General features: G+C 59.3%; 49 protein-coding genes and 3 pseudogenes (1 of these 52 running past the window's edge). 25 read left to right on the forward strand and 27 right to left on the reverse strand.

Features of this window, described 5'->3' with window-relative positions; translation table 11 throughout:
* Window positions 1-71 precede the first annotated feature (71 nt).
* The 9 genes and pseudogenes from AKG12_RS31420 to AKG12_RS30380 form a co-directional block, all read right to left on the reverse strand.
* Window positions 72-259, reverse strand: a pseudogene (locus AKG12_RS31420) (transposase); the annotation flags it as partial.
* Window positions 260-321: 62 nt separating this feature from the next.
* Window positions 322-748, reverse strand: a pseudogene (locus AKG12_RS30375) (IS3 family transposase); the annotation flags it as partial.
* A gap of 266 nt (window positions 749-1,014) precedes the next feature.
* Window positions 1,015-2,163, reverse strand: coding sequence for an acyltransferase family protein (locus AKG12_RS31310; protein ID WP_037092595.1), 1,149 nt, complete (start codon window positions 2,161-2,163; stop codon window positions 1,015-1,017).
* Window positions 2,164-2,207: 44 nt separating this feature from the next.
* A complete protein-coding gene (gene rfbA, locus AKG12_RS21795) occupies window positions 2,208-3,119 on the reverse strand; it encodes a glucose-1-phosphate thymidylyltransferase RfbA (protein ID WP_052820383.1) in 912 nt (303 codons plus the stop codon).
* Complete coding sequence (gene rfbD, locus AKG12_RS21800) at window positions 3,116-4,009, reverse strand: dTDP-4-dehydrorhamnose reductase (protein WP_052820384.1); 894 nt, start codon at window positions 4,007-4,009, stop codon at window positions 3,116-3,118. The genes rfbA and rfbD overlap by 4 nt, the downstream gene beginning before the upstream one ends.
* Window positions 4,010-4,013: 4 nt before the next feature.
* Window positions 4,014-5,069 (reverse strand): dTDP-glucose 4,6-dehydratase, encoded by a 1,056-nt coding sequence (rfbB, locus tag AKG12_RS21805; RefSeq protein ID WP_052820385.1) that lies wholly within the window; start codon window positions 5,067-5,069, stop codon window positions 4,014-4,016.
* A 2-nt stretch (window positions 5,070-5,071) separates the two neighbouring features.
* The gene (gene rfbC, locus AKG12_RS21810; RefSeq protein WP_052820386.1) at window positions 5,072-5,641 is read right to left on the reverse strand and encodes a dTDP-4-dehydrorhamnose 3,5-epimerase; all 570 of its coding nucleotides are present in this window, start codon (window positions 5,639-5,641) and stop codon (window positions 5,072-5,074) included.
* Window positions 5,642-5,996: 355 nt separating this feature from the next.
* The gene (locus tag AKG12_RS21815) at window positions 5,997-8,063 is read right to left on the reverse strand and encodes an ATP-dependent helicase (RefSeq protein WP_052820387.1); all 2,067 of its coding nucleotides are present in this window, start codon (window positions 8,061-8,063) and stop codon (window positions 5,997-5,999) included.
* A gap of 110 nt (window positions 8,064-8,173) precedes the next feature.
* On the reverse strand, window positions 8,174-8,437 hold the full coding sequence (locus AKG12_RS30380; RefSeq protein ID WP_156316079.1) for a hypothetical protein: 264 nt from the start codon (window positions 8,435-8,437) through the stop codon (window positions 8,174-8,176).
* A 38-nt stretch (window positions 8,438-8,475) separates the two neighbouring features.
* Between AKG12_RS30380 and AKG12_RS21820 the strand changes: the two genes are divergently transcribed.
* The 7 genes from AKG12_RS21820 (at window position 8,476) to AKG12_RS21850 (ending at window position 16,255) form a co-directional block, all read left to right on the forward strand.
* Window positions 8,476-9,213, forward strand: coding sequence for a carboxylesterase family protein (locus tag AKG12_RS21820; protein WP_052820388.1), 738 nt, complete (start codon window positions 8,476-8,478; stop codon window positions 9,211-9,213).
* A gap of 198 nt (window positions 9,214-9,411) precedes the next feature.
* A complete protein-coding gene (locus tag AKG12_RS21825) occupies window positions 9,412-10,482 on the forward strand; it encodes a LacI family DNA-binding transcriptional regulator (protein WP_052820389.1) in 1,071 nt (356 codons plus the stop codon).
* A gap of 5 nt (window positions 10,483-10,487) precedes the next feature.
* Window positions 10,488-12,089: an FAD-dependent oxidoreductase gene (locus tag AKG12_RS21830; RefSeq protein ID WP_052820390.1), complete on the forward strand. Its 1,602-nt coding sequence runs from the start codon at window positions 10,488-10,490 to the stop codon at window positions 12,087-12,089.
* A 49-nt stretch (window positions 12,090-12,138) separates the two neighbouring features.
* A complete protein-coding gene (locus AKG12_RS21835; RefSeq protein WP_052820391.1) occupies window positions 12,139-13,410 on the forward strand; it encodes an ABC transporter substrate-binding protein in 1,272 nt (423 codons plus the stop codon).
* Window positions 13,411-13,420: 10 nt separating this feature from the next.
* Window positions 13,421-14,353 carry a carbohydrate ABC transporter permease gene (locus AKG12_RS21840; RefSeq protein ID WP_052820392.1) on the forward strand — a complete coding sequence of 311 codons (933 nt, stop codon included), beginning with the start codon at window positions 13,421-13,423 and terminating at the stop codon, window positions 14,351-14,353.
* On the forward strand, window positions 14,343-15,185 hold the full coding sequence (locus AKG12_RS21845; protein WP_006697331.1) for a carbohydrate ABC transporter permease: 843 nt from the start codon (window positions 14,343-14,345) through the stop codon (window positions 15,183-15,185). Before AKG12_RS21840 ends, AKG12_RS21845 begins: the two co-directional genes overlap by 11 nt.
* A 17-nt stretch (window positions 15,186-15,202) precedes the next feature.
* Complete coding sequence (locus tag AKG12_RS21850) at window positions 15,203-16,255, forward strand: ABC transporter ATP-binding protein (protein WP_052820393.1); 1,053 nt, start codon at window positions 15,203-15,205, stop codon at window positions 16,253-16,255.
* Window positions 16,256-16,315: 60 nt separating this feature from the next.
* On the opposite strand, the gene AKG12_RS21855 is transcribed toward AKG12_RS21850, so the two are convergent.
* Genes AKG12_RS21855 through AKG12_RS21870 form a run of 4 tightly spaced genes read right to left on the reverse strand, consistent with a single transcriptional unit; the run spans window position 16,316 to window position 19,806 of the window.
* Window positions 16,316-17,053, reverse strand: coding sequence for an ABC transporter ATP-binding protein (locus AKG12_RS21855; RefSeq protein ID WP_052820394.1), 738 nt, complete (start codon window positions 17,051-17,053; stop codon window positions 16,316-16,318).
* On the reverse strand, window positions 17,050-17,895 hold the full coding sequence (locus tag AKG12_RS21860) for an ABC transporter ATP-binding protein (protein ID WP_052820395.1): 846 nt from the start codon (window positions 17,893-17,895) through the stop codon (window positions 17,050-17,052). The genes AKG12_RS21855 and AKG12_RS21860 overlap by 4 nt, the downstream gene beginning before the upstream one ends.
* A complete protein-coding gene (locus AKG12_RS21865; protein WP_052820396.1) occupies window positions 17,882-18,781 on the reverse strand; it encodes an ABC transporter permease in 900 nt (299 codons plus the stop codon). The genes AKG12_RS21860 and AKG12_RS21865 overlap by 14 nt, the downstream gene beginning before the upstream one ends.
* Window positions 18,778-19,806 (reverse strand): ABC transporter permease, encoded by a 1,029-nt coding sequence (locus AKG12_RS21870; protein ID WP_052820397.1) that lies wholly within the window; start codon window positions 19,804-19,806, stop codon window positions 18,778-18,780. Before AKG12_RS21870 ends, AKG12_RS21865 begins: the two co-directional genes overlap by 4 nt.
* A 206-nt stretch (window positions 19,807-20,012) precedes the next feature.
* On the opposite strand from AKG12_RS21870, the gene AKG12_RS21875 reads away from it, so the two are divergent.
* The 9 genes and pseudogenes from AKG12_RS21875 to ligD all read left to right on the forward strand — a co-directional run bounded on the left by AKG12_RS21875 (window position 20,013) and on the right by ligD (window position 31,181).
* The gene (locus AKG12_RS21875; RefSeq protein WP_004444769.1) at window positions 20,013-20,726 is read left to right on the forward strand and encodes a FadR/GntR family transcriptional regulator; all 714 of its coding nucleotides are present in this window, start codon (window positions 20,013-20,015) and stop codon (window positions 20,724-20,726) included.
* A 67-nt stretch (window positions 20,727-20,793) separates the two neighbouring features.
* The gene (locus AKG12_RS21880) at window positions 20,794-21,774 is read left to right on the forward strand and encodes a mannonate dehydratase (protein WP_052820398.1); all 981 of its coding nucleotides are present in this window, start codon (window positions 20,794-20,796) and stop codon (window positions 21,772-21,774) included.
* A 124-nt stretch (window positions 21,775-21,898) separates the two neighbouring features.
* On the forward strand, window positions 21,899-23,437 hold the full coding sequence (locus tag AKG12_RS21885) for an ABC transporter substrate-binding protein (protein WP_285277779.1): 1,539 nt from the start codon (window positions 21,899-21,901) through the stop codon (window positions 23,435-23,437).
* A 262-nt stretch (window positions 23,438-23,699) separates the two neighbouring features.
* Window positions 23,700-24,803: a hypothetical protein gene (locus AKG12_RS21890; protein WP_052820400.1), complete on the forward strand. Its 1,104-nt coding sequence runs from the start codon at window positions 23,700-23,702 to the stop codon at window positions 24,801-24,803.
* A 185-nt stretch (window positions 24,804-24,988) separates the two neighbouring features.
* Window positions 24,989-27,328, forward strand: a complete 2,340-nt coding sequence (locus AKG12_RS21895) for a bifunctional diguanylate cyclase/phosphodiesterase (RefSeq protein WP_052820401.1) — start codon at window positions 24,989-24,991, stop codon at window positions 27,326-27,328.
* 123 nt (window positions 27,329-27,451) lie between these two features.
* Window positions 27,452-27,556: pseudogene (locus AKG12_RS30385) on the forward strand (NAD(P)-dependent dehydrogenase); the annotation flags it as partial.
* A 29-nt stretch (window positions 27,557-27,585) separates the two neighbouring features.
* Window positions 27,586-27,861 (forward strand): hypothetical protein, encoded by a 276-nt coding sequence (locus AKG12_RS21900; protein ID WP_046801153.1) that lies wholly within the window; start codon window positions 27,586-27,588, stop codon window positions 27,859-27,861.
* Window positions 27,858-28,685 carry a non-homologous end joining protein Ku gene (gene ku / locus AKG12_RS21905; RefSeq protein ID WP_052820402.1) on the forward strand — a complete coding sequence of 276 codons (828 nt, stop codon included), beginning with the start codon at window positions 27,858-27,860 and terminating at the stop codon, window positions 28,683-28,685. Before AKG12_RS21900 ends, ku (AKG12_RS21905) begins: the two co-directional genes overlap by 4 nt.
* A gap of 3 nt (window positions 28,686-28,688) precedes the next feature.
* Window positions 28,689-31,181 (forward strand): DNA ligase D, encoded by a 2,493-nt coding sequence (gene ligD / locus AKG12_RS21910; protein ID WP_052820403.1) that lies wholly within the window; start codon window positions 28,689-28,691, stop codon window positions 31,179-31,181.
* A 13-nt stretch (window positions 31,182-31,194) separates the two neighbouring features.
* Here ligD and ku (AKG12_RS21915) read toward each other — a convergent pair whose 3' ends face one another.
* From ku (AKG12_RS21915) to AKG12_RS21925, 3 genes are all read right to left on the reverse strand, one after another.
* On the reverse strand, window positions 31,195-31,986 hold the full coding sequence (ku, locus tag AKG12_RS21915; protein ID WP_052820404.1) for a non-homologous end joining protein Ku: 792 nt from the start codon (window positions 31,984-31,986) through the stop codon (window positions 31,195-31,197).
* Window positions 31,987-32,079: 93 nt separating this feature from the next.
* Window positions 32,080-33,084, reverse strand: a complete 1,005-nt coding sequence (locus AKG12_RS21920; RefSeq protein ID WP_052820405.1) for an inorganic phosphate transporter — start codon at window positions 33,082-33,084, stop codon at window positions 32,080-32,082.
* A complete protein-coding gene (locus tag AKG12_RS21925) occupies window positions 33,084-33,728 on the reverse strand; it encodes a DUF47 domain-containing protein (protein WP_052820406.1) in 645 nt (214 codons plus the stop codon). The genes AKG12_RS21920 and AKG12_RS21925 overlap by 1 nt, the downstream gene beginning before the upstream one ends.
* 113 nt (window positions 33,729-33,841) lie before the next feature.
* Between AKG12_RS21925 and AKG12_RS21930 the strand changes: the two genes are divergently transcribed.
* On the forward strand, window positions 33,842-34,384 hold the full coding sequence (locus AKG12_RS21930; protein ID WP_052820407.1) for an NUDIX hydrolase: 543 nt from the start codon (window positions 33,842-33,844) through the stop codon (window positions 34,382-34,384).
* A 285-nt stretch (window positions 34,385-34,669) separates the two neighbouring features.
* Here the strand turns inward: AKG12_RS21930 and AKG12_RS21935 are convergent, their stop codons facing one another.
* Both AKG12_RS21935 and AKG12_RS21940 read right to left on the reverse strand, forming a co-directional pair.
* On the reverse strand, window positions 34,670-37,831 hold the full coding sequence (locus AKG12_RS21935) for an efflux RND transporter permease subunit (RefSeq protein WP_052820408.1): 3,162 nt from the start codon (window positions 37,829-37,831) through the stop codon (window positions 34,670-34,672).
* 1 nt (window position 37,832) lies between these two features.
* The gene (locus AKG12_RS21940) at window positions 37,833-38,981 is read right to left on the reverse strand and encodes an efflux RND transporter periplasmic adaptor subunit (RefSeq protein WP_052820409.1); all 1,149 of its coding nucleotides are present in this window, start codon (window positions 38,979-38,981) and stop codon (window positions 37,833-37,835) included.
* A gap of 188 nt (window positions 38,982-39,169) precedes the next feature.
* Between AKG12_RS21940 and AKG12_RS21945 the strand changes: the two genes are divergently transcribed.
* The 3 genes from AKG12_RS21945 (at window position 39,170) to AKG12_RS21955 (ending at window position 42,161) form a co-directional block, all read left to right on the forward strand.
* Window positions 39,170-39,844 (forward strand): response regulator transcription factor, encoded by a 675-nt coding sequence (locus AKG12_RS21945; RefSeq protein WP_046801162.1) that lies wholly within the window; start codon window positions 39,170-39,172, stop codon window positions 39,842-39,844.
* Window positions 39,841-41,178, forward strand: a complete 1,338-nt coding sequence (locus tag AKG12_RS21950) for a sensor histidine kinase (protein WP_052820410.1) — start codon at window positions 39,841-39,843, stop codon at window positions 41,176-41,178. Before AKG12_RS21945 ends, AKG12_RS21950 begins: the two co-directional genes overlap by 4 nt.
* A 104-nt stretch (window positions 41,179-41,282) precedes the next feature.
* The gene (locus tag AKG12_RS21955) at window positions 41,283-42,161 is read left to right on the forward strand and encodes a DUF3313 domain-containing protein (protein WP_052820411.1); all 879 of its coding nucleotides are present in this window, start codon (window positions 41,283-41,285) and stop codon (window positions 42,159-42,161) included.
* A gap of 2 nt (window positions 42,162-42,163) precedes the next feature.
* On the opposite strand, the gene AKG12_RS21960 is transcribed toward AKG12_RS21955, so the two are convergent.
* The 7 genes from AKG12_RS21960 to AKG12_RS21990 all read right to left on the reverse strand — a co-directional run bounded on the left by AKG12_RS21960 (window position 42,164) and on the right by AKG12_RS21990 (window position 48,892).
* Entirely contained in the window at window positions 42,164-43,036 is an 873-nt protein-coding gene (locus AKG12_RS21960; protein WP_197283340.1) for a sugar phosphate isomerase/epimerase family protein, read from the reverse strand.
* Window positions 43,036-44,241, reverse strand: a complete 1,206-nt coding sequence (locus AKG12_RS21965) for an NAD(P)/FAD-dependent oxidoreductase (protein WP_052820413.1) — start codon at window positions 44,239-44,241, stop codon at window positions 43,036-43,038. Before AKG12_RS21965 ends, AKG12_RS21960 begins: the two co-directional genes overlap by 1 nt.
* Before the next feature lie 57 nt (window positions 44,242-44,298).
* Window positions 44,299-45,243: a substrate-binding domain-containing protein gene (locus tag AKG12_RS21970; RefSeq protein ID WP_052820414.1), complete on the reverse strand. Its 945-nt coding sequence runs from the start codon at window positions 45,241-45,243 to the stop codon at window positions 44,299-44,301.
* Between the two features lie 176 nt (window positions 45,244-45,419).
* Window positions 45,420-45,731 carry a MocE family 2Fe-2S type ferredoxin gene (locus AKG12_RS21975; protein ID WP_046801168.1) on the reverse strand — a complete coding sequence of 104 codons (312 nt, stop codon included), beginning with the start codon at window positions 45,729-45,731 and terminating at the stop codon, window positions 45,420-45,422.
* Entirely contained in the window at window positions 45,728-46,762 is a 1,035-nt protein-coding gene (locus AKG12_RS21980) for a sterol desaturase family protein (protein ID WP_052820415.1), read from the reverse strand. Before AKG12_RS21980 ends, AKG12_RS21975 begins: the two co-directional genes overlap by 4 nt.
* Window positions 46,763-46,934: 172 nt before the next feature.
* A complete protein-coding gene (locus AKG12_RS21985; RefSeq protein ID WP_052820416.1) occupies window positions 46,935-47,936 on the reverse strand; it encodes a LacI family DNA-binding transcriptional regulator in 1,002 nt (333 codons plus the stop codon).
* Between the two features lie 50 nt (window positions 47,937-47,986).
* Entirely contained in the window at window positions 47,987-48,892 is a 906-nt protein-coding gene (locus AKG12_RS21990; RefSeq protein ID WP_052820417.1) for a hydrogen peroxide-inducible genes activator, read from the reverse strand.
* Between the two features lie 211 nt (window positions 48,893-49,103).
* Between AKG12_RS21990 and katG the strand changes: the two genes are divergently transcribed.
* Window positions 49,104-51,275: a catalase/peroxidase HPI gene (gene katG, locus AKG12_RS21995; RefSeq protein ID WP_052820418.1), complete on the forward strand. Its 2,172-nt coding sequence runs from the start codon at window positions 49,104-49,106 to the stop codon at window positions 51,273-51,275.
* 165 nt (window positions 51,276-51,440) lie between these two features.
* Here the strand turns inward: katG and AKG12_RS22000 are convergent, their stop codons facing one another.
* Window positions 51,441-51,617, reverse strand: coding sequence for a hypothetical protein (locus AKG12_RS22000; RefSeq protein WP_052820419.1), 177 nt, complete (start codon window positions 51,615-51,617; stop codon window positions 51,441-51,443).
* A gap of 217 nt (window positions 51,618-51,834) precedes the next feature.
* Between AKG12_RS22000 and AKG12_RS22005 the strand changes: the two genes are divergently transcribed.
* Window positions 51,835-52,728 (forward strand): helix-turn-helix domain-containing protein, encoded by an 894-nt coding sequence (locus AKG12_RS22005; protein WP_200960448.1) that lies wholly within the window; start codon window positions 51,835-51,837, stop codon window positions 52,726-52,728.
* 199 nt (window positions 52,729-52,927) lie between these two features.
* Here the strand turns inward: AKG12_RS22005 and AKG12_RS22010 are convergent, their stop codons facing one another.
* A complete protein-coding gene (locus tag AKG12_RS22010; RefSeq protein ID WP_052820420.1) occupies window positions 52,928-55,048 on the reverse strand; it encodes a TonB-dependent siderophore receptor in 2,121 nt (706 codons plus the stop codon).
* A gap of 221 nt (window positions 55,049-55,269) precedes the next feature.
* Here AKG12_RS22010 and AKG12_RS22015 point away from each other — a divergent pair, with 221 nt between their 5' ends.
* The 3 genes in view from AKG12_RS22015 to AKG12_RS22025 are tightly spaced (at most 2 nt apart) and all read left to right on the forward strand, a layout consistent with a single transcriptional unit that may run on beyond the window.
* Window positions 55,270-56,280, forward strand: coding sequence for an iron-siderophore ABC transporter substrate-binding protein (locus AKG12_RS22015; RefSeq protein ID WP_052820421.1), 1,011 nt, complete (start codon window positions 55,270-55,272; stop codon window positions 56,278-56,280).
* A 2-nt stretch (window positions 56,281-56,282) separates the two neighbouring features.
* Window positions 56,283-57,320 carry a FecCD family ABC transporter permease gene (locus AKG12_RS22020; protein WP_502688812.1) on the forward strand — a complete coding sequence of 346 codons (1,038 nt, stop codon included), beginning with the start codon at window positions 56,283-56,285 and terminating at the stop codon, window positions 57,318-57,320.
* Window positions 57,317-57,671, forward strand: partial view of a FecCD family ABC transporter permease gene (locus tag AKG12_RS22025; RefSeq protein ID WP_082178999.1) — the beginning only. It continues 686 nt past the right edge of the window; the window shows 355 of its 1,041 coding nt (coding positions 1-355); the start codon lies at window positions 57,317-57,319; the stop codon falls past the right edge of the window. Before AKG12_RS22020 ends, AKG12_RS22025 begins: the two co-directional genes overlap by 4 nt.

Genomic DNA, 57,671 nt, shown 5'->3' on the forward strand with positions numbered 1-57,671 from the left:
AATGCTGTCCCGGATTTAGTGAAATCGCTGTCCGGGATTTAATGGAATCCCTGTCCGCGAATTACCGAAACCCGCAAACAAACATAGACCGAGTTCCACTTTCCATATCGTTCGTGCATATCGCGGCACGGACAGCCAAACGCGCAGAACATGGAGCATCACGTAAAAATAAGCGGCGGTTGTCATGGGATGGCCAAGACTTGCGACCACGCTCGGTCGGCAACAGCGGTTCGACAATCCGCCATTCCTCATCACTCAAATCACTCTTGAATCACGCTCAGGCTGACTTGGGAATCCACTTTGTCTACAGGGTCAAAATCCGCCGTCAGACACCGAACGAGGCAGATAACTAACACTGCTACGGCTGAAGCCGAAAAGCTTCACTTGGCGCACGACGGATAGCTTATGCTGGCGGTCGATCATTTCTTTCTACCCAACAATCACGCCTTGCCGAGCGCACCGGAAAAATCGTTCTCCAGTGTCAGCTCGCCGATTTTGGCGTTCCGTATTTTGGCATCCACGGTTGGGCCGCCGGTTCCGCCTTCGCTTCATCACCGAAAACGGCTGTCGCCCTCTCAAGGAGCTGGTCTTTGAACTGTTTGATCTGGTTGGCATGCACGTCGAATTGCTGGGACAATTCCACAAGGGTCTGCTCGTCCCTGATGGCGGCGAGTGCCACTTTTGCCTGGAGGAGCCGGCTGTCGTTCCGGGGCGGTCTTCTCGTCATGGTCTCTGCTGTTCGCGGTATCTAAGGCGAATTCAGGCAGAAAGTCCACCAATCCTAGCTGTGCAGATTTCCCGAGCTAACTCTGCCTTTAATCGGCGCATATCGTCGGACAGCAGATCCGCATACTTCTTCCGCTAACTGAAATACGTCCCCAGGCTGATCCCCGCCTTCCGGCACACCATCATCGCCCTGCCTCAAAATGAACGCCTTATAGGCGGCAGAGAATATCGATGCCTTATTGCTTCCGCTCCTTCTTTCAGTCAGGAATCTAGCGTGAAAAACTCCAATCAAGAACGGTCCAGCTCTCGGGAATCAGAGCAACGTAAAGGCGAATTCTTGGAATAGCGATTGGTCGATTGCAGTAACTTCGAGGAAATCTGCTTCCCGATGTATTGAAAACGCAACTCGACATAAATATATGAGAATTTGGAAGCTATTATCGTCAAGATACTGATGCATGCCACCGATGTGTACAGAGAGATATTGGTTTTTTCGTACGTTGCAAATCGCTCAATCGTGAACTTACCGAGATAGATAACTGGCCCATGTAGTAAGTAAACTGAGTAACTTATGCGGCCCAGGTACGATAATAAGTAATTTTCTATACGAAAAAAATTTATCGAGAAGAAAAATATTGCGAAGGCGCCAAAGTATGAGCCGTAAAGCCGGGGTACCATATCGACTTCGACGTGAACACGAGCGTAAGCTTCATGGAAACCTGCCATAGGGTAAACAAATAGCCACCAGATACAAATTACCCAATAAATACTTGCGGTCAATTTGTGCATCGGAACATTATTGAACCGAAGGCGCGCTAGTGCGCCCCAAAACATGAAGCCTAACAAGAGTGGATATTCGCCCATTTTTCCCTGGAATATTGGGTAGTAGTGGAAATACTCTCTGTCCAAGAATGTTAATGTCAAAATCAACGACGTGCATGCGATGACAATTGGTCTCCCAAGTAATTTGGTGGCGAAGAGCGCTAAGCATATGGCATAGAAAACAAGTTCAACTGTTAGCGTCCAGTATGCACCATTAATGAGATCTACAGAAAAAAAGTCTGGAAGCATTGTGGCGTTAATCAAAACATCAGATACGCTTGGTGTTTTTCCCGCAAGCCACTGTTGCGTTATTAAAGAAATTATGATTGAAAGCCAAAATAAGGGAAACAATCGAAAGAAGCGCGATACCAAGAATTTGACGATGCCGGATCCAATCGGTCCGGTAAGGCCGCTGGGTATTACGAAGCCGCTGATTATGAAGAATATTGTTACACCCATCCTCCCGAAATCAAACAAATGTGACACGCTGAGAATCCAGAAGCCACTTCTTTTTAATCCAGACGCGAACCCAGCATAGACTTCGGCGATATGTAGTATCAAAACGAGCGCGACTGCGAGGCCCCGGAGCGAATCTATAAAATCGTAGCGGGGCATTTTTTTCTCTTCTATATTTCTAGGACCTTGACTGGTGATTTGAGTCAGTATTGTGACCGAGGTTTCAACTCGTCATGCAGAAGGTTATCAACGTGCGACGAAATCTTCCTGAGGTATCGGCCATACTCACCTTTTCCCGCTTCTTCAGCGATTTTGAGGAACTGAGCAACGTCAATAAAACCTTTTGAAACGGCAATTTCCTCGGGGCATGCTATTTTAAATCCTTGGCGCTTTTCTAAGGTTCTTACAAATTCACTTGCCTCAATGAGGCTATCGGGGGTACCTGTGTCGAGCCAAGCATATCCTCGGCCCAGAATTGATACTTTGAGTTTGTCGCGTTCAAGATAAATTCTATTGATATCTGTAATTTCGTACTCCCCCCTCGCAGAAGGAGACAAGTTGGCTGCAATTTCAACGACGTCGGCATCGTAAAAGTAGAGCCCCGTGACAGCCCAGTTTGACTGCGGCCTGCTAGGCTTTTCTTCAATTGAAATTGCCTTCATGTTGTTGTCGAACGCAACTACTCCGTATCGTTCAGGATCATTAACGTGATATGCGAAAACCGTCGCTCCATCGTTGACGCTTGTGCCAGCCTGCAGAAGCTCCGGCAATCCGTGACCATAATAGATGTTGTCACCCAGAATAAGGCATGATGGTGAACCGGCCACGAAGTCGGCACCGATCATATAGGCTTGTGCCAGGCCGTCTGGGCTGGGTTGAACCGCGTATTCAATGGAAAGACCCCATTTCGAGCCATCGCCAAGAAGAGATTGAAAAAGCGGCATGTCGTGGGGCGTGGAGATAATGAGGATCTCTCGAATGCCGGCGAGCATCAGCGTCGTGAGCGGATAATAGATCATCGGCTTGTCGTAGACCGGCAATATCTGCTTAGAGACCGCCAGTGTCATGGGGTGGAGGCGCGTGCCGCTGCCGCCGGCCAGAATGATGCCCTTCATGGCGTTTCCTTTCTGCTCTGCGCAAGAACGGTGACCACTGCGCGCGTTGATGTTTGCCAGCTCGGAAGTTTTATTCCGTAGACCTCTTCCAGCTTGCTGCAATCAAGCCGGGAGTTTGCCGGGCGTCGGGCCGGGGTAGGGTACTGTGCAGTCGTGATGTCGTTGACGATTACCGACTTTCCGCCGTTTTCTTCAGAAAATGCGAATATCTGTTTCGCGAAATTCGCCCAGTTCGTTTCCCCGGTCCCGGAAAGATGAAAAACTCCACGGAGACGGATCGAGGAATCGTCCAGGAGTTTCCTTGCGATTGCTACGATAGCGTTGGCGATATCGTTGGCCGAGGTTGGGCATCCAAACTGGTCCGCGACCACATTGATCTCTTCGCGGCTCTCGCTCAGCCGGAGCATGGTTTTTACAAAGTTGTTGCCATACTCCGAATAGACCCATGCGGTTCGCAGAATGGCGTAATTGCCGGTAGCCTCCGAAACGGCCTGTTCGCCTTCGAACTTCGAGCGGCCGTAGATGGAAGTGGGGCCTGTCGGATCGCTTTCGACATAGGGCGTTGCCTTGGTGCCATCGAAAACATAATCCGTAGAAAGATGAATGACGGGAATACCAAGTTCACTTGCCGCCTGCGCGACGGCCCTAGCTCCGTCCCGATTAACGGCAAAAGCGATGTCCGGCTCGCTTTCTGCCTTGTCGACAGCGGTGTAGGCAGCAGCCGATACCACAGCATCGGGCTTTATCTCTCGCAGGGCCTTCAAAACAGTTTGAGGCTGCGCAAGGTCGAGTTCCGGCCGACCGAGAGCCACGATCTCCAGCTCGGCGCTCGCCAGTGCCTGAAGGGCGCTGACGACCTGACCGTTTTTGCCCGTAACTGCCAGCCGCATTCGTTCAGCCCTTCGTCAGAACGCCGAGGCGCTCTCCGGCATAAACACCCTCGCGAAGCGGCTGCCACCACCATTCATTGTCGAGGTACCATTGCACGGTCTTGCGGATGCCAGTTGCAAAGTTTTCCTGTGCTTTCCAGCCGAGCTCGGTTTCCAGTTTCGTTGCATCAATAGCGTAGCGCGCATCGTGACCAGGACGATCGGTAACGTATTTGATGAGGTCGGCATAGGGTTTGGATTGAGGGCGCAGTTCGTCGAGAATGGAGCAGATGCAGTTCACCACATCGATATTCTTCTGCTCGTTTCTGCCGCCCACATTGTACTTCTCGCCGACAAGACCCTTTTGAACGATGAGCCACAGGGCGCGGGCATGGTCTTCCACATAAAGCCAGTCTCGGATGTTCGCGCCGTTTCCATAGACTGGTAGCGGCTTGCCATCCAACGCGTTGAGAATGATCAGTGGAATGAGCTTTTCCGGGAAATGGAATGGTCCATAATTGTTGGAGCAGTTGGAAATGACAACCGGAAGGCCATAGGTGCGCTGCCAGGCTGTGGCGAGATGATCGCTTGCAGCTTTCGAGGCGGAGTATGGCGACGATGGGTCGTAAGGCGTCGATTCTTCGAAGAGACCATTGTCGCCCAGAGAACCGTATACCTCGTCCGTCGAAACATGCAGCATGCGGAAGTCAGACTTTGCGTCTCCCTCAAGGCCGCTCCAGTACTGCCGCGCCGCCTCCAGCATCGTAAAAGTGCCGTTGATATTGGTCTGGATGAAATCAGCGGCGCCGCTTATGGAGCGGTCGACATGGCTCTCGGCGGCAAGATGCATCACATAGTCCGGCTGGAATGTCGCGAAGGCGTCATTCATCGCGGTCCGGTCACAAATGTCGGCCTGAAGGAAGCGGTGGTTGGGTGCATTTTCGATCGGTTTGAGGGAAGCCAGATTTCCTGCATATGTCAGCTTGTCGACGGTTAGAACATCCGCGCCAATCTCGCTCACAAGATAACGTACGAGAGCAGAGCCGATAAATCCGGCGCCGCCGGTAACAAGAACGCGCATCATCAGTTCCCAGTGTTTTGGTAAGTGAAATAGTCGGGCAATTCCGACAAAAGCGGTTGCTTGACGTCCTTCTCGGAAAGCACGCAGCCCTCCAGCTTTGGCCAATTAATGCCAATCGCCGGATCATCCCATTTAACGCCGCGGTCGTTCGCAGCACTGTAGGGCGCCGTCACCTTGTATGAGATGACCGTGTCGTCAACGAGCGTCATAAAACCGTGGGCAAATCCCGCCGGAATCCACAGCTGCTCGCCATTTTCGGGCGAGAGCTCGACAGCAGCCCATTGCCCGAAGGTGGGTGATCCCGTCCTGATATCCACCGCAACATCCAGCAGCCGCCCACGAATACAGCGAACGAGCTTGCCCTGTGCAAAAGGCTCTGTCTGAAAATGAAGTCCTCGTACGGTCCCGGCCTGTGCGGACATGGATTCATTATCCTGCACGAACTCCCCATCTGCTACATTTTCGCGAAACCATTCCCTCTTGAAAACTTCGCTGAAGTATCCCCTGCTATCGCCGAAACGAGCCGGAGTTATCTTTTTCAAGCCTGGTATCGTGAATGCTTCTAGTTGCACTATGCGGATCCTGTCTGGTCTGCCTCTCAAGGTGATATGGCTTTATCGGCAGGGACAGTCAATAACGCTTTATTGATCGCCCACACAAGAGCGACGGAATCTCCGACAAACAACACGCAGACAGCCTGCTCGTTCGTGGCGTGTGTTTCACGTATAGCGAGTGATCTGCTGTCAGCAGAAGTTCGCCGAAGCTAGATCTGCGGACGTGGCCTGATCGCTCCTCGGCTTCGTCAGCTGTTTCAGCGTCCAACGGTGCTATCAAGGTCGACGGCGGGGAGGAAACGGATCTTTGTTTAATAGCCGTCCCGTCGATCGGCGCCGCGCAGAGGTGGATATTGCCGGAAAAAAATCAATCCTATTTCCACATCGCCCGCATCCGCGCACCCACATCGATGCGGATCTGCTGCGCGCTGCGTTCCGAAGCGGCGGCCGAAACCAGGGGCCAGGTCAGTGTCTCAAAAAACTGCAGCAATGTCGCCGGTATGAAGCGGGTTCTGGCGGCGTAAACATGCCGGTCACCCTGCTGACTCTGCCCGCCTGTGAAGAAGCGTTGGGGCGTGATCAGCGACAGGTTGTCCTTGGCGCGCGTCATGGCGACGTAGAGCAGCCGGCGTTCCTCCTCCAGTTCCTGGGTGCTGCCGACGCCGAGGTCGGAGGGGATGCAGCCGTCGACCACATTGAGGATGAAGACGGAGCGCCACTCTTGGCCTTTGGCGGAATGGATGGTCGAGAGGCTCAGATAATCCTCGTCGAGCAGCGGCACGCCGGCCTGATCGCTGGTGGCGTCGGGCGGGTCGAGTGTCAGTTCGGTCAGGAAGCGTTCGCGTGAAGGGTAGCCTCCAGCGATCTGCTCTAGCTGCAGCAGATCGGCCTTGCGGGTGTCCGCATCCTCATGCAGGCGTTCGAGATGCGGCTCGTACCACTGCCGAGCCTGCCCGATCTGGCCCGGCCAGTCATTCGGCGCCTGCCGCAGGCCCACAAGCATTTGTGTGAAGGCTGTCCAGTCATCGCCGGTCTTCGGCGGCGGCGGAATTTCGGCGAGGGCAAGCAGCGGCTCCGGGTCTGTCGCAATCGCATCGAGAATATTGCCAGCCTTCTTCGGTCCGATGCCTGGCAGCATCTGCAGCAGCCTGAAACCTGCGACGCGGTCGCGCGAGTTCTGTGCGAAACGCAGCACGGCCAGCATGTCCTTCACATGGGCGCTGTCCAGGAATTTCAGGCCGCCGAATTTGACGAAGGGGATGTTGCGGCGGGTCAGTTCCACCTCGAGCGGGCCACTATGGCTAGAGGTGCGGAACAGCACGGCCTGCTGTTTCAGCGTTATGCCGCTCTCGCGATTGGCGAGGATCTGGTCGATTATGAAATTCGCCTGCTCGGTTTCATCCTTGACCGTTACGAGCCTTGGGCGCTCGAGCGATACCCGTTCGGTCCAGAGGTTCTTGGTGAAGCGCTCGCGCGCGAGATCGATGACCCCGTTGGCGGCTGCAAGGATCGGCTGCGTCGAGCGATAGTTGCGATCCAGCGTGATGATATCGGCCGCCGGGCTGAAGGAAGCCGGGAAATCGAGGATGTTGCGAACGGTCGCTGCGCGGAAAGAATAAATCGACTGCGCGTCGTCGCCCACCACGGTCAAGCCGCGGCCACCAGGCTTCAGCGCCATCAGCACCGATGCCTGCAACCGGTTGGTATCCTGATATTCATCGACCATCACATGGTCGAAGCGTTTGCCTATATCATCAGCCAGAACGGGGTCGCTGACCATCTGAGCCCAGTAGAGCAGAAGATCGTCGTAATCGAGCACGTTCTGGACCTGTTTGGCCTCGACATAGGCCGCGAACAGTTCCCTGAGTTCGTTTTCCCAGTTGGCAACCCAGGGATAATGCTGGCGCAAGATGTCCTTGAGTGGTGTCTGGGAATTCACGACGCGCGAATAGATCGCAAGACAGGTGCCCTTTGTCGGAAAGCGGCTTTCGGTTTTGGAGAAACCCAGCTCGTGCCGGGCAAGATTCATCAGGTCGGCGCTGTCTTCGCGGTCGTGGATGGTGAAATCGATGTTGAGGCCGATCTGCTCGGCATAGATGCGCAACAGCCGTGCACCAATGCCGTGAAACGTGCCGGACCACGCCAATGCATCTGTCATGATTGCCGAATTTGCCCCGAGGACCTGCTTGCATATCCGTTCGACACGGCGCGCCATCTCGGAAGCTGCGCGCCGTGAGAACGTCATCAGCAGGATGCGGCGGGGATCGGCGCCATTCACGATCAGATGCGCAACACGGTGAGCCAGCGTGTTGGTCTTTCCCGAGCCGGCGCCGGCGATGATCAGAAGCGGACCGGCGACATGTCCATCCACGAGTCCAACCCCATGTTCCACGGCCTTGCGTTGCTGCTCGTTTAGTTTTTCCAGATAGGCAACCGCCATCCTGCACTAATCCTCAATATTTGCCCCAGGCGAAGTTGCCTGCCCGAAAACGGCGGGCGACTGAGCCCGCGCGGCCATTTCGCCTTCGTGCCGCAATGATTAGCAAAGACTCAAACAGCAAGCCAGAACAAATGCTGAACGTAAAGGCCTTGCTGCACAAGTCCGGTTGGCGCCATTACCTGACAGTCGGCTTCCGAAGTCTCTTCTGCGAATGTTGCCTCAGCAGCGGAAGCGGATATGCTGTCGTCGCATTCGCCGGAAATCGGATGAGGCAGTTGTCTCATTGGTTTGAAATAAAGAGATATTTCATGTTTTCCGAGGCGCTTTTTCTGCTTTTTCCGGGAGCGTTGAACCCGATCGGGTTTAACGGTCATTACCACGGAAGAGCCTTATTCACTGGGAGGAAAAAATCATGAGACGACTTAAATTCTGCCTGATCGCTCTGGCCGCAATCACTGCCTCGACATTTGCACAGGCCGAACAGAAAGCGATGAAATCCGATGTCACCATCGCTTCTGACCTCAACTACCTGCTTTATACGCCCAAGGATTACGCCGGCTCGAACAAGACCTATCCTCTTGTCGTCTGGCTGCATGGCGGCGATCAGGGCGGCAGCGACGTCGAAAAGTTACGGTCGAGCGGCTTGCCGAAAATGATAGAGGAGGGACGTGACTTTCCTTTCCTGGTGTTTTCACCCCAAAATCCGAGCGAGGAACTACTTTACCCGATCGAGCGTGTCGCCAGTGTTCTTGAGGCGGTGGTGGCCAACCACCGGGTGGACCGGGAACGGATCTATCTGATCGGCTATAGCCGGGGAGGGTTCGGCGCATGGTCCATGGCAGAGCAGTTTCCTCAAACTTTCGCCGCGGTGGTTCCGATTGCCGGCGGCGGCATTCGGCACTACCTCAATCGAACGAACGAGAAGGCGGCTTTCTGGGCCTTTCATGGTGCAAATGACGAGGTGATCCCGCTATCCGATACGGTGGTGCTTGTGCAACGTCTTAAGGAGCTGAAACGCAATGTTCGGCTTACCGTGTTTGAGGACACGGACCATCAGGCGGTCGAGGGAAAGGTGCTGAACGACGAGGCGATGTGGACTTGGTTGCTTGAGCAGAAGCTTGCGGGCGAAAAAGCATCCTCGAATCCGTAAATACGGGCCGACCGCTGCTTTTTACAGCTGACATTGCCGTTTCTGCCGCGTTTTGCCATTGCAGCGCAGGCTTGCGATAATCTGCGACCCTTTCAGCGAATGCACTTTATAGCTTGACTCCCTACGCGGAGATGGTGCTAATACGCATTAGCTGCTAATACGTATTAGCAGGGAACGAATGCCGGAGGAGGGCATGGCGTGTCCAGTCACAGACGTCTCACGCAGAACGATATCGCCAAGCTTGCCGGCGTCAGCCAGGCAACGGTGTCGCTTGTTCTGAACGGCGCGCCGGCAGCGGTCGCGCGCATCCCGGACGAAACCCGGGAAAGGGTGCAGGCCGTCATTCGCCAGACCGGTTATGTTGCCGATCCGATTGCGCGGCGCATGGCCAAGGGGCTGAACCGGATCCTCGGCGTTTTCACCTATGAGCCAGCATTCCCGAGCGCCCAGGCTGACTTCTTCACGCCCTTCCTGCTGGGCATCGAAGAAGAGGCGCAGCAGCAGGCTTATGATCTTCTGCTGCTGACGAGCGCCGGTGTCGGCGATAACCGCAAGATTTTCTCGGAAGGCAACAGGCTTCGGATTGCGGACGGCTGTCTGGTTCTCGGCCGCGAGTTCGATCGCAAGGAACTCGCCCGGCTGGTTTCGGAAGACTATCCCTTCGTCGCGATCGGCCGGCGTGAAGATGCCGGTGGTCCGGTTCCCTATGTCGGCGGCGACTACGCTGCGGGCACGCGTCAGCTCGTCGAAGACGCCATCGCGCTGGGACACACCAAGCTTGCCTATATCGGCCCGCATGGTCCGGCAGAATCGATTTCCGATCGCTGGCAAGGTTTCAGCGCGGCGCTCGCAGATGCGGCCACGATTGCCCTGCATATCAAGGCGGTCAACCGCCCGGCCGAGAAAATACTTGATGCCATCATTGAGAGCGGGGCCACAGTCGCCTTCTTCATAGAATTGGCCGATGCCGTGCGCGTCGAGGCGCTGGCGCGGGCGAGGGGGCTTGTCGTGCCGGACGCATTTTCGATGATCGTGCTTGGCAGTCATATCAGGGCCGCACGCAGTCCCGTGCGTTTCACCTCCTATGAAATTCCGCGCGAGGAGATGGGGCGGCAGGCAACCGCCATGCTGGTCAACCGCATCGAGACCGGCAGCGCCGGTGGGCAGATCCTTCTCAAATGTGAACCCGTCAAGGGAGAGACGTTGGGGCCGGCCCCGACCGGCTCGGCAAACAAGTCCTCAGTCAACAAAACGGATGTGACGTCGTGAAAGACATGAAAGCAGATATTCTCGTGGTCGGTGGCGGCCTTGGCGGCGTAGCGGCGGCACTGGGGGCCGCACGAGCGGGCAAACGCGTGATCATGACCGAAGAATACGACTGGATCGGCGGCCAATTGACCAGTCAGGCCGTTCCCTCGGACGAGCATACATGGGTTGAACAGTTCGGCATCACCCGGTCCTACCGGGCGCTGCGCAACGGTGTGCGGCAATATTATCGAGACCATTATCCGCTGACGGAAGGCGCGCGCGCGTGGGGTGACCTTAATCCGGGCGGCGGATGGGTGAGCCGCATCTGCGCCGAGCCGCGTGTCAGCCTCGCGGTCATGGAAAGCATGCTGATGCCCTATATTGGCGCAGGTCGCCTGACGATACTCAAGCCCTGGCGTCCCGTCGGGGCCGATGTGGACGGGGACTTGGTTCGCTCCGTGACCCTCCGCCATCGCGACAGCAGTGCTGAAATCGTCATATCGGCGGATTTCGTACTCGACGCCACCGAACTTGGCGATCTGCTGCCGATGACCGGCACGGAATATGCCAAGGGTTTTGAGGCGCAGTCGGACACGGAAGAACCGAGCGCGCCAGAGCACGCTCAACCGGACAATGTGCAGGCTGTCTCAATCTGCTTTGCCATTGACCATGTCGATGGCGACCAGACGATCGACAAGCCTGAGAACTACGACTATTGGCGCTCTTACCAGCCGCATTTCTGGGGTGGTCCGCTCCTCGGCTTCACCGCGCCCCATCCGCGCACGCTGGAGCATACCACCCGCTCCTTCACGCCAAATCCCGATGATAATCCGCTGCTGGTCGATGCCGACCAGCGCAAGGGCGGCGGTGATGAGAATCTCTGGATTTTCCGGCGCATCGCGGCACGGAAGAACTTTGCGCCCGGGTTCTACCAATCGGATATCTGCCTCGTGAATTGGCCGATGATCGATTACATGGATGGCACGATCATCGATGTGACCGAGGAAGAAAAGGCGCGCCACCTCAAGGCGGCGGCAGATCTTTCTTATTCGGTCTTTTACTGGCTGCAGACGGAAGCACCGCGCCTTGATGGCGGGCAGGGGTTCCGCGGGCTTCGGCTGCGCGGCGATATCACCGGCACCGACCATGGGCTTGCCATGGCGCCCTACATTCGCGAAAGCCGCCGTATCAAGCCGGTAACGCGCATTGTCGAACAGGACCTTTCCTATACGGTTCGCGGCGAAAGAGGCGCGGTCCGCTATCGCGACAGCATCGGTATCGGCATGTACCGCATCGACCTGCATCCATCGACAGGCGGCGACAACTACATCGACGTGCCATCCTGCCCGTTTGAAATACCGCTCGGTGCGCTGATCCCGCAGCGGGTGAGAAACCTGATCCCGGCCGGCAAGAACATCGGCACGACGCATATTACCAATGGTTGCTACCGCCTGCATCCGGTCGAATGGAACATCGGCGAAGTGGCCGGGATGCTTGCGGCGCACTGCCTGGAAAATGGCCTCACGCCACATCAGGTGCAGGAAGACGATGACCGCCTGGAAGCCTTCCAGACGCAGCTGACCCGTCAGGGCATCGAAATACGCTGGCCTGATATCGCGGCCTATTAGGACGGCGGTTTGCCGTCTCATCGAACCCATCTTTGGAGGAGGACCGGGAATGAACAATCATTTTAAACTGAAATCCACGGCCTGTGCGCTTGCCCTGATTGGCTCGTTTGCGCTTGCGGGCGGAGCGATTGCGCAGGATGCGGTTAATCTGCGCATGACGATCTGGAGCGCCAACGAGGCGCATCTCAAGCTCTTCAACGAGATCGCAGCCGGTTTCAAGAAGGATCATCCAAATGTCAGCGTGACTTATGAGTCCCTGCCTTTCGATACCTACACGACTGCACTCACCACACAGATCGCGGGCGGCAACGCACCTGACATGGCCTGGATTTTCGAGACGTCGGCTTATGATTTCGTCAAGTCCGGGGCGCTCTACCCGCTGACGGACACACTGAAGGCTGCGCCGGGATATAATCTTGAGGAGGTGGGTGCCGGCGCCACGGAACGCTGGTCGCAGGACGGTACGCTTTACGCCTATCCGTTTTCGACCTCGCCCTTCGCCGTCTTCGTCAATAACGATCTCATCAAGGCTGCCGGTGCCAAGACCCCTGCCGACATGATCGCTGCCGGAGAATGGACGTGGGACAACGCCATCGCAACCGCGTCGGCTGTCGCCAAGACCGGAAAGGGCGGGCTTGTCGTCCGCGATTTCAATTACCAGAGCTGGCAATACCTCACCTCCGTCTGGAATGGCTGGGGGGCTTCACCCTGGAGCGCTGACGGCGCCACCTGCACCATGGCGGAAAAGCCGATGGCGGATGCCATTTCGTTCATCCACGACGCCATCTTCGACAAGAAGGCCATTCCGGGCCCCGGCGAGACGGTCGATTTCTTTGCTGGCAATGCGGCGATGACGATTACTCAGATCAGCCGTGCCTCGCTTCTGCCGAAGGACAAGCCATTTGGCTGGGATCTCGTGCCTCTTCCGAAGGGCCCTGCGGGCGATTATGCGCTGATCGGCCAGGCGGGTATCGGCGTCATGCAATCAGGCAAGAATGCCGAGACCGCGGCGCAATTCGTGGCCTACATGACCAATCCGGAAAATTCCGCCAAACTCAGCCAGTTCTTCCCTTCAGCGCGCAAGTCTTTGCTGAATGCGCAGGTGCTGAAAAAGACGAACCCGCTGCTCAGCGAGGAGCAGATCGAAAAGGTTGTCATCTCCGGCATCTCGACCGGCAAGGTCATGCCCGGCCACACCGGGTTTGCGCAGATCCAGCAGATCGTGCGTTCGAACCTCGACGCCGTCTGGCGGCCGCAGGCCGATGTGGCCGGTGCGCTTCAAAAAATCTGCGGCCAGATCGGGCCGCTCTTGAAGCGCTGAGGAGAAAACCATGGCTGTCGCGCAGGATATTGCCCGTACTCAGGATCGTCCGGCCCCGGCGTTCTGGACCATCGCGCGGCGCGACAGCCTTGCGGGATTCCTGTTCATCGCCCCGCAGCTGATCGGCATCGTCATCTTCGTTCTGATCCCGCTCGGGCTGGTGTTCTGGTATTCGCTGCATGAATGGAATGTGCTCGCCAACACCTTCACCTATACGGGTGCGCAGAACTACCAGATGTTGGTCGAAGACAGCAATCTTCGCGACGTCCTTGGCGCGACGGCGATTTTTTCGGCCGGGCTCGTCGTGTTCAACCTTTCATTGGCGCTGCTTCTGGCCGTATTGCTGAACCAGAAACTGGCTGGCATCGCGATATTCAGGACGCTGTTCTTCTCGCCGGTCGTCGTCTCGCTGGTGGCCTGGACGATCGTCTGGGGGTTCCTGTTGCAGAAAAATGGCGGCATCAACGGCATGTTGCTAATGGTCGGCATCGAAGGTCCCAACTGGCTGCGCGAGGAAACGACCGCGATGATTTCAGTCATCGTCGTCCAGGTCTTCAAGAATGTCGGGCTTAACATGATCCTGTTTCTGGCAGCACTTCAGGGTGTGCCGAAAGAACTCTACGAGGCGGCCCGCATCGACGGCGCGCCCGCCTTCAAGCAGTTTCGTCGCATTACCCTGCCGCTGATCAGTCCGACGATCCTGTTAACCTCGATCATTACGATTGTTGGCTCGCTGCAGGTTTTTGCGCAGATCGCAGTTCTGACCCAGGGGGGGCCAGGTCTCTCGACCACGGTGCTGGTCTATTACCTCTATCAGCAGGCCTTCCAGTTTCATTTCTTCGGCTACGGCTCGACGCTGTCCATCCTGCTGTTCGTGATCGTCGCCGTGCTGACTTTCGCCCAGTGGCAGATGCGCAAGAGGATCGTCTTTTATGAAAGCTGACCTTTCCCCACGCATGCAGGTCGCTCTTTACGGGGTGTTGTGCGTGCTCCTGATCCCGTTCGTCTTTCCGACCTGGTGGATGGTGACGTCATCGATCAAGCCGATCAGTGATATCTTCGCCTTCCCGCCGCAATTCTTCCCGCAAAACCAGGACTGGACGAGCTATTCCAAGGTCTTCGAGTTGCAGCCTTTCGTGCGGCAATACTGGAATTCCGCCTATATCGCAGCTGTCGTGACGGCAGGAACGATGATCATATCGTCCATGGCAGGCTATGCATTTGCGCGGATCCGGTTTCCGGGCGCAAATCTCATTTTCATGGTCGTGCTGCTTGGCCTGCTCATTCCGTCGGAAGTCACGATCGTGCCGCTGTTTCAGATGTTTCTGAAGGCGGGCATGGTCAACACACACTGGCCGCTCATTCTTGTGCCGATCTTCGGTGCGCCCAGTGTTTTTGCCACTTTCGTCATGCGGCAGTTCTTCGTGACGCTGCCCGCCGAGCTCGAAGAGGCGGCGCGTGTCGATGGTCTCGGGCGCTTCAAGATATTCCGCAAGATCGCGCTGCCGCTGGCAAAACCAGCGCTGGCCTCGGTCGCGATCTTCACCTTCCTGCACTCCTGGAACCTGTTCCTCGAGCCCATCGTCTTTCTCTCCAGCGCAGAGATGTTCACGCTGCCGCAGGCGCTGACCCAATATACCGACGCCTATGGCGGACCGATGTGGAATATCCAGCTTGCCGCAGCGACGCTGACGGCGCTGCCCGTGCTCATCGTCTTCGTGATTGCCCAGAAGCAGTTCGTCGAAGGCCTCGCCCATACCGGCCTCAAGGGCTGAAGAACCGGATCTAATCGATGGCTAACGTAACCCTGTCCGACATCCGCAAAAGCTATGGCGCGGTAAAAACCATTCACGGCGTCGATCTCGATATCGGGGACGGTGAATTTGTCGTCCTCGTCGGCCCCTCCGGCTGCGGCAAGTCCACCCTGCTTCGGATGGTCGCCGGTCTCGAAACGATCACGGGTGGTGAACTCAAGATCGGCGAGCGGATCGTGAACGATCTCGATCCCAAGGACCGCGACATCGCCATGGTGTTCCAGTCATACGCGCTTTATCCGCATATGACGGTCGCAACCAATATGGGCTTTTCGCTGGAGCATCGCGGCTCAAGCAAACAGGAAATTGCTGAGAAGGTAAACTGGGCGGCAGAGATCCTTGGTCTCACCGCATTGCTCGACCGTTATCCCCGTCAGCTCTCCGGCGGTCAGCGCCAGCGCGTTGCAATGGGTCGCGCAATCGTTCGCAATCCGCAGGTGTTCCTGTTCGACGAACCCCTCTCAAACCTTGATGCCAAACTGCGCGTCGTGATGCGTGGCGAGATCAAGGCTTTGCATCAGAAACTCAGGACCACCACGATCTATGTGACGCATGACCAGGTGGAAGCGATGACGATGGCTGACAGGGTCGTCGTGCTGAACGGCGGCCGTGTCGAACAGGTCGGCACGCCGCTCGAACTTTACGACCGTCCGGCAAACCAGTTCGTTGCCGGCTTCATAGGCTCACCTTCCATGAATTTTCTGCCCGGCGTGATATCGAAAGCCGGTTTTGAAACCGGCGGTGTGGTCTTGCCATTGCCGGCCGCGGCCGCCGCTTTTGCGGGAAAAGGGGCGACTTATGGCATCCGGCCCGAGCACCTCGCCCTTGATCCCGCGGGCGTACCGGCCGAGATCCTGCTCGTCGAACCGCTGGGATCGGAAACGCAGGTCACCATGACACTGGGTGGTTCGCGGGTGCTCGGCGTTTTCCGCGAACGCATAGGCCAGGCGGTCGGCGAGGAGATAAGGATATCCCCGGCTTTGGACGGCATTCATCTGTTTTCGGACGAGAACGGCGGTCGGCTGAACTGAGCCCCGGCGCGCGTTCAGACAGGTCCGGCCGCGGCGTTGCCATCTCCGCGACCGATCATCTCAAAGAAAGCTACTTTCGAACAGCTCGCCTGAATAGGCGGCATGGGTAACGCCTGCTTCAAGGTCGGCCTTGGTCAGCTCATCCACAAAAACGCCGTTCTGCATCACCAGCACGCGATCGCACATATGGGCGATGACAGCCAGATCATGGCTGACGAGAACAAAGGTCAGATCGCGTTCTTCGCGCTGGTCGGCAAGAAGGTTGAGGATTTCCGCCTGAATGGACACGTCGAGCGCGGATGTCGGCTCATCGAGCAGCAGGATGGGCGGCTCGAGGATCAGCGCGCGGGCGATTGCCACACGCTGGCGCTGGCCGCCCGAAAGTTCATGCGGAAACCGCTCGGCGAAATGTGCGGGCAGGCCGACCTGTTGCAGGGCGGCCGGAACCTTCGACCAGCCATCGCCAAGCCCCATGGAGCGGATCGGTTCGGCCAGAGCCCGGCCGATGCGATGGCGTGGGTGCAGCGAACCGTACGGGTCCTGGAACACCATCTGCGCCAGCTTCAGTTCCTCGCGGCTGCGCACCTTGCCGACCGGCTTGCCGTCGAAGCTGATCGATCCGGTCCACACCGATTCCAGACCCGCAAGTGACCGCAGCAATGTCGATTTGCCGCAACCGCTTTCGCCCACGATACCGAGCGTTTCACCCTTGTTGACCTTAAGACTGACGCCGCGAACCACGTGATTGCGGTTTTCCTTGGCGCCATAGACGACATCGAGCTTGTCTACCGTGATCATCGCATCACCTCCGCATCAATTGCCTGTCGGTCCAGTACCTTGAGACGCCTGACAGGGTTGCGGGGATCGGGCATCGCCGCGATCAGGCCGCGCGTATAGGGATGTTGCGCATCCTCCAGCTTCGTCAGCGTTTCCACGACGCGCCCGCCATACATGACCAGTACCCGTTCGCAGAAGGCCGAGACCATGCGGATGTCATGGCTGATGAGAATGAGGCCCGAATTGTTTTCGCGCACCATCTCGTCCAGAAGCAGAAGCACATCCTTGCGAACGCTGACATCGAGAGCCGAGGTCGGCTCGTCGGCGATAACAAGCTTCGGTTTGGCAAGCAGCATCATGGCGATCATCACGCGCTGTCCCATACCACCGGAAATCTGATGCGGATAAAGTCCCATCACGCGGTCGGGATCGTTGATGCGCACGCGCAGCAGCATATCCCGCGCTGCGTTTCTCGCGGCCTTGCCGGTGAGAGCCAGATGCAGTTCGGCCGCTTCCGCCACCTGTTTTCCGATGGGCAGGACCGGATTGAGCGAATAACGCGGGTCCTGCATGATCAACGCCATCTCGCTGCCGCGGATCGCGCCCATCTGGCGCTCGGATCTGGTAAGCAGCGGCTCGGAGAGGAAGTCCATGCGCTCCGCTGTAACGGTGGCGCTTTTCGGCAGAAGCCGCATGGCGGCGCGGCCGGTCGTGGACTTGCCGGAGCCGGATTCGCCGACGATGCCGACACGCTCGCGCCCGACGTCGAAGTTGACATTGGAAACGGCGGGAATGGAGTTGCGGCCGAAGCGAACGTTGAGGTCGCGGACCGAAAGAATGGGGGAGCTATCAGGAACGGGCATGGCGCGGATCCAGGAGGTCTCGCAGCGTATCGCCGGCGATGTTGAAGGCAAGGCTCGTCAGCAGGATGGCGATGCCGGGCATGACGGCAACCCACCAGTAATCGAGCATGAATTTACGGCCGCTGGAGATCATCGCTCCCCATTCCGGCAAGGGAGGCTGGGCCCCGAGACCGAGGAAGCCAAGCGATGCGGCAGTGAGGATGATGCCGGCCATGTTCAGCGTCAGGCGGACGATGACCGAAGGGATGCACATCGGCGCAATGTATAAAAACAGGATGCGCAGCGGTGATGCGCCATAAAGGCGGGCGGCGGCCACATAATCCGTATTGCGCACGACGAGGGCTTCGGCGCGGGCAAGACGCGCGATTGGCGGCCAGGCGGTCAGCGAGATCGCGATAATCGCCGTGCCGAGACCCGCACCCATGGCGGCCGCAAAGGCAAGTGCCAGCACAAGCGATGGGAAGGACAGCACGATATCGGTGGCTCGCATCAGGATCGCATCGGTTCTGCCGCCGAAGAAACCGGCCATGACGCCAATCGCAAGGCCGATGGGGCCGACGATAACCGAGACCGACAAGACGGTCTGGATGGTGATGCGGGTGCCATAGACGAGCCGGCTGAAAATATCCCGGCCGAATTCGTCGGTTCCGGCCAGATGCAGCCAGCTGGGCGGCTGAAGCGCGTTATCGAGGGCCTGGCGGGCCGGATCGAATGGCGCAATGAGCGGCGCAAAAATCGCGACGAGAACCAGGATGGCGAGGATGGCAAAACCGAACATTCCAAGCGGCTCGTCACCGAGCTTCCTTAATGTCCGGAACGTCGTGGTCGATAGGCGTGACAGGGCGCTGCGGCCGTGAACGCCATTATTCTGGGTGATATCGGTCATCGAGCGACCTCCCGTGTGCGCGGGTCCAGCGTGGTATAGGCCACGTCTGCCAGGAAGTTGAGCATCATGAAGATGAATCCGATGACGATGGTGGCTGCGAGAATGGCATTCATGTCACCGATGAGCAGGGCGTTGGTCATGTATTGACCGATACCGGGCCAGGAAAAGACGATTTCCGTCACCACGGCGCCTTCGAGAAGGTTGCCATAGGAGATGGCGAGAACGGTGATGAGCTGCACGGCGATGTTGGGCAGCACGTGCCGGGTAACCGTGCGTGCCGGGCTGACGCCCTTGGCGCGCGCTGCGATCACATAATCCTGGCTGAGTTGCTCAAGCGTGAAAGCACGTGTCATGCGGGTGATGTAGGCCATCGCCATATAGGCAAGGATGATCGCCGGCAGGATGATGTGTCCGAGCGCGTTCCAGAAGATTTCCGTCTCGCCCGCAAGCAGGCTGTCGACCAGCATCAGGCCGGTTCTGGGTTCCACAAGACCCTCGTAGAACACGTCCACCCGGCCGGGCCCTCCGACAAGATTGAGACTGGCATAAAAAATGACGAGCCCGACAATGCCGAACCAGAAGACAGGTATCGAATGTCCAACCAGCGCAAAGACGCGCGCGAACTTGTCGATGAACGTATCGCGAAACAGGGCTGCTGCAAGACCGAGGGGAACGCCGATGATCGTCGAGATGATGATCGCCAGCGTCGCGAGTTCGAAGGTTGCGGGGAAGGCCTGCGCCAGATCGCGCGTCACGGGATTGCCTGTCAGGATCGCGATACCGAAATCCCCATGCAGCAGACCACGCAAGTAAATGAAGAACTGCTGATAAAGTGGCAGATCAAGGCCAAGCCGCGCCCTCATGGCCTCATAGGCTTTTGGATCGGCAAGCTCGCCGACGATTGCTCCGACCGGATCGGTCGGCATCACACGGCCTATGATGAAGGTGATGCAGAGCAGGATGAAGAGGCTGACGATCAGTTGCAGAAAGCGATGCCCAAGCCCGCGCAGTGAAATCTCCGTCATTGCTGGCCGCACTTCCTTGAGAGAAATCCGTCAGGGGCCGGCCCTTTGCCCGCTGCTCGCCGCAGACGCGCAATTCTCTTTTGTAAAAACTCTTGATGGTACTTCATCCCAACCCCTCCCTGAGTTAACATGAAAACATATGACGTGCCGCCACGTCATCATATGAGTAACGAAGGGATTCGTATTCTGCAAGAGGGAAGACTGGCATGATTGGCGACAAAGCGAGGCCGCGGGAGAGGCGGGCGCAACAGATCATCGATAATCTCAGCGCAGAAATTCGCAGTGGAAAACTGAAAAATGGCGACCAGCTTCCCACGGAGCCGCAACTGGAACGCGCTTATGGCGTGAGCCGGACGGTGGTCCGCGAAGCGATTGCCGATTTGCGTTCTGCCGGTTACGTCGTCCCTATCCAGGGCAAGGGGGTTTTTGTCAGTAGCGACAGTGAATGGGCCGGCGTGAAACTGACGCAGTCTGAAGTTGGCACCATTGCCGAGACGCTGGAAATGCTGGAGTTCCGCCTGGCAACCGAAGGGGAGGCGGCGGCGATCGCAGCCTATCGCCGGACGGCCCAGCAGGAAGCGGCAATCTCGGCGGCGCACCGGAAAATGGCCCGTGCCATCGACGCGGGCGAATCGACTGTCGATGCGGATTACGAATTCCATTCGGCCATCGCGACCGCAACCAATAACCGCTTCTATCTGGAGGCATTGCGCCAGTTCGGTTCACGCTCGATACCGCGTGGGCAGTTCCCAACGCTGCCTGAAACCGGCGACGCGAATTATCTTCGCAAAGTCCAGGCCGAGCACGAGGCAATCCTGCGCGCCATCGTCGAGCAGGATCCCGATGCGGCCCGAAAAGCCATGCGTGAACACATGCTGGCAAGCCAGCGGCGATACAGGCTGCTCTCGGAGGCGCAATAGCATCTCGACACTCATCTTATTTCATGCGATGTCATATGATGACTTGCATGGAGAGAGGAGAGAATCGATGTATGTCGGCACCCAGGTTGCTGCGCGCGATGACGAGGATTACAAGGTCTGGGCGCAGCTCGGCGTCAAAAACATCAGCGCGGATCCGCCCGGAGCACCCGCGAGCTGGACTTTCGAGGATTTCGAGCGCCACCGTGACAAGGTCGAAAGCTTTGGCCTTGTCCTCGATATGGTGCAACTGCCGTTGCCGTCCCGGCCCATCGAGCAGGCGTCATATCCCGATATCCTGCTTGCCGGCCCGGACCGCGACCGGCAGATCGATGCCGTCTGCGCGATGATCGAAAATATCGCGAGGGCTGGAATTCCTGCCGCGAAATACAATCTCAACCTCATTGGCATTCCGCGCACGGAGATGGAGCGCGGCCGTGGCGGTTCGCTCAACGAGGCATGGCGCTGGGACAAGGCGGACCATGATGCCGCACCGGGCCTCGCCGGCGTTCTGTCCGAAGACGAGAACTGGGAACGCATCGACTACTTCCTTGAACGGGTCGTGCCGGTTGCCGAAAGCAACAGGGTGCGTCTCGCCTGCCACCCCCATGATCCCTATACACCGCCAGGCTACAGGGGCGTCACCCGTGTGCTGGGAACAGTCGCTGGGCTGAAGAAGTTCGTGCAGATGCGCGAGAGCCCCTATCACGGCCTGAATTTCTGCCAGGGGTCAATCGGCGAGATGCTTGATGATCCGCGCGAGGAGATCGACGACATCATCCGCTGGTTCGGCAGCCGCGACAAGATTTTCAACGTCCACTTCCGCAACATCAGCGGCGGGAAATTGTCCTTCATGGAGACTTTCCCCGATGAGGGGGACATGGACATGGTGCGCTCGCTGAAACTCTATCACGAACTCGGTTATCGCTACATGATCATGCCGGACCATGTGCCGACGATTGCCGGACGCGATCCCGTCGGCGTCGCTTTCGCCTTCTGCTACGGCTACATCGCAGCCTTGATCGAAGCACTTGATAACAAACATCTTTGACCGTTTTGGCCAGCGACGCCCCGCTGCGTCGCGGCTTTTCCCGAACATCAGTTACCGATCTGTAGGAGGAGCAGGTATGAAAAAAACAATGATCCGTCTCGCATTCACCACCGTTCTTGGCGCTATGCTCGTGCAGGGATCGCCCGTCGCGGCCAAAACCCCCAACGACCAGCTGGTTATCGGCACGTCGCTGGCCCAGGTGCTGTCACTCGACCCCCATCAGGCCACCGAGGCAAAAGCCAACGAAATCATGGCCAATCTTTATGATCGCCTGATCTCGGTGGACGGTTCCGGCAAGGTTTCGCCGCAGCTCGCCGAGCGCTGGGAAACGGATGAGAAAGGCATCACCTTTCATCTTCGCGAGGCGAATTTCGCCTCCGGCAACCCGGTGACCTCGGCCGATGTGGTTTATTCGCTCAGCCGCCTTCTGAAGATGAACCAGGCGGCCGCAGCGAACCTCAAGCGCGTGGGCTACAATGCCGACAACATCGATAAGCTGGTAAGTGCTCCGGATGAAAAAACGGTTCGCGTCGATCTTTCGGGTGAAACGACTTCGGAACTGCTGCTCTATCGCCTCGCCATGGTCATTGCCAGCGTGGTCGACAGCAAGGAACTGAAGTCCCACGAGGTCAATGATGACTGGGGGAATGCATGGCTGAGAACGAATTCGGCCGGCTCCGGCCCGTTCACCCTCAACCGCTGGTCGCCGAATGAGATCATCATTCTGGAGGCGAATAAGGACTATGTGGCCGGTAGCCCCAAAATGCGCCGCGTCATCGTGCGGCATGTGCCGGAAAGCCAGGTTGAGCGCCTGATGCTGGAGCGCGGCGATATCGACATCGCCAGCGCGCTGACGGCTGCGGATCTCGCGACCTTCAACAACAAGGACGGTTTCCAGATCCAGCGTGTGCCGACGGGCGGTTTTTACGTCCTGTCCATGAATGCCGGCAAGGAGCCCCTGTCCAACCCCAAGGTCCGCGAAGCGATCGCCTACGGCATCGACTACAAGGGCATGGAAAAAACCATCATGGGTCCCTACGGGCGGGCGCGCACGGTGCCGGTACCAGAGAATTTCGAATATGCCATTCCGAGCCCGGATTGGAAGCTCGACGTGGAGAAGGGAAAAGCGCTCCTCAAGGAGGCCGGCTACGAGAACGGTTTCACGCTCAATCTGAAGACGATCGCGCAGACGCCGCGCATCGACCTCGCCACTGCCATTCAGGCCACGCTTAGCCAGCTTGGTATCAAGGTCAATATCCAGCAGGGTAACGGCTCGGACGTGATTGCGGCGCACCGCGCGCGGGATTTTGATCTGCTCATCCCGCAGACGGGAGCCTACATGCCGAATGTTCTGGGCTCGATGGAACAGTTCTCCAGCAACCCGGACAACTCGCTTGCCGCCAACAACGCCGGCAATTTCGTCTGGCGCTCGGCCTGGGATATTCCGGAACTGACCGCGCTCACGGCAAAGGCGTCACTCGAGCCTGATGCCAAGAAGCGCGGGGAAATCTACACCCAGATGCAGGAATTGTTCGTCGCGCAGAAGCCTGCGGTGCTGCCGATGTTCGAAAGATTCGAGCCGATCGTGCTGAATGCACGCGTCAAGGATTATGTGGGCCACCCCAGCCAGACGACCCGGCTTGAAAAGGTCACGAAGGACTGACGGCAAAGCATAGTTTGCGAAACAGGTGACGGGCGGTTTTACCGCCCGTTTTTATGCGTGACTGGGCCAATGCGCCCGAGTCTTCTCCCGCACGTTGACCAGGAATACAGCGCCGGGACGGGAGATAGCCGCGCACCATCCCGTAATTCCAGGGGGTTTTCTCAAGGACTTCATCGGTTTAGACCGTGCGGCAACTTTTCCTTCCGTCGGGCGAGAGTCGCGAACTCCGCTCACCTACCTCCCGAAGAATGCGTTGACGACTATGAACCTTGCACAGATAAAACTTCCGTCTCGGCCATTCAGCCTCAAACGTGGCGTCATTTCGGTGCCGGCAGCCTATTATTTCTCCGTTCCCGTGCTTCTCGTAATCACGATTGTCATGCTGGTAGCCGAAGGCCCGGGAGTCGTGCGTGACTACAAGATCAGCCAGGATGCGCTGGAGATTGAAAACGGCGATATCAGCGGCAGCTGCAAGACACGCAAGGCGATCTTCACGACCTGCAAGGCCAATCTTTCCTACGACCATGCGGGCGTGAGCTACAAGAAGGATGTCGAGGTCATGTTCGTCGATCTCCATTCCGGCGATTACGAAACCGGACTGGTCATCTCCGCGAAGAACCCGGAACTCGCAACGATTTCGCTGGGCCTGGACATGCTCTGGAACCGCATCATCACGCTCGGCGTGTTCGTCTTTCTGCTTGGTTTCGGCAGTCTCGCCATGCTGTTCACACTTGTCCGCATGCTGCGGGTCCGCCTGCAGCTGCGCAAGCCGGCGCCCTTGACCGTTATTCCGGTGGCGCTGACGGCCGTTGCCGAAAAACGCAGCCGTCTTTTCGTGACCTATGCCGATACGGTCAGAGACGATAAAACCAAGCGGCAATCCTTCACGCATCTGGAACGGGGTCGCATTCCCGTTGTCATCGGCAATACCGGCAAACAGGATGTGGCACTTGCAGTCCTGCATGGTAACGGCGCCTTGCCTGTTCTGCTTGACGATCAGCTGGAGCGGATCGACCTGACGGAACAGGAGCGGGCGGAAGCTCTCGCATCGCTCGCCCCGATGGTCGCGCACGAGACACAGGAGGCTGCCGCCGCCCAGGCCGCGTCGATGAATAAGGGACCCGGCCTCCTGCGCCGGCTCGGGACTTTCGTCGCCATTCTTGCCGTCATCATCGTGGCGGTGATGGGCTACTGGCTGTGGTATGTCACAAGCGCTCCGTCGCAATTCAACTCCCCCGGCATGGACATCAACAACATGCTGCCGGCGGCACTCAACGAGTGGGGCTGCGCCCGCCTGCAAGAACGCTTCTCTGACGGCCGGGCTCCGTTTGGCTGCGCCGCCGCGGATTATCAAAGCTGGAAATAAAGGGTTTTCCTTTTTGCCGTCGGGTCGGTTTGCCAAAAGCGTTACAGCCTGGCACACCGGCCCGGACTCTACTCAGGATTCTTGTTGAGAAGAGGCAGATATCAATAGTTGCATTAGAGATTTATAAATAAACCACTTTCATAGTGCCATCGGGAGCGGTTCTTCAGAGGCTGGGAGAGTGCATCATGTTCACGGTGCTGGAATGCGTTGCCGTCCAACACGATCGGGAGATCGTGCTTCTTGCGGCATTGATCTGTCTGCTGGGAATGCTCGCCTTTTTTCACCTCTTGTTGCGCGCTGAGGAAAGTCCTTCCGGCCGAAAGCCCTATTGGGTCCTGGTTGCCGCCTTTGCGGCGGGGCTCAGCGTCTGGGCCACTCATTTCGTGGCCATGCTCGCCTATAAGGGCACTGTTCCCATCGGTTTCGATTTTTCCTTCACCGCTCTCTCGGCCGTTCTTGCCGTACTCGGCTTCTGGCTGGCGCTCAATGCCCGCACGCAGGCAATCTACGGCCCGGTGATTTCTGCCACCCTGCTGACGCTGTCCGTTGCCGTCATGCATTTCGTCGGAATGGCGGGAATAGATGTCGCCGCCACGGTCAGCTACGATTGGGGGGCTGTTTTTGGCGGTTTTGCCGTCGCCTGGGCGTTTTTTCTGCTGTCCTCCTGGCTGTTTCACCGCCTCGGCGCCTGGGAGCGTATCGTTTTTCCCGCCGCCGCGTCGATCCTTGCAATCTGCGCGCTGCATTTCACTGCCGTGTCGGCCACCGTTCTCTCGCCCGATCCGTCCATTTCCGGACCAGACCCCGACAATCTCGGCCGGCTGATCATGATCGGCGCGGTTTCCGGCGTGACATTCCTGATCCTTTCCGCAACCGCGACCGCGGCGCTCGTGGACCGGTATCTCGTCGACCTCAAGGGTCTCGTCGACGCGACACTGGACGGCCTTGCGGTCGTGCGCGATGGCCGCATCGTCGAGCTGAATACGCGTTTCGCAGGCCTGCTGGGGCGCGATGAAACGTCGCTGGTCGGAAAGAATCCCGATGAACTTTTCCGGGCCACGGATGGGCAACCCGTCTATGTACCCCGTAATGCGCCCGTAGAGGCCATACGTGAGCGCGCCGACCGCGCGCAGGTGTTCGAACTCGCCGTGCGCACCATCGAATACCGCGGTCGACCCTGCGAGGTCATGGCCATTCGCGACCTGACGGAGAAGCGTGAGGCGCAGCGGGAGATCGAATATCTTGCCCGCCACGATGTGCTGACCGGCCTTTCCAACCGCACCATGTTCCAGACGCGGCTGCGCCAGCAGATCGAACATTGCGGCGAGGGCGACGAATTTGCGCTGCTCGCGCTCGATCTCGACCGCTTCAAGGCGGTCAACGATATATTCGGCCACGCCGAAGGCGACAGGGTACTCAAGAAAGTCGCGGCGATTCTCGATGAATGCGCGAGATCTGGCGATGTGGTCGCCCGGCTCGGTGGTGATGAATTCGTCATTCTGACCGCGCGGCATACCAAGGCGGAAGAAGCGCGCCTGCTTGCCGAGACGATCCTCGCCATGTTCGCCCTGAAAATGAATGCCGCCAATGATCCGACCGCCGTCGGTGTCAGCATCGGTATTGCCGTCTTTCCGCGCGACGGAAAGGATGACGAGAGTATCCTGCATGCCGCCGATCTCGCGCTTTATCGCGCCAAGATGGGCGGCCGTGGCATATTGGCCTTTTATGACCCACTGATGGATCAGGAGGCGCGCGAGCGTCGACAGCTCGAGACGGATCTGAGGCTGGCAATCAATCGTGACGAGCTCGTGCTGAATTATCAGCCGGTCCTTTCCGTCGAATGCGGTGAGGTCGTCGGTTATGAGGCGCTGGTGCGCTGGCAGCATCCCACAAGAGGCGTGGTGCCGCCGGACGTGTTCATCCCGATCGCCGAGGAAAGTGGTATCATCATCTCGCTCGGCGAATGGGTGCTGCGCGAGGCCTGCCGTCAGGCGAACACCTGGGCGCCGCATCTGAAAATCGCGGTTAACGTGTCGCCGCTGCAATTTTCCCTGGCCAATCTGGGCCATGTCGTCTGCACCATCCTGATGCAGACCGGCCTTTCGCCCAACCGGCTGGAACTGGAGATCACCGAAGCTGCCCTGCTGAAAGACCGCAAGGCGACGCTGACAATTCTGACCCAGCTCAAGGCGCTTGGCGTTGCCATTGTCATGGACGATTTCGGTACGGGTTATTCTTCGCTCAGCAATCTCCAGAGCTTCCCTTTCGACAAGATCAAGATCGACCGCAGCTTCATTGCCGCCATGAGCGATGATGACAATGCCCGCGCCATCGTGCGCGCGGTAATCGGCCTTGGCCGCAGCCTCGATCTGCCGGTGACGGCGGAAGGCATCGAAACCGACGCGCAATATCGCATGGTTGTCGATGAAGGATGCGCGCAGGCACAAGGTTATCTCTTCGGTAAACCCGATGTGGCGCCAGCCGGGGCCGCAGGTACGACCACACGCAAGAAATATTCCGTTTGAAAGAAGGCGCAACGGCGTGATGCCGTTGCCCGCGATTCCCCAAATGATGGAACGAGAGCGGACGCAGATCGTTAGGGTCACGTGTGATGTCCACATCGTCGGCCAGGTCCGGCACCGGACGACCAGCCTGTGGAACTCGCGCCCGTCTATGTGCTGCTGGCCTCTCAGGACGGGAGCTTCATCAATGGCGAGGTCTATGGCGTGACCGGTGGCAGGGGCATCGCCTGAGGGCGACGTGTCAGTCTTGAGGATGTGAGATGAAACGGCAGGCAGAACGTTCAGATGCTCAGGTAAACGCCCTCGACGTCCGCGACCGGCTGATACTGGCGCTTTATGCCCAGCTGAAGGCGGAGCGGCAGACGCGTGAGGCGATGGAGTGGGTCATCCGTAACGGTGGCCTCACACCCGAGGTGCTGGAGGCGATGGCATCGGACCCCGTGCCGGTGCTGGCTGAGGCGGATATTCCCGCGATCGAGCGTATTCTTGGTGCTGATCGATCTTCACGTGACGCTAATAGCGGACGGCCATCATGAACCGAAGAGCCAGCTGGAAGGGCCATCTTGCCTTTGCCGATTTCAACTGTGAAATCGGCCTCTATTCCGCGCTGACCTCCACGGAGAAAATCTCGTTCAACATCGTCAACCGCAAGACCGGCCACCGGGTTGAGCGGCAATATGTCGATAGCGATACCGGCGAGGCGGTCGGGCGTGACGATCAGGTCAAGGGCTACGAGCGCGACAATGGTGACTACATCGTCATCGAAGGCGATGAGATCGCAAAACTGATGCCGGAGAGTGACAAGGTCATTCGCATCCGGCATTTTCTTGAATGTGAAGAGATCGACAAGCTGTTCTTCGACAAATCCTATTACCTCGCCCCCACGCAGGACGGCGGAGAGGAGGCCCTGACGCTGCTGGCAAAGGCCATGCAGGACGAAAACGTTGTCGCGCTTGGCGAGGCTGTACTTTTCCGCCGCAACCGCATGTTGCTGATCCGCCCAAGCGGCAAGGCGCTCATCGCCACCACGCTGAATTTCGGTTACGAGGTGCGCGCTGAGAGTACCGTTTTCAAGTCCATTCCCGATATCCAGTTCGATGACGAGATGCTGGAGCTTGCCGGCCACATTATTCAAACACGCGCCGGCACCTTCGATCCCGCCGAATATAGCGACCGTTACAATGATGCGCTCGCGGAGCTGGTGAAGGCCAAGATCGAGGGCAGGGAAATCCAAAGGCGGCCCGCTCCGAAAGAAGACAATGTCATCGATCTGAAAGAGGCCCTGCGCCGCAGTGCGAATGCCGATGGCGGAAAGAAAACCAGGACGACGGGCCGCAGGACTTCCCGGAAAGCGAGCTGACGCATGGGATTGCAGACCTATAACGCCAAGCGCAGTTTCGACAAGACGCCGGAGCCGAAGGGTACGCGGGCCGAAGCTCAAGGGTCGAGTTTCGTGATACAGAAACATGATGCCCGCCGGCTGCATTATGATTTCCGGCTGGAAATGGACGGGGTGCTGAAAAGCTGGGCGGTGACGCGTGGCCCAAGCCTCGACCCGGAGGACAAGCGCCTTGCGGTGCATGTCGAAGACCACCCTCTGAGCTATGGTGATTTCGAGGGCGTCATTCCCAAGGGACAATATGGCGGTGGAACGGTCATCGTCTGGGATCGTGGTGTCTGGAGGCCAATTGGTGATGCGAGGAAAGGATATCGCAAGGGCCATCTCGAATTTGAACTTGATGGCGAAAAGCTGAAAGGGCGCTGGCACCTGGTGCGTATGCACGGAAAACCCGGTGAGAGCAGGGAAAACTGGCTGCTGATCAAGGGTGATGATGAGAAAGCCCGGCATCAGGGTGGGGCGGATATTCTGGAGGAGCGACCGGAATCGGTAAAGACCGGACGCAGCGTCGAGGATGTCGCGGCCAAACCGAAAGACACGTGGAATTCCAAGCCGGTATCGAAAAAGGCGGCTGCCTCTTCTTCCGGCCAAAAGCAGGCGCATGCCCTGCCCAAGGGCGCACGCAAACAGACGCTTCCGTCCTTCGTGCCGCCGGCGCTGGCGACGCTGAAGCCGAAACCGCCGACCGGTTTGCGCTGGCTGCATGAAATCAAATTCGATGGTTACCGTCTGCAGGTGCGGCTTGATCACGGCAAACTCCAGCTTCTGACCCGAAGCGGGCTGGACTGGACGGAGAAGTTTGGCGATGCGGTGGCACGTGCGCTTAAAGCCCTACCGGCGGAAACCCTGCTCATGGACGGGGAAATCGTCGTGGAGCGCGAGAGCGGCGCGTCCGACTTCTCGGCATTGCAGCAGGATTTGAGCGAGGGGCGCAGCGACCGTTTCGTTTTTTACGCCTTCGACCTGCTTTATCTTGATGGCACCGATCTGCGCGGGGCGGCACTGACCGATCGCAAGGCGCTGCTGGAAAAGTTGCTGCCGGCGGGCGATCCAAAGCTTCGGTACAGCGAACATTTCGAGGAGAGTGGCGAGCTCGTGCTGGATCATGCCTGCCGTCTCAGCCTTGAGGGCGTTATTTCCAAGGTCAAGAACAGCCAATATGTTTCCGGCCGCAAGGGCGAATGGGTGAAATCCAAATGTTCCATGCGGCAGGAATTCGTCATTGGCGGCTACACGCTTTCGTCGACATCGGACCACGCCATCGGCTCGCTGGCGCTTGGCGTTTATGAAAAGGGCAAGCTGCGCCATGTCGGCCGTGTCGGCACCGGCTACACGGGCGAAGTGGCCGAAATGCTGCTTGGCCGCCTGAAACCGCTGGACCGCAAGGAAAGCCCGTTTGGCGACAAGCTCTCCGCGCTTGCGCGCCGCGACCTTCACTTCGTCACGCCGCAACTGGTGGCGGAAGTGGAGTTTCGCGCCTGGTCTGGAGATGGCAATCTGCGTCATGCGTCCTTCCGGGGCCTGCGCGAAGACAAGCCGGTGGAAGAAATCGAACGCGAGGAGAAGGCCGTGAGCGATACAAACGCGCCGCAATCCGCCATCAAATTCACCCATCCGGATCGGCTTTACTGGCCGGATGACGGTGTGACCAAGGAGGGGCTCGCCGATTATTATGCGCAGGTCTGGCGGCATATGGCGCCCTTCGTCGTCGACCGACCGCTGGCGCTGCTGCGCTGTCCCGAGGGCATAGAGGGGCAGCGTTTTTTCCAGAAACACGCCTGGCGCGGCATCAACAAGGCCGTGGAACAGATCAAGGACCCCAAGGACAAGGGCGGCGAACCGCTGATCCGCATCACCGATTTCGACGGTCTCATGGCTCTGGTCCAGTCCGCAACGCTCGAAATTCATCCATGGGGAGCCACTACCGCCAACTGGGAGAGGCCGGATATGATCACCATGGATATCGACCCCGGCGAAGACGTCGCGTGGGAAGAGGTGATCGAGGCGGCGTTGGAACTGAAACGGCGTTTTGAAGATGCCGGGCTTGCGGCCTTCGTCAAGACCTCCGGCGGCAAGGGCCTGCATGTCGTGGCGCCGCTCAAACCGCAGGCGGGCTGGGCCGCCGTCAAGGCTTTCTCAAAGGCGATGGCCGCCGATATGTCGAAGGCGGAACCCGATAAATATCTTTCCGTGGCAACGAAAGCGAAACGCAAAGGCCGCCTCTTCATCGATTATCTGCGCAATGGCAGGGGCAATACGGCCGTCGCGCCCTATTCGACCCGTGCCCGGCCGGGTGCGGCCATTTCCGCGCCGCTGGAATGGTCGGAACTCACGGCCGAGATCGGTCCGGCGCATTTTACCGTCAATAATATCGGCGCGCGCCTTTCAGCCCTGAAAAAAGACCCATGGGACGGTTTTTTCGCCGCAGCGGAACCGTTGCCGAAAAAAGCCCGCTGACAACAGCTGATCTTCAGCTTCGTTTTTCGGTGGCGAGGCTTTTTTTCAGTGCGTCCATGATGTTGATGACATTGCCGCCGGTGCGGGATTTCGTGCCGGTTTTCTTTTTGGAAGACGGTGTCTCGTCGCCTTTGGTCTTCAAAAGCGCCTTGATCTTTTTCTGGATCGGGTCCTGCACCAAAGTTGGCTTCCAGCCGGTCATCTGTTTGCCGATGCGTTTTTCCATGGCTTGCAGCAGCGGTTTTTCAATTTTCATTTTCGGGTCTAGCGCGTCGATGCTCTCGCGCACCTCTTCGCCATAATGCAGTGTCCATAGGATGATGCCCTTGCCTGAAGGTTCCAGCAGAACGGCCCGTTCACGGCGGTAGAGCACCAGCCGCGCAATGCCGAACACGCCGTTGGCCGTCATGGCTTCGCGAATGACGCTGAAGGCCTCGGTGCCGATCTTGTCTTCCGGACGCAGAAAGTGCGGGCGGTCATACCAGATCCAGTCGATGGACCCCTTCGGTACGAAAGTCCTGATATCGATCGTCCGGGTACTTTCCAGCGCCACGGCATCGATCTCTTCGTCTTCCAGCAGCACATAGTCGTCCTCGGCGCGGGGAAACCCCTTCACCTGGTTTTTTGCTGCTACAGGCCGATGAGTGATGCTGTCGACATAGCGGCTTTCGACACGGTTGCCGGTTTTGCGATTGAGGATGTGGAAGGTGTATTTGTTACCCTCGGTCGTCGCTGGTGTCAGCGAGACGGAGGCCGTCACCAGCGACAGCTTCAGATAACCCTTCCAGAAAACCTGCCGTGCCATTGTCCGCGATCCGTTTCGCCGTTGATCTCCCGGATCAAACTTCCGCGGGGCGGTATTTGTTCCGGGAGAATGGCAAGCGGGCAGGGGGAGCTGTCAGCCGAGCAGCGAGGTCAGCCCGTAGACGGCGGCGGAAATCAGTGCGGCGGCCGGCATGGTGACGATCCATGCGATGACGATGTTGCCGGCAAGCCCCCAGCGCACCGCCGAAACCCGGCGGGCAGCCCCCACGCCAACGATGGCGCCGGTAATCGTGTGGGTGGTGGAGACCGGAATTCCGAGCCATGTCGCGCCGAACAATGTCAGCGCGCCGCCGGTTTCGGCGCAGAAACCCTGCATCGGGTTCAGCCGGGTTATCTTCGAGCCCATGGTATGCACGATGCGCCAGCCGCCGAACAGCGTGCCGAGCGCCATGGCCGACTGGCAGGAAATGACCACCCAGAACGGCACGTAGAAACTTTCGCCCAAATGCCCCTGGCTGAACAGCAGCACGGCGATGATTCCCATGGTCTTCTGCGCGTCGTTGCCGCCATGGCCGAGCGAATAAAGCGAGGCGGAGATGAACTGCATGACGCGGAAGGTGCGATCCACCGCAAAGGGTGTCTGCCGCACGAACAGCCAGGAAACGGCGAGCACCAGCAGCAGTGCCAGGAAAAAGCCGATGGCCGGCGACATGAAGATGGCCCCGACAGTTTTCAAGAGGCCCGACCAGACGATGGAATTAAAGCCCACTTTCGCAAATCCGGCACCGACGAGGCCGCCGATCAGCGCATGTGACGAACTGGAAGGAATGCCAAAAACCCAGGTGACGATGTTCCAGACAATCGCGCCGATGAGGGCGGCAAAGATCACCTGCGGCGAAACGATGGCCGGATCGATGATGCCGGTGCCGAGCGTTTCCGCCACATGCAGCCCGAAAAACAGGAAGGCGATGAAATTGAAGAACGCCGCCCAGGCAACCGCATATTGCGGGCGCAATACGCGGGTGGAAACGATGGTGGCGATGGAATTTGCAGCGTCATGGAGACCGTTCAGGAAATCGAAGAACAGCGCGATGGCGATAAGGCCGACAAGCAGCGGCAGGGCAAGTGCGACATCCATCAGACGTTCTCGATAACGATGCCGCTGATCTCGTTGGCCACATCCTCGAAGCGGTCGACGACCTTTTCGAGTTCGCCGTAGATCTCGCTGCCGATCATATAGGCCATGGCGTTACCGGCCGCACCGTGGCGGCGGAAAAGGTCTTTCAGGCCCTGATCATGAAGCTCATCGGAGCGGCCTTCGACGCGGGTGACTTCTTCGGCAATCGCCGAGAGGCGCTGCGCATTGGTGCCGACCTTTTCCAGAAGCGGAATGGCTTCGGCGATCAGGCTTGCCGCACGCACGATCTCGTGTCCCATCTCCTTCATCAGCGGGTCGAATTCGCCTTGTTCGAAGAGGCGGATGGTCTTCACCGTCTTGTGCATCATGTCGATGGCGTCATCCATCGACTGGATGAGGTCCTTGATGTCGCCGCGATCAAAGGGGGTGATGAAGCTGCGCCGCACCGCAAGCAGCACATCGCGGGTAATGTCATCCGCCTGATCTTCGAGGGCAACGATAAGGTCGCAATTCTTCTCGACGTCGATGCCGCTCAACAGTTGATCAAGCGCACCTGCCGCCTTGACGACTGTTTCGGAATGTTTGCTGAACAGGTCGAAGAAACGATCCTCGCGCGGCATCAGCTTGCGGAAAATGCTCATCATGCGAATTGGCCCTCAATGGCGCTATTTATGTTGTAGGGGGTAATTGTCATAAAACTGTCATAAATGCAGGCAGGGCATTGATGCAACCCGGAAAATCGGCACTATCAACGCAAATGAAATCTTCCAAGAAAAGCCGGAAAACCCGTCCGGTGCGCCCCCTGACACTGCTTCAGCAACTTGCTGCCGTTCCCGAAAAGCTCTTCACCGGCGCTTTCCGGCAGCAATATGCCGCCTTGTGTTTTCGCTACGGCGATAACGGAAATGATGTTGAAATCCTTCTGGTCACATCGCGCACCAGCCAGCGCTGGATCATTCCGCGCGGATGGCCGATGAAACGCAAGAAGCCGCATGAGGCGGCGGCCATCGAGGCGTGGGAGGAGGCGGGCGTGCGCGGCCGGGTGAGAAAGGCAGCCATTGGCCGCTACACCTATCTGAAGATGCTCGACAATGGCGATGTCGTCCCGTGCATGGTCGATGTGTTTCAGATCGAGGTGACGGGTGCGGAAACGAGTTTCAAGGAACGCGGCGAACGCCTGGTTGAATGGGTCCGTCCGGATGAGGCAGCGAGGCGCGTTCGGGAAATCGAACTGAAATCATTGCTGGTTGATTTCAAACCCAAGGGCAAAAGGAAAGACGGGGCGGGTGAGAGACCCTGACAGGTCGCCGTGTTCTCCGTGAACAGAGCCTGGACCCTGTGCCGTAATGTCTTTGCAACATGGCATACTCAATTTTGCCGGATGAATTTCATCAGGTGCATTATGCGTTTATGTCGTGCCGCCATGCGGCTTCTTGGCCGCTACATCCATCCCATCATCGTGTTTGCCGTGCTTCTGGCAGGGCCGGCCACCATACTTCTGCTCCGGTAAGAACTGTCGCCCCATTGACGGGAAAAGCATTGCTGCCTCTCCCGTCAATGACCGTCTTTAGAAAACCAAGGGGTTTCAGCCGGGCTGCGCCTCGCGGGTCTGGGCGGAGTGATCGGCCGTGCCCGCTTTTCCAGCCTCATCCGGTGCTTTTGGCAAAAGGTGGGCGAAACGCCTCGTGATACTGTCGATATAGGACAGGATGGTTGGCACGACGATCAGGGTGAGGAGGGTGGAGCTGATGAGGCCGCCGACCACCGCATGCGCCATCGGCGCGCGCTGCGCACCGCCACCGCCGATGGCGAGCCCAAGCGGAATCATGCCGAAGATCATTGCAAGCGTTGTCATGATGATCGGCCGGAATCGGATGACACCGGCGTTCGCCAGCGCTTCGTTGAGGGAAAGCCCGCGTTTTCTCTCCCTGTTGGCGAAATCGACCAGCAGGATGCCATTCTTGGTGACGAGGCCCATCAGCATGATGAAGCCGATCAAAGAAAACATGTTGATCGTGCTGCCGGCCACCATCAGCCCCAGAAGGACGCCGGCCAGCGAGAGCGGCAAAGAGGCCATGATGGCGAGCGGTTGCAGGAAGCTGCCGAATTGCGAGGCAAGCACGATGTAGATGAAAATAACCGCCATGATGAGCGCCTTGACCATGTGGCCAATCGTCTCCTGCATGGTCTCGGCCTCGCCGCCAAAGCGGATGCGGTAACCATCCGGCAGATCGCGGGCAGCGGTCAGGCTCTGCAGGGCATTGGTCACATCACCTAGCGTGCGGCCGGCAATGTTGGCCGAAACCAGCACCTCGCGGCGATTGTCGATGCGGCGGATTTCAGCCGGTGCCGGCGCGGTGCCGATCTCGGCCACCTGATCGAGACGCACCATCACGGGCGCGCCATTCGATGCCGTGCGACCGGTCGCGATCATCAATTCGCCGAGGGTTGCGGCATCGGAGCGCCGTTCGCCGGGAAGGCGCACGACGATGTCATAGCTGTTGCCGCCCGTATCCGTCCATTTCGACACATCTTCGCCACCGATGAGCGGAGAGAGGGCAGTGGCCAGATCTGCGCGGGAAATGCCGAGATCGCTCGCCGCCTCGCGTTTCAGACGCACGGAAAGGACCGAGGTCACGTTGCGGGCGCTGGAATTCACATCCACGAGGCCGGGGATCATTTTCATATCCTCCACCAGACCTGCGGCTATTTTTTCAAGGACGGCGCGGTCGTCACCGAGGATGCTGAGCTGCACCGGGCTTTCACCGCCGCCAAGGCCGTTCTGAAGGATCGCGACCTCTATGCCAGGTACGGCTGACAGGCGCTTGCGGATCGGTTCAGCCAGCATCGCGGGCGTCTGCGTGCGCGCTTCCAGCGGCACCAGCCCCACCAGCACCGCGGCGCGCTGCTTGCCCGCCGCACCACCGGTGTTGATGGTGGAATAGAGCGTCTCGACTTCGGGGAACTCCCTCAGTGCCTTCTCGACCTGTCGGACCTTCGCCGTTGTGTAATCCAGCGAGGAACCGGCTGGCGCCGTAACGGTAACCTGGAAGCGGCCTTCGTCGGTGTTCGGCACGAATTCCGTGCCGACCAGCGGCACCATGAACAGGCTTCCGATGAAGATGCCGATGGTGGTGAGCAACGTGATGAGCCGGTGGCGCAATGTCCAGCCGATCACATGCCGATATTGTTCGGCCAGCCATTCGAAACCATGATCGAAGCGCGTAATCAACCGTCCGATTGGCCCGCGTCTGGCATCGGGTTGCGCATCCGGGTCGTACCAGACGCTCGAAAGCATCGGATCAAGCGTGAAGGCGACGAAGAGCGAGATCAGCACCGCAGCCGACACCGTGACGCCGAATTCATAGAAGAACCGACCGATGATGCCGTCCATGAAGGCAACCGGCAGGAAAACCGCCACGATGGTTGCGGTTGTCGCAATCACTGCAAGGCCGATTTCGTTGGTGCCGTCGAGCGCCGCGCGAATATGGGATTTGCCCATATGCAGATGACGGGTGATGTTCTCGCGCACGACGATAGCGTCATCCACCAGAATGCCGATGGAGAGTGTCAGTGCCAAAAGGCTGAGCGTATTGAGGGTGAAACCAAGAAAATCGATGACGGCAAGCGTACCGATGATGGCGATTGGCAGTGTCAGGCCGGTGATGACCGTGCTGCGCCAGGAGTTCAAAAACAGGAAAACGATGGCGATGGCGAGCGCCGCCCCTTCGATCAGTGTCGTCTGCACCTGACCGACGGATTCCCGAATGGGCGTGGAGGTGTCGGTGACGATGCGCAATTGGACATTCTGCGTGGCCAGCTCGGTATTGAGTTGCTGGAGACGGTTCCTCACATCCGTCACGACCTGAACCGTGTTGGCGTCCTGAACCTTGACGATATCGATTGCCAGTGCCGTCTGGCCGTTATAGAGGGCGCGGCTTTCGGCATCGACCGCCCCTTCGGAAACCGTGGCGACGTCGCGGAGCAGGATCGCCGCGCCACCGCGTCTTGTCACAACCATGTCCAGTAGCGCCTGCGGCTCCTCGACGCGACCCCGAACCTGGATCGTGCGTTCGGACACGGGATCGACGATGCTGCCGGCCGGGCTGTTGCCGTTGCCGGTGCGCAGCGCGTTCACCACCTCGTTGATGCCGACCCCGAGCGCCCGCATGCGTGTTTCGTCTATAGCAACGTCGATCTGTCGTTTGCGGCCACCCACCAGCGTCGCCTGTCCGACACCTGCCACGGTGGTCAGCTGGCGCACCACCTTGCGGTCGGCAAGGGTGGTGAGCGCCGGCACATCGAGCGACGTCGAACTGATTGCCAGGGACAGGATAGGTTCGGCGGTGGGATCGAAACGGGAGACGACCGGCTTCTTGGCGTCTTCCGGCAAGTTCGCCTCGATGGCGGCGACCTTGTCGCGCACATCCTGCGCGGCGGCGGCTCCCTGTACCTCGAGCTTGAATTTCACGACGACCACGGAGCGCCCCTCATAAGAGGTCGAGGTGATCTCATCCAGACCGCCAATGGCGTTCAGCGCATCCTCGACCGGGCGTGTCACTTCGGTCTCCACGGTCTCCGGCGTCGCGCCGGGATAGGTGGTGACCACCACCACGACAGGCACGTCGACATTGGGATATTGATCCAGCCCCAACCGTTGCAGCGAAAAAATGCCCATGACCAGCAATGTGACCATCATCATGGTGGCAAAGACGGGATGGGAGACGGATATACGGGTCAAAAACATTTTAGCCTGCCTTATCGATGGTCACTGCCATGTCTGGCTGCAATTCCGGAAGCGGTGCAGTCAGGATCGTTTCACCATCCTTCAGGCCCGTGGCGATCTCGATCAGGCTGCCGCCGTGCCAGCGTGATCCCAGCGCCACCGTCTGGCGGCGCAAATGGCCGTCCGTCACCTTAAGCACATGGTAGCCGGTCTCATCCTTGCGAAGCGCGATGGCGGGAACCACAAGCGCATCGTTTTTTTCACGCACGAGGATTGATCCGCTGGCGAACATTCCGCCCCACAGCCGGCCGTCACCATTGACGAGACGCAGATAGACGGTGACGAAACGTGTGCCATCCTCGGCAACCGGGCTGATACGCTCGACGGTGCTTTTGACGGTCTGGCCAACGAGGCCGTCAATCTCCAGTTCCGCTGTCTGGCCAACGCTCACACGGGGAATATCGCGGGTGGCGACGAGAACCTTCGCTTCCAGCACGCTGGTATCGACCAGTGTGAGAAGCTCGCCATCGGCGCTGACGCGCGCGCCTGCTTCGGCCAGCCGGCGGGTGACGGTACCACTGAAAGGCGCACGGATTTCCGCGTTGCTAAGGGCGAGGCGGGCGATATCCATCTGGGCCGAAAGGCTTTGAACCCTCGCTGTTTTCACCACGACATCGCTTTTCGCCTTGTCCAGCTGTTCCGCCGACGTGATGTTTTTGGTGGCAAGCTGTTCGGTTCTCGTCAGTGCCAGCATCGCCAGTGTCAGTTCGGCCTCGGCCGCGTCCCGGTCGCTTTGCCGTTGCAGCAGCGCCGCTTGCAGATCATCGGTTTCAAAGCGCACCAGCACATCACCGGCCCGCACCGCCTGTCCGTCCCGGATGTTCATCTCCAGAATTTTCCCGGCCTCGCGGGCGCGGATCACGATTCGGCTGACCGGCTGAAGTTCGCCGCTGATGCTGAGCTTCTCCACCATCTGGCGCGTGCCGATCTTCGCCGTTTCCGCAGCCGTCAGTTCGAAGGGAATGCCGGCCGGGCTCAGGAGGCTGGCCTCGACAATTCCCTTGACGCGTTCATTCGCATCGACGCTGCCGCGCGCCGGGTCGAGTGCAGTAACGACGAGAGCGCAGCCCGCAAGCGCGATCCCGGCCTTGATGCTTCTCTTCACCCACATAATACAATCCTTCCACACAAAGCTCTTCCGGTAACGGCTCACTGAGCTGTCACGTCGCCCGTTATTCAGGCGGATGGTGTCTGGATAGGGGGCCATAATTGCAGCAGCATTACCCTGCCGCATCGTCTTCGCCGCAATACTGCCGCAACCTTTCTGGCAGACAACGGCTGGCAAAGGGACGGTGACATATGAGACTTCTGTTGATCGAAGATGAAAAAGAAATGGCGGATGCGCTGTCGGCGACGCTCGGCAAGCAGGGTATCATCATCGACCATACGATGCGGTTAGGTGACGCGATGGAGCTAACGCGCCAGCATGTTTACGACGCCATCCTGCTTGACCGCCGGCTGCCGGATGGGGAGGGGCTTGCGCTGATCCCGAAACTGCGTCGCGCCGGCGTCGATACGCCGATCATCCTGCTTACCGCGATGAACGAACCGGAGGACCGCATCGCGGGACTGGATGGCGGCGCGGACGATTATCTGGGCAAGCCGTTTCTCATCGGCGAGCTTCTGGCGCGGGTGCGCGCGGTTTTGAGACGGCCGGCAAGCCTTGCACCGGCCCAGATAGCCGCCGGTCGGATCGTGATCGATCCGCTGCATCTCAGCGTCACCATCAATTCGCTTCCCCTCGATCTTCCAAGACGCGAGCTTCTGGTTCTCGTCGCGCTCGCCAAACGTAAAGGCAAGTCGGTGCTGCGCTCGACGCTCGAGGCGGCCGTCTACAATTATGAGGAGGAAATCCAGTCCAATGCGCTCGACGCGCATATATCGCGACTGCGCAAACGCCTGCTCGACGCCTCCGCCGGGGTGAGCGTGCATAATATTCGCGGCATCGGTTATCTGCTCAAGGAGGATGCATGAAGGCGCAGGGTAAATCCAATCCGTCCCTTTGGTGGCAATTGAGCTGGCAGCTCAGCATCGTCGTCTCCGCCATGATCGCCGTCGTCATCATCGGGCTTTGTGTTTACGGGGTGATGCGGGTCTCTCCCAATATCGGGCTTTGGGAGGATCTGTCTGCGACACTCGACGAGTCGCTTTCGCTCGATCCGCAGAAGGGGCTCGTCATCACCGAGGGGCCGGCGCTGAAGGCCCTCAAGGCGGAGAATGAAGAACTCTGGTTCGTTGCCTCGACGCTGGATGGCCAGTCCGTGACCTATGGCGCTGTGCCAGCGGTCTATGCCGAGCTGTCGCGTTACGCCCATCTGATGATGGACGCTGATATTCGCGGCGGCGCCGGCATATCCGAGGTCGCGTTGTCTGAAAGTCTCGATACGGCATCTGGGCCGCTGAGGGTCATGTTCGGCGGAACCTCCCATATCAGCGCGTCGTTTCTGACGCTTCTTCTCGGCACTTATCCGATCTATGTTCCGCTGCTGGCGGTTATCCTGCCTGCGGTGTTCTTTTCCGTGCCGCGCATCGTGCGCCAGGCGCTCGCCGGTCTCAGTTCCGTTGTCCGGAAAGCCCCGGAGATCGACCCGCGCCGGGCGGGCTCGAAGCTGCCCGTCGAGGATGTGCCGCGGGAAGTCGTGCCGCTTATCGTGTCTTTCAACAGCATCCTCGAACGGCTCGAGCAGCAGTTCCGGGCGCGGCAACGGTTTCTCATCGATGCGGCGCATGAACTCAGAACACCGATCGCCATCATGCAGACCCGGATTGAGGGTCTGCCGGAAGGGCCAGAACGGCAGCGCCTGATGGAGGATGTCGCGCGGCTTGGTGAAACCGCGGAACAGCTTCTGGCCGTCGAGCGGAACGATCAGGTACATGACCGATGGGAGACGGTCGATCTCGTCGAGATCGCCCGCACGGTCGTTGCCGATCTGGCGCCGCTGGCGCTGTCGGCGGGTTACGATATTTCCTTTGACACGCAGATCGCGCGCTACGAAATGCAGGGCAACCCGTTCGCTTTGCCACGCGCCGTCAGCAATATCGTGCGCAACGCCATCGACCATGGAGCAAACAGAGGGATGATCCATGTCTCGGTTCTCGCAAACGGCGAAATTGCGATTTCCGATGAAGGGCAGGGCATAGCCGAAGACCAGCAGGAGCGGATATTCGAGCCATTTTATCGCGTGACGCCACGAAGCACGGGAGCAGGTCTGGGTCTCAGTCTCGTCAAGCAGATCGTCGCTGACCACAATGGACGTGTCCTTCTGGAAAGCTCCGCCTTCGGAAGCACATTCCGGCTCTGCTTCTGATCGCGATTTTTGCAACGCCCCCGGACTGTGATTGTAATGCTGCCGCAATTTTAGCTGTCGTAGCGTGTGGGGCACAGGAAATCTTTCCAACCGGAGCACATGCAATGAAACACCAGCGGAATCCGTTCGTCACGGCCAGCGGCGGCAAAGTTGCGCGCAGCCGCAGCGCCACCTTCGCCACCTTGCCTTTTGCCCTCATCATGTCCGGCTGTGCCTCCGTTCCGCTGCAGGAGGGCGGTACGCTGACATCCTATGCGCAGCTCAGCCCTGCCAAGGGCAAGTTCACCAAGACCAGAACCTTCGTGGATGCCAAGGGCCTGGCAGCGGTTAAAACCGTCGCCATCGTGCCCACCACGTTTTCCTTCACCGCCTCGTCGCGGGTCACATCGGAAAAAGACCGCGCGCTTGTGTCCAATGCGCTCGATCGTGCCATCTGCGTGGCGCTCAGTGACAAATACCGGATCGCCGCTCTTGGCCAGCCGGCGGATATGACGGTGCGCACCGTCATCACTGATCTGGTGCCGACCGACAAGACCATGGCGGGGGTTTCAACCGCCGTATCGCTCGGCAGCAACTTTGTCCTGCCGGTCGGCGTGCCGCGATTGCCGGTGGGCCTCGGCGGCCTGGCGGTCGAGTCGGAGGCGGTGGACAGTACCGGCGTCCAGCGCGCCGCCGCCGTCTGGTCGAAGGGTGCCAATTCCTTCACTGACAGTGCCCGTGTTTCGGAAATCGGCGATGCCTACGGGCTTGCCTCTGACTTCGCCAATTATTTCGCCCGCATCCTCGTCAAAGGCAAGACCTCCGAAGGACTGGATATTTCGATCCCGTCGGGCCACCGCATGCGCTCGGCCCTCGGCGGCAAGCCGAAATATGCCGAATGTGATGCCTATGGCCGGTCACGGGGTTTGCAGGGCATGGTGGCCGATCAATTCGGCGCACCGCCCGAATGGACGGACAAGCAGGCAAAGGCCGCTTCGCGATAGAATCAGCAGGGCTTGTGCGCACCCGTCTTTGCCGTGTTGGCGGGACGGGCGGCCTGCGCCCATAATGTCTGCGCCATCGTCTTGAGCAGCAACGATTCCGCCCATCTGTCGGTGGAATCGTTGCCGCCCCGGTCGGTAATCGCATAGGGGCGGGGGCCGAGTTCGCAGGTGAAGACCAGCTCGGCATTATCAGGCGCGCGCGATCGCCAGTGCCGGAAACCATAGTCCCACCAGTCCAGAAAAAGATCGACCCATGGCCGGTGATGGGCAAAGGAAATCTCGATCTGGATTTGCTCGCAGGAGCCGATGCGTCCGTGAAAGGCCTGCGCATTATGAAGGGTGCGCTGAATCTGTCTCTGGCTCTCGTCTTCCACCGGAAAGGCAAATTCGCGGGCAACGAGATAATGGGACAGATCGGCCAGAAGCGGCAGATCGGGTCGTTGTTCGAGCAGGTCCAGCGTGAATGGGAGATCGCTGGTGATGCGATTGCGGTGGGTCTCGATGAAGACGGGAACGCCCGCCTCTTCGGCAAGCCGCATCCAGCCGTCGAGAAGCGGCAGGCAATCTTCCACCCGGCGCGGGCGGATGTCGGCCTGCAGATCGATATGGCTGACCGGAAACTCCTTCGCCAGTTCCAGCGTGTGGCGCAGGTCGTCGACATGACGCGGAAAACAGACACCTTCGATCCGAAGACCCGTGCCGCTGATAGCCTCATGGAGACGCAGCACATCGGCACGGTTGGTGTAATGCGCGCTGATGCCGTCGAAGCCGGTTTCGGCAATCCGGGCGATGTTTTCCTCAAGGGTCGGCTCAGGGTCGTCGCGGCGCAAGCGTTCCATGGCCCAGAGCGATTGAAAGACGAGCAGCTTCTGCATCAGGCCGCCCGCGCGCTTTTCAGCAATGTCTTGAGGTTCACACCGGGGTCGGCAAGGCTCTCCGGATCGGGGTTGATGCCGGCGGCGATCAGCATCTCGGCCAGTTTTATGTCCCTGGCGACAGTGTTGCCGACACCCAGCCCGGCTGCTGCGACAAGCTGGCCGTCCTCAAGGAAGAATTCCAGTTCGCCATCGCCGAGCGGACGAATGACGCTTTGGTGTCCCGGCTGCAGCAGGCCCGCGACCTGAAGGCCGAGATCATATTGATCCGACCAGAACCACGGGAGGGCGGCAAAGGCCTCGTTCGCGCCAAGACTATTGCGCGCAGCAATTTCCGCCTGATGGCGGGCATTGCGCCAGCTTTCGAACCGGATATGTCCGCCAACGGCTTGCGAGACGGCCGCGCAATCGCCTGCCGCAAAGATATGGGGATCGCTGGTGCACAGAAACGCATCGGTCAGAATGCCGTTGCCGGTCGCAAGCCCTGCCGCTTCGGCCAGGGCGATATTGGGCACGACACCGATGGCGGAGACGACGATATCGGCCGGCACGCGCTCACCGTCGGTCAGCAGGACTGCTTCCGGTGTAATGTCCGCCACTCCCTGACCCAGATGGAAATGCACCCCTTCATCGCGATGGCGCGCATGTATCTTTTCGGCAAAACGCGGTGGAACCGCGCGGCCAAGCGGCCGTGCCGCCGCTTCGATGACGCTGACCATAAGCCCCTTGCCGCGCAGCACCGCCGCAAGCTCCATTCCGATCAGTCCCCCGCCTATGATCGCGACCCTTGCGCCGCTATCGGCGCGGGAAAAAATCGCTTCCGCATCCGCATGGGTGCGGAAATTGAGCGCCTGTCCGGCACCGGGGCATGCGAGTGTTCGCGGCTGCGCCCCGGTTGCGAGCAGCAGCCTGTCATAGCCAAGCACCTGCCCGTCATCTAGTCTCACGGTTCGGCCTTTCGCATCGATCCGGGTCGCCGATACGCCCTGACGATAGGAGATGCGGGCGGCTTCCAGCGCGCCGTCCGCGCAGATGGGTTTCATCCGCACGGCACCTTCGAGCGGCTTGGAAAGCGGCGGCCGTTCATAGGGCGGATGCGGCTCGGTGCCGACCAGCGTGATGTTGCCTGCAAAGCCCGTTTCGCGCAGCGTAAAGGCGGCGCGGGTGCCCGCCTCGCCGGCGCCGATGATGACGATTGCGTCCATGATATCTCCGTCAGAAGGGGCCGGCGCGCTTTTCAGGGCGCACCGGCTGGGGGAGGGTCAGTTGCGGCTGGCGTAGTCGGTCATGTTTTTCCGCGTCACCAGTTCGAAAGGAACCATGACCTGCTTGTCGACCGGCGTGCCGCGCATCAGGGCGACGGCGGCGTCGAGCGCGCTCGTCGATTGCCCCTTGGCGTTCTGGAACACCGTGGCGTCAAGATCGCCGGCGGCCATGGAGGCAAGCCCGTCCGGGGTGGCGTCGATGCCGATGACGATGACATCATCCATCGAAACGCTCGCCGCCTTCAGCGCCTGCACCGCGCCGATCGCCATTTCGTCATTATTGGCGAAGACGACGTCGATGGGCCGGCCGGCGGTGATCCAGTTCGTCGTCATGTCCATGGCGTTTGTCCGTGTCCAGGCCGCCGACTGTTCGTCGGCGATGGTGACGGTCTTGCAGTCGCCGGATGCAAGTGCCTGCTTGAAGGACGAAGTACGGTCACGCGATGCCTGATGGGCAAGATCGCCCATCAATATATAAGCCTGCGCATCCGCCACCTTTCCCTTCTCCTTGAGCAGCGAACAGGCCGCTTCGCCCGCCAGCCGCCCGGCATCGGTTTCCCTTGAGCCGACATAGGCCTGTTTTTCGGGAAGCTTGGCGACATTGTCCGGCTCGAGATTGAGGTAGACGAGCGGAATGCCCGCCTTGGCGGCGGCATCGCTGATGCCGGGTGCGGCCGAGGTGTCCGCAAGCGTGACGATGATCGCATCGACGCCTGCGGCGATGAAATTATTGACCTGGTTGAGCTGCTTGGAAATATCGGCCTGCGCGTCCTCGACCTGGATCTTTACGCCGTCGACTTCCGATGCCCGGGCGCCAAGCCCTTCGCGCAGCAAAGTCTGGAAATTATTGTCGAAGCTCTGCATCGAAACGCCGATCGTTTCGGCCGATGCGGTGCCCGCCAGCAGGACCGCCAGCGCGGCCATGGTACAGATGGATTTCATGTCGTCCTCCCTTGGGGCGCCGGGCCGCCCGGGTGCATTCCGGAGGCCCTTTCGGGCCTGCTCGAAAGCTCGGCTTAGAGCGTTTTCGCTTTTCTTCGAATCGCGAAACCGCTCTAACTCTTTGTTTTGTCGCATTTCCGGACGGAAAACCGGGTTCCACTTTTCCTAGAAATGCTCTAGCCGATGGTGACGCGCACTTCGCCGTCCACCACTTCGGCCGGATAGGTTTTGAGATTCTCGCAGGCGGGGAGCCGCAGCGCTTCGCCGGTGCGGTAATCGAAAGCGCCGGAATGCTTGGGACATTCCACCTCGAAATCCATCACCAGCCCTTCGGCAAGATGGATCGCCTCATGGGTGCAGAGGCCCGCGGTGCAATAAACGCTGTCATCCGGGGCGCGATAGATCGCATAGGTGCGCCCGGCGTGGTCGAAGCGGATTGCGCCTTCCTGTTCGATATCGTCAAGTCTGCAGGCTGAAACCCAGCTCATTCGGCTGCCTCTCCGATTGTGTTGCGCGCCTTGCGGGCCGCGAGTTTTTCTTTGCGTTTGCGATAGCGTTCCTGCATGCGGGCTTCCCCTTCGGCCGAGCCGTCGTGCCAGGTGCCGAACCACCGATCGAGCGGGATGAGGGCATCGCCGTAATTCACCTCGAAATATTTGTGGTGGAGGTAATGCGCATAGGCATGGCTATCGACCAGCCCGTCCTCGCCGATCTCGACCTTGTCGAAGCCCACATGGCCGGGGATCGCGCCGAAACCCGCATAGTGCAGCTGGTAGAGCATGAGGACCGGGTTGGACGGCAGGATCAGGTGATAAAAGGCCGTGCCGAAATACAGGAGATGCTCGACCGGATGCATGGAGAGCGACGACCATGGCGACGGGTTCACTGAATTATGGTGGACGGAATGCACCCATTTGTAGAGCAGCGGCATATGGATAAGCCGGTGAACGCAGAAGAAGTGAAACTCGTGGATGATCGGCACGACAAGCGCGACGGCAGCGAGCGTCCACGGATTTTCGGCAAAGCTGAGCCAGGGCGCATAACCATTGGCATAGGCCCACAGCATTGCCACTTCGATGGCGGTCCAGATGGTCACGCCGGAAAGGAAGGTTCGCAGGATGTTGTCGAGGTTCTGGCTTTCGAACCAGAAGGCCTTGCTCTTTTGTTCGGCCGGAAACTTGCCGTTATATTTGAAACGGTTTTCCTGCCGCTTCAGAATATAGAGATGCAGTTCGAAGCCGCCGTAAAAGAGGAAGACGCAGACCGCATTGACCGCATAGAGCCAGGCGATCCAGCCGAAGCCGAGGCTCGCCATGGTTTCCACGGGCGGGATGACCCATGCCCAATAGGCGATGGCAGAAAGCGCGAAGATCGCATTCCAGGGCAGGAAATAATGCGGCAGCCATTTTAACAGCGCCATGAGGCGGGGTGGAAAGGCGAATAGCGGCGCCGTTTCCACCGGCTGGTTCGGCGCCCAGTCGCCGCGCTTGTTGCGCGTTCCATATTTCAGATCGTCCATAGCGCTCTCCTTCGGACGATCGCTCCCGATACGCCCGCGCAAGTTCTCACGATGAAGGGGACGTTTGCACGCCGTGGTCGCCCGTCGCTCCTCACGATCTGCGGCCTTCCTCCCTGACGCAAAATTAGCAGTGAGGGCGGTGAAAGCCGAAACCTTCCTTGATCAAATCAGATCAAAGGCTCTGCGCGGTGATGGTGACGAAGCGAATGGGCGCGCTGTCAGGTTCGATATCGGTAAGGCCGATCCTTTTCAGGACAAGGTCCAGCGCCCGGCGGGCCTGCGCCTCGGGCGCCTGATCGAGCACGATGTCCATGATGCCGTCGTTCAGCGCCTTGCGGGTATAATCGGTCAATTCATGGCCGACGAAGAAGATGTCTCCTCCGCGCGGGTGACGGCGAAGAACGTCGATCAGCGCGGCATTGGCGCCGCCAACATTATAAAGGCCGGCCATGTCGGGGTAGAGATCGAGCGCCATGCGCAGAGCCTCGGCGCTGTAATATTCGTCATCGCGGGTAAAACCCAGCCATTCGAAATGATGTTCCCCGGGATGATCGCGGAAATAGTCGGAAAAGCCGCTGATACGGTCGCGATGAACCTGATAGATCGGATGGCAGAGCGCTATGACCGGGCCGTCCCGGTGCGCCATGCGGGTGATGAAATGTGCCGCCGTCCGTCCCGCCGCACCATTGTCAATGCCGATGAACTCACCCTTTTCGGCCGAGGCGCGCGTGACGACATGGACGACGGGAATGCCGCGGGCGACCACTGCTTCGACCGCAGCCCTGACCGCCGGGCTGCTTGGAACAGCGAGGATCAGGCCGGCGCGCGCTTCGCCGGCGGCGATAATGCGGCTTGCCAGTTCTTCCGGCTTCATTTCTTCAGCAAAGCTGCGGTGAACGACGACAAGAGGGTCGAGCGTTGCGGCAATTCTTTCGAAGGCCTTGGAAAGCCTCCGATAAAAGGTGGTTTCGGGGCGTACCATCAGCACTTCTATGCGAAGCAATCCGCGGTGGGTTTCCGGCAGGGTGCGGGGATAGTCCAATTCCCGCGCGGCGATGACGACCTTTTCCACGAGTTCGGCGCGAACACCGCCACGCCCGTTCAGCACCCGCTCGACCGTTGCTGTCCCGACACCTGCAAGACGGGCGATATCGCGATAATTCGGCCTGCTCACATTCGGGTTCCCTACTGGTGGTGCGGATGTCGGATTCTGCTGCAGATGGATCAGGCGATGCCAAGTTTCTGGAGACCGCATTCGCGGACAATCTCGGCAATATGGCTGAAGTGCCCGGACAGCGGATTGCTCTTGCGCCACACCATGCCGATGGTGCGCGACGGGCGCGGTTCTGCCAGCCGGAACACCGAGACGGTGGATTGCCGCGTCTCCATATCGACCGCCATCTGCGGAATGAGCGTGACGCCGATGCCAGCGCCAACCATCTGTACGAGGGTGGAAAGCGAACTGCCTTCCATAAGCACGCGCGGCGGCGCATTGGTCGTGCTGCAGAAGGAAAGCGCCTGATTGCGGAAGCAATGGCCTTCCTCCAGCAGCAGCAGGCGCATTTCACCCAGCTTGTCGGCGCTCGGCACCGGCATGCCCGCATCCTCCATCGGCCGCACGAGAATGAATTCCTCCGAAAACAGCGGAACCTCTTCGAGGGCGGGTTCCGATACGGGCAGCGCGACGATCGCCATATCCAGCCGCGCTTCCAGCAGGTCTTCGATCAGTTTTTGCGTCACCGCCTCGCGCGGCCGCGCCTCCAGCCCCGGATAATGCCGGGTGAGTGTTTTGATGACCTGTGGTAAAAGATAAGGCGCGACAGTGGGGATGACGCCGATGCGCAGGCGGCCGCTGAGAGGGCCTTGGCCCGCACGCGCCAGATCCTGCAACTCATCCACCGACCGCAGGATCGAACGGGTGCGCTCGGCGAATTCCTCGCCAAGCGTCGTCAGCCTGATCTGGCGGCTGCCGCGTTCGACGAGCGGCGCGCCGATCAGTTCCTCCAGCTCGCGGATTTGCAGCGAGAGCGCCGGTTGGGAAATGGCGCAGGCTTCCGCCGCCCGTCCGAAATGGCCGATCTTGGCCAGCGCGTCGAAATAACGGAGATGTTTCATGGAGAGCGCAATCATAAGCTCAGCATATCGCAGCCTTTAGAATATACAATTGGAAATTATGGAACCCGGCTGTTAGTCATCTTCATGACAGAAAGAAGCTGTAGCTGTGAAAGGTCACCAGCGTCGCTGCACGGTCTTCCCATGACCTGCCGCCGCCTCTGGCTCGGAATGCTGCACATGTCGAACTGATTATTTTGTTTAATTGCTAAACCCATCGGAGGGCGAAATGGACGCAACTTCAAAACCGGCTGGCAAGTGTCCTGTCATGCATGGAGGCAATACGGCCTCCGGTAAATCGGTGACCGAATGGTGGCCGAATGCGCTGAACCTCGACATCCTGCATCAGCACGACACCAAGACCAATCCGCTCGGCACCTCCTTCAACTATCGCGAAGCCCTGAAGACGCTCGACGTCGAGGCCCTGAAGGCCGATCTGCGTGCGCTGATGACGGACAGCCAGGAATGGTGGCCGGCGGACTGGGGCAGCTATGTTGGCATGATGGCACGTGTTACCTGGCATGCGGCCGGTTCCTACCGCGTGACGGACGGTCGCGGTGGCGCCAACACCGGCAACCAGCGTTTTGCCCCGCTCAATTCCTGGCCGGACAATGTCAACACCGACAAGGGTCGCCGCCTGCTGTGGCCGATCAAGAAGAAATACGGCAACAAGATTTCCTGGGCAGACCTCATCGCGCTCGCCGGCACCATCGCCTACGACGTCGCAGGTCTGAAGACCTTCGGTTTTGCCTTCGGTCGTGAAGATATCTGGGCTCCGGAAAAGGACACCTATTGGGGTGACGAGAAGGAATGGCTGGCGCCGAGCGATGGTCGCTACGGCGATGTGAGCAAGCCCGAGACGCTGGAAAACCCGCTTGCCGCCGTGCAGATGGGCCTCATCTACGTCAACCCGGAAGGCGTCAACGGCAAGTCCGATCCGCTGGCGACGGCGGCGCAGATGCGCGAAACCTTTGCCCGCATGGGTATGGATGATGAGGAAACCGTGGCGCTGACCGCCGGCGGCCACACCATCGGCAAATCGCACGGCAATGGCAGCGCCGCCAATCTCAGCCCCGATCCGGAAGCCGCAGGCCCGGAATATCAGGGCCTTGGCTGGATCAACACCAAGGGCCGCGGTATTGGCCGCGACACCGTGGTGTCGGGCATCGAAGGCGCCTGGACGAGCGAGCCGACCAAGTGGGACAACGGCTTCTTCGACATGCTGTTCAAGCATGAGTGGACCTTGACGCACAGCCCCGCCGGTGCTTCGCAATGGGCGCCGATCACCATCGCCGAGGATGACAAGCCTGTCGACGTCGAGGATGCCTCGATCCGCACCATCCCGATGATGACCGATGCCGACATGGCCCTTAAGGTCGATCCGATCTACCGCGAGATTTCGCTGAAGTTCAAGGACGACCAGGACCACTTCTCCGACGTCTTCGCCCGCGCCTGGTTCAAGCTGACGCATCGCGACATGGGGCCGAAGTCCCGTTACATCGGTCCGGATGTTCCGGCTGAAGACCTGATCTGGCAGGATCCGATCCCAGCAGGCCCCACCACCTACGACGTCGCTGCCGTCAAGGCCAAGATCGCCGCTGCCGGCCTGCCGGTCGCCGATCTGGTTGCGACTGCATGGGACAGCGCCCGCACCTTCCGCGGTTCGGACAAGCGCGGCGGCGCCAATGGCGCGCGCATTCGCCTCGCACCGCAGAAGGACTGGGAAGGCAACGAGCCCGCCCGTCTTTCCCGCGTGCTTTCGGTTCTCGAGCCGATCGCCCGTGAAACCGGGGTGAGCATCGCGGATGTGATCGTTCTCGCCGGCAATTACGGTGTGGAACAGGCAGCGAAAGCCGCTGGCTTCGATATTGCCGTGCCTTTCGCAGCCGGCCGTGGCGATGCTTCCGCCGAGCAGACGGATGCCGACAGCTTTGCCCCGCTTGAGCCGCTGGCGGATGGTTTCCGCAACTGGATCAAGAAGGACTATGTCGTCAGCCCTGAAGAACTTTTGCTCGACCGGGCGCAGCTTCTCGGCCTCACAGCGCCGGAACTGACCGTCCTCATCGGCGGCCTGCGCGTCATCGGTGCCAATTATGGCGGTGCGGCGCATGGCGTTTTCACTGACAAGCCCGGCGCGCTGACGACGGACTTCTTCACGACGCTGACGGATATGGCCTATTCCTGGGTTCCGACCGGCAACAATCTCTACGAGATTCGTGACCGCAAGACCGGCGCAGCCAGATTTACGGCGACCCGTGTCGACCTCGTGGTTGGCTCCAACTCCATCCTGCGCGCCTATGCGGAAGTGTATGCGCAGGACGATAGCAGGGAAAAATTCGTCCGCGACTTCATTGCCGCCTGGACGAAGGTGATGAACGCCGACCGTTTCGACCTCGTCTGAGCGGAAAGGCGAGTACTCGATAAGGCAAAACCTCCCCGAGCGATCGGGGAGGTTTTTTTGATCTTGTCAAAGCCATCCAGGCTCTGCGCTACCCAAGGGCGTTAACCCGTGATGACGCATGAAAGGGGATGCGTGACTTGCGGCTATCGAGATCAAAAGAAACTGTCAGCGGCGGTCGGATGATGAAACCGACCGGTCAGCGGCCGGTTTTTCGGCTTTCCCCGACGGCGCCTTGCCGCCTTTTTCATTTTCATGCGCATCCGGCCCGGCAACGATGACACCGTGGCCCTGTTCTTCGCGCTTCTTGTCGGCGAAATCGCCCGCTTCCTTCTTGCGATCCATGTTCATCTCCCGTGTTGAGGTCCTGTCATGGATTTAACGGGCGGTGCGGGCGGAGGTTCCAGAACTGCCGCGCAAGCGAATGTTTCTCTTTATAACGATCTTTGCTATTAACATGAATTGATAAGTCATGTTATTGGCGTAGGGGCGCGATGTCTGTTGCGGCATTCGCCGCTTCCCGCGTCCCCAACCTCGGCTCGACAACCGGACGGTAACCGCTTTGAGTTTCTGGCATTCCATGACCTGGCACACGGAAGGGATCAGCGTCACTGCGCCGGTCAAATGGCGCCAGTTCGACGGGCTGGTCAGCGCTTTCTGGGAGGCCGAAAGCCAGATGGGGGCGAAGGGTTATTATCTGGCCGCCGATCCCCGCATCATGATTTTCTTCAACGATGTCTCGTCGCGGATCCGGATTTCCAACCGCGATGGCGAGTTTTCGCAGCATTCGCGGCCGATGACGCGGGCGGTCTATGTGCCGGCCGGCGTGCCGATGTGGACGAGCAGCAATGCCACGCATCGCTTTTCCCATCTCAACCTGCATATCCACAAAGACCGGCTTTTGCGCTTCCTGTCGCCGGCGGTCGGCGGTTCTGCGGCCATGACGGCGCTGCGCCGTCCGGTCGAGATACAGGATATCGGTGCGGTGGAAACGCTGGCAGGCTTGCTTGTCGATGAGCTGGCCGAGCCTTCGAAACATCCGCTTTATGCCGAAAGCCTGATTGGCGGGATCGTCGCAGGATTGCTGGATATTCCCGGTCCAACGCCGGAGCAGGCCAATGGCAGGCTGACGCAGGCGCAGATGAACAGGCTGCTCGCCCGGGTCGAAAAACGCGGTGACGACCGCATGACGGTTGCCGAAATGGCCGATATCGTCGGGCTTTCCGAAAGCTGGTTCGCCACCGTGTTTCGCCAGACCACGGGCAAGACACCGCTGCAATGGCAGCTGGAGCGACGTATCAATGCCGCCCAGAAACTTCTGCTGGAAGGTGATCTGACCGTTGCCGATATCGCCGCGCAGCTTGGTTTTTCCGATCAGGCCCATCTGACCAAGGCCTTCCGCCACTCGGTGGGCAATACGCCGGCCGCCTGGCGGCGCATGCACAGGCTGCTTTGAACGGGCGCGCCTTGTCGTCTACGCGCAGCGGTTTTGCCGTTCCGTAAGCCTGGATCCGCTTCCTCCTCGTGCTTGTCCGGAGGATCTGCCAACTTCTAACATGACGAGACGGGATTGGATCCTCGGGACAAGCCCGAGGATGACGTTGAACATTAGGATAATGACGCAATATATTGAAAAATATTGCTAATTTCGACGTTCACCACGTCTTGCGCAGGGTGACGGAAAACGCCCGGCCGGGATTGTAGAAGTCAGCGCCGAAGCCACCATAAGCCACGTGTTTTTCGTTGAAGAGGTTGGAAACATTCACATCCAGAGAGGCGGTTTCCTGGATCTTGTAGCTGAATGCCGCATCCACGGTGACACTGCTGCCGGTTGAGACCTTGTTGGCATTGTCGAAATAATAGGCGCCGGTGTAGCGGCCACCGAGACCAAAGGTCATGTCGCCGAGGTGGTCGTTGCCCTCAAGCGTATAGTTGACCCACAGCGAGGCCTGATGTTCCGGCACGAATTGCGGCCGGTTGCCGACATTGCCGCCCGTGCCGTTTTCGGTGATTTCCGCGTCGAGATAGGAATAGGCGGCCGTCAGGCTGAGATTGTCGGTGACTTCCGCCTTGGCTTCCAGATCGAGACCGCGCACGCGCACTTCGCCGATCGTGGTCGGCAGGCTGGTGATCGGGCTGGTGACGGTGATGTTGTTTTTCTTCAGGTCGTAGATCGAGGCGGTGAACAGGGCGGGGAAAGCCTCCGGCCGGTATTTGATACCAAGCTCGATCTGCTCGCCGCGTTCCGGTTCAACGCTGAGGCCCGATGCCGGCACCACCGATTCGGCGTAGCTGATATAGGGCGCGATTTCATTGGTGACCTTGTAGGACACGCCGATGCGCTTGGTCAGTTCGCTGATGTCGCCGCTCGCCGTCGTGCCGTTCAGCCGGTTGGTCTGGTCGGTGTCGATCCAGTCATTGCGCAGGCCGGCGCTGACGATCAGCCTGTCGAAGAAGGTCAGGTCCTGCTGCAGGTAGATTGCCTTGGTCTTCTGGTCCGTCAGCGAGTTGGAGAAGAGCGGCACGGAGGTGGGGGCACCGGTATAGACGGGGTTCATCCAGTTGATGCTTGGGGCCGAGCCGAAGTAGTTTTTGCTGCCGGATGTGTAGTCGTTGTAGAAGACGCCGACGAGGCTGCGGCTTTCGACATTTTCAAACCGCGTATCGTATTGCAGGCGCGTGTCGATCAGGAAGTTTTCGGTCTCGGTGTCGTTGCCGAAATAGGACCGGTTGGCGATCGTCGAACCGTTGGTCGGCGTCGACGAGATATAGGCGTAACCGAAATCGGTATTGGTCTTGCTGTAGCGCGCATTGGAACTCAGCGTCAGGCCGGAGCCGAAATCGTGGTCGAACATCACGCTCAGCGAATTGCGGTTGGTGCCGCGATAGTTGTAGTCCGGCTCACCGAAGAAACGGCTGCGATCGAAATGCGAACCGACCGGATGGCCGCCACCGCCGGGAACGCCATCCTTGTTAAGGTGGTCGTAAACCACGGTCAGGCTGGTGACATCGGTCGGACGCCAGGTCAGGCCGCCCATGAAAAATTTCTCGTCATCGCGCGAATAGTCATATTCCGCATCGGCATTTCTGAGCTTGCCGGTCAGACGGTAGGACAATGTGTCGTCGCTGGTGATGTTGTCGCCGAAATCGAAGCCGGTCTCGGCGCGACTATAGGAACCGCCGGTGACATAGGCTTCGCCGAAACGGGCGCGTTTCGGCACCTTGGTGGAATAGTTGACAGAACCGCCGGGATCCGAGACGCCAAACGTGGTGGAGTTGCCGCCTTTCAGCACTTCCACGCGCTCATAGGCATAGGTCTCTTCGCGTGGCGCACCGAAGGGGCGGCCGAGCGTCAGGCCGTCGCGATAGGTATAGGCATCGAAGCCGCGAATCTTGAAATAGTCGAAACGATCGTCGGAGCCGTAGAAATCCGTGGTCACGCCGGCGGTATATTGCAGCGCTTCTTCCACGGTCTGCACACCGCGCTGCTGCATTTCCCTGGCGGTGATGACGGAAACGGAGGCAGGTGTGTCGAGAATATCGGTCGCCATCTTGCTGCCGCTCGTCGTGCGAGTGGCGACGATGGACTTCTGGTCATTGTCGCCGCTGTCGATGGTGATCCGTTCCAGAACCGTGCTGCCGCCCGTCGTGGCAGCTTCCTGCGCCAGCGATCGGCCGGGCAGGGCGACGACAAGCGCCGTGCAGGCAAGCAGGGCCGCTTGCCCGTAACGATGCGGCGCGGTTTTGCGGTTTCTGCCTTCGATTTCGATGTTCATTGGTGCGTTCCAGAAGTTGATGTCCCTATCGCCGCTTACACGGCCCACTCTCGAAGCGCCAATAACTTGAGAAAGTTTGTCCGGTATTGTAACTTTTTGCGGTTTTGTACAAAACCCCGGAAATTTCACCGCTGTTCGGGCCGCATATCTTCCTTAGGCTTGACGGGGGCATGTGAAGCTGAGAGTTCAAGTCCACTTTTGAACCTTTGAGAGCTTCGCCCATGCTTCGCCTGTTTAGCGGTCTCGTGCCGGCCGTTTTGCTTTTCCTGTCGATAATCGTGCCGACGACTGCCGCTGCAAACGAGACGACGAGCTATCCCATCGTCATCAAACATGCCTTCGGCACCACGACGATTGCCGGCAAACCGAAGCGCGTCGCCACCGTCGCCTGGGCAAACCATGAGGTACCGCTTGCTCTCGGCGTCGTGCCTGTCGGTTTCGCCGCCGCCAACTTTGGCGATGATGACGGCGATGGCCTGCTGCCCTGGGTGGCAAAGCGGCTTGCCGAACTCAAGGCGGATAAACCGGTTTTGTTTGACGAGGGCGACGGCATCGATTTCGAGGCGGTGGCGGCAACGCAGCCGGATGTCATTCTCGCGGCCTATTCCGGTCTCAGCCAGTCCGACTACGATACGCTGAGCCAGATTGCGCCCGTGGTCGCCTATCCCGTCTCTCCATGGGCGACGGACTGGCGGGACATGATCCGGCTGAACAGCGCCGGCCTTGGCATGGTTGCGGAAGGCGAAGCGCTGATCAAACGCATCGAGACGGAGATTGCCGAGGTGGTCGCCGGCCATCCGCAGCTGAAGGGCAAGTCGGCGATGTTCGTCACCCATCTCGATGCCACCAATCTCAGCGTCGTCAATTTTTACACCGCCAATGACAGCCGGGTGAAGTTTTTCGCCGATCTCGGGCTCGCCTCGCCAAAAAGCGTCGTGGAAGCAACGAAACCGGGACAGTTCGCCGCCGGCGTCAGCGCCGAGCGTGTCGATGCCTTCGACGATGTCGATATTGTCGTGACCTATGGCAGCAAGCCGCTGCTGAATGCCATGCGCGCCGATCCGCTTTTGGCCCGTATGCCGGCCGTTTCCCAGGATGCCATCGTCATGCTGGGGCGCGATCCGCTCGGAACAGCATCCAATCCCACACCGCTGTCGATTTCCTGGGTGCTGAAGGACTATGCCGACCTACTGGCAAAGGCCGCTGAGAAATCCACCGGGAAACCGCAATGACAATGCCTGGGACCGACGGCGCTCCCACCCTGCCATATGCCGGTCGCTCCAGCCGCAGGCGCGCACTCTGGCTTGGCATCGTGCTGGCGCTACTTGCGGTCCTTTGCGCGCTTTCGGTTGCCATCGGCACGCGTGACGTATCGCTGGCCGATATTACCGCAGCGCTTGCCGGCCGGGTTGAGACGGTTGCGGAAGCGGCCGTCGCGGTCCGCCTGCCGCGCACGGTACTTGCGCTTCTGGCCGGTGCGGCGCTCGGTCTGGCAGGAGCGATCATGCAAGGCGTCACTCGCAATCCGCTGGCCGATCCCGGCATTCTCGGCGTCAATATGGGTGCGTCGCTCGCCGTCGTCATCGCCATCGTCTGGTTCGGCATTGCCTCTTCGCAGGCTTTCATCATTGCCGCGATTGCTGGCGCAGGTATCTCTGCCGTTTTCGTTTATGTCGTTGGTTCGCTGGGACGCGGCGGGGCGACGCCGCTGAAACTGGCACTTGCCGGTGCCGCCACATCCGTTGCCTTCTCGTCACTGGTCATCGCCGTGGTGCTGCCGCGCAGCGATATTGCCGGTGGCATTCGCGCCTGGCAGATCGGCGGCGTCGGCGGCGCGACCTTCGAGCGCATCGAGACCGTGCTGCCGTTTCTCGCCGCCGGTTTTGCCATCAGCCTGCTTTCGGCGCGCAGGCTGAATTCGCTGGCGCTGGGAGACGAGCTTGCTGCCGGCCTTGGCGAAAATGTCGCTGTCGCCAGAGCCGTTGCCTCCTTCGGCGCCATTCTGCTCTGCGGTGCGGCCACAGCCATCTGCGGGCCTATCGGCTTTGTCGGGCTGGTGGTGCCGCATCTGTCCCGCCTGCTTGTTGGTGTCGACAATCGCTGGCTGCTGCCGTTTTCCGCGCTTGGCGGCGCCTGCCTGCTGCTTGCTGCCGATATTGTCGGCCGTATCGTCGCACGGCCGTCGGAACTCGATGTCGGCATCGTCACCGCGCTGGTCGGAGCGCCGTTCTTCATCTGGATCGTCAGACGCCAGCGGGTGCGTGAACTATGACCATGCACGCTGCCGTCATCGACACATTGGTCTTGAACCGCCAGACCCGCCACCGCCGGCGTCGCCTTGTCATCGCCATTCTGTCGGCCCTCGTGATTGCCGCATTCACCCTGACGCTGATGCTGGGGCAATCCTTTACGCCGCCCGGTGAGGTGATCCGCGTCTTGGCTGGCGAGGATATTGCCGGCGTCAGTTTCACCGTTGGGCAACTGCGCCTGCCGCGCGCGCTGCTCTCTGTGCTGGCCGGGCTGAGCTTCGGGCTGGGCGGTGTTGCCTTCCAGATCATGCTGCGCAATCCGCTCGCCAGCCCCGATATTATCGGCATCAGTTCCGGCGCGAGCGCTGCCGCCG

It is taken from the genome of Agrobacterium sp. SUL3, from assembly GCF_001263295.1.
Lineage (GTDB): Bacteria > Pseudomonadota > Alphaproteobacteria > Rhizobiales > Rhizobiaceae > Agrobacterium > Agrobacterium tomkonis.

Bases quoted from the DNA above. Each gene is read 5' to 3' on its own strand.
- AKG12_RS31310 (WP_037092595.1), bottom strand. From the start codon at position 2,163: ATGCCCCGCTACGATTTTATAGATTCGCTCCGGGGCCTCGCAGTCGCG.
- rfbA (WP_052820383.1), bottom strand. From the start codon at position 3,119: ATGAAGGGCATCATTCTGGCCGGCGGCAGCGGCACGCGCCTCCACCCC.
- rfbD (WP_052820384.1), bottom strand. From the start codon at position 4,009: ATGCGGCTGGCAGTTACGGGCAAAAACGGTCAGGTCGTCAGCGCCCTT.
- rfbB (WP_052820385.1), bottom strand. From the start codon at position 5,069: ATGCGCGTTCTTGTTACCGGCGGCGCCGGATTTATCGGCTCTGCTCTC.
- AKG12_RS21815 (WP_052820387.1), bottom strand. From the start codon at position 8,063: ATGGCGGTTGCCTATCTGGAAAAACTAAACGAGCAGCAACGCAAGGCC.
- AKG12_RS30380 (WP_156316079.1), bottom strand. From the start codon at position 8,437: ATGACCGTTAAACCCGATCGGGTTCAACGCTCCCGGAAAAAGCAGAAA.
- AKG12_RS21820 (WP_052820388.1), top strand. From the start codon at position 8,476: ATGAGACGACTTAAATTCTGCCTGATCGCTCTGGCCGCAATCACTGCC.
- AKG12_RS21830 (WP_052820390.1), top strand. From the start codon at position 10,488: ATGAAAGCAGATATTCTCGTGGTCGGTGGCGGCCTTGGCGGCGTAGCG.
- AKG12_RS21835 (WP_052820391.1), top strand. From the start codon at position 12,139: ATGAACAATCATTTTAAACTGAAATCCACGGCCTGTGCGCTTGCCCTG.
- AKG12_RS21840 (WP_052820392.1), top strand. From the start codon at position 13,421: ATGGCTGTCGCGCAGGATATTGCCCGTACTCAGGATCGTCCGGCCCCG.
- AKG12_RS21845 (WP_006697331.1), top strand. From the start codon at position 14,343: ATGAAAGCTGACCTTTCCCCACGCATGCAGGTCGCTCTTTACGGGGTG.
- AKG12_RS21850 (WP_052820393.1), top strand. From the start codon at position 15,203: ATGGCTAACGTAACCCTGTCCGACATCCGCAAAAGCTATGGCGCGGTA.
- AKG12_RS21855 (WP_052820394.1), bottom strand. From the start codon at position 17,053: ATGATCACGGTAGACAAGCTCGATGTCGTCTATGGCGCCAAGGAAAAC.
- AKG12_RS21860 (WP_052820395.1), bottom strand. From the start codon at position 17,895: ATGCCCGTTCCTGATAGCTCCCCCATTCTTTCGGTCCGCGACCTCAAC.
- AKG12_RS21865 (WP_052820396.1), bottom strand. From the start codon at position 18,781: ATGACCGATATCACCCAGAATAATGGCGTTCACGGCCGCAGCGCCCTG.
- AKG12_RS21870 (WP_052820397.1), bottom strand. From the start codon at position 19,806: ATGACGGAGATTTCACTGCGCGGGCTTGGGCATCGCTTTCTGCAACTG.
- AKG12_RS21875 (WP_004444769.1), top strand. From the start codon at position 20,013: ATGATTGGCGACAAAGCGAGGCCGCGGGAGAGGCGGGCGCAACAGATC.
- AKG12_RS21880 (WP_052820398.1), top strand. From the start codon at position 20,794: ATGTATGTCGGCACCCAGGTTGCTGCGCGCGATGACGAGGATTACAAG.
- AKG12_RS21885 (WP_285277779.1), top strand. From the start codon at position 21,899: ATGCTCGTGCAGGGATCGCCCGTCGCGGCCAAAACCCCCAACGACCAG.
- AKG12_RS21890 (WP_052820400.1), top strand. From the start codon at position 23,700: ATGAACCTTGCACAGATAAAACTTCCGTCTCGGCCATTCAGCCTCAAA.
- AKG12_RS21895 (WP_052820401.1), top strand. From the start codon at position 24,989: ATGTTCACGGTGCTGGAATGCGTTGCCGTCCAACACGATCGGGAGATC.
- AKG12_RS21900 (WP_046801153.1), top strand. From the start codon at position 27,586: ATGAAACGGCAGGCAGAACGTTCAGATGCTCAGGTAAACGCCCTCGAC.
- ku (WP_052820402.1), top strand. From the start codon at position 27,858: ATGAACCGAAGAGCCAGCTGGAAGGGCCATCTTGCCTTTGCCGATTTC.
- ligD (WP_052820403.1), top strand. From the start codon at position 28,689: ATGGGATTGCAGACCTATAACGCCAAGCGCAGTTTCGACAAGACGCCG.
- ku (WP_052820404.1), bottom strand. From the start codon at position 31,986: ATGGCACGGCAGGTTTTCTGGAAGGGTTATCTGAAGCTGTCGCTGGTG.
- AKG12_RS21920 (WP_052820405.1), bottom strand. From the start codon at position 33,084: ATGGATGTCGCACTTGCCCTGCCGCTGCTTGTCGGCCTTATCGCCATC.
- AKG12_RS21925 (WP_052820406.1), bottom strand. From the start codon at position 33,728: ATGATGAGCATTTTCCGCAAGCTGATGCCGCGCGAGGATCGTTTCTTC.
- AKG12_RS21930 (WP_052820407.1), top strand. From the start codon at position 33,842: ATGAAATCTTCCAAGAAAAGCCGGAAAACCCGTCCGGTGCGCCCCCTG.
- AKG12_RS21935 (WP_052820408.1), bottom strand. From the start codon at position 37,831: ATGTTTTTGACCCGTATATCCGTCTCCCATCCCGTCTTTGCCACCATG.
- AKG12_RS21940 (WP_052820409.1), bottom strand. From the start codon at position 38,981: ATGTGGGTGAAGAGAAGCATCAAGGCCGGGATCGCGCTTGCGGGCTGC.
- AKG12_RS21945 (WP_046801162.1), top strand. From the start codon at position 39,170: ATGAGACTTCTGTTGATCGAAGATGAAAAAGAAATGGCGGATGCGCTG.
- AKG12_RS21950 (WP_052820410.1), top strand. From the start codon at position 39,841: ATGAAGGCGCAGGGTAAATCCAATCCGTCCCTTTGGTGGCAATTGAGC.
- AKG12_RS21955 (WP_052820411.1), top strand. From the start codon at position 41,283: ATGAAACACCAGCGGAATCCGTTCGTCACGGCCAGCGGCGGCAAAGTT.
- AKG12_RS21960 (WP_197283340.1), bottom strand. From the start codon at position 43,036: ATGCAGAAGCTGCTCGTCTTTCAATCGCTCTGGGCCATGGAACGCTTG.
- AKG12_RS21965 (WP_052820413.1), bottom strand. From the start codon at position 44,241: ATGGACGCAATCGTCATCATCGGCGCCGGCGAGGCGGGCACCCGCGCC.
- AKG12_RS21970 (WP_052820414.1), bottom strand. From the start codon at position 45,243: ATGAAATCCATCTGTACCATGGCCGCGCTGGCGGTCCTGCTGGCGGGC.
- AKG12_RS21975 (WP_046801168.1), bottom strand. From the start codon at position 45,731: ATGAGCTGGGTTTCAGCCTGCAGACTTGACGATATCGAACAGGAAGGC.
- AKG12_RS21980 (WP_052820415.1), bottom strand. From the start codon at position 46,762: ATGGACGATCTGAAATATGGAACGCGCAACAAGCGCGGCGACTGGGCG.
- AKG12_RS21990 (WP_052820417.1), bottom strand. From the start codon at position 48,892: ATGATTGCGCTCTCCATGAAACATCTCCGTTATTTCGACGCGCTGGCC.
- katG (WP_052820418.1), top strand. From the start codon at position 49,104: ATGGACGCAACTTCAAAACCGGCTGGCAAGTGTCCTGTCATGCATGGA.
- AKG12_RS22000 (WP_052820419.1), bottom strand. From the start codon at position 51,617: ATGGATCGCAAGAAGGAAGCGGGCGATTTCGCCGACAAGAAGCGCGAA.
- AKG12_RS22010 (WP_052820420.1), bottom strand. From the start codon at position 55,048: ATGAACATCGAAATCGAAGGCAGAAACCGCAAAACCGCGCCGCATCGT.
- AKG12_RS22015 (WP_052820421.1), top strand. From the start codon at position 55,270: ATGCTTCGCCTGTTTAGCGGTCTCGTGCCGGCCGTTTTGCTTTTCCTG.
- AKG12_RS22020 (WP_502688812.1), top strand. From the start codon at position 56,283: ATGCCTGGGACCGACGGCGCTCCCACCCTGCCATATGCCGGTCGCTCC.